General features: G+C 73.3%; 54 protein-coding genes (1 of these 54 cut by a window edge). 36 read left to right on the top strand and 18 right to left on the bottom strand.

Annotated elements, in window-relative coordinates:
- The 3 genes from IEZ17_RS14660 to truA form a co-directional block, all read left to right on the top strand.
- Positions 1 to 756: the 3' portion of a DNA-directed RNA polymerase subunit alpha gene (locus IEZ17_RS14660; protein WP_003956430.1), read on the top strand. The gene continues 267 nt to the left of window position 1, outside the view; only the last 756 of its 1,023 coding nucleotides appear in the window; the start codon falls outside the window, past its left edge; it ends in the stop codon at positions 754 to 756.
- A gap of 128 nt (positions 757 to 884) precedes the next feature.
- Complete coding sequence (gene rplQ / locus IEZ17_RS14655; RefSeq protein WP_189300206.1) at positions 885 to 1,337, top strand: 50S ribosomal protein L17; 453 nt, start codon at positions 885 to 887, stop codon at positions 1,335 to 1,337.
- A 76-nt stretch (positions 1,338 to 1,413) separates the two neighbouring features.
- Positions 1,414 to 2,265 (top strand): tRNA pseudouridine(38-40) synthase TruA, encoded by an 852-nt coding sequence (truA, locus tag IEZ17_RS14650; protein ID WP_189300204.1) that lies wholly within the window; start codon positions 1,414 to 1,416, stop codon positions 2,263 to 2,265.
- A 56-nt stretch (positions 2,266 to 2,321) separates the two neighbouring features.
- On the opposite strand, the gene IEZ17_RS14645 is transcribed toward truA, so the two are convergent.
- Entirely contained in the window at positions 2,322 to 3,179 is an 858-nt protein-coding gene (locus IEZ17_RS14645; RefSeq protein WP_189300202.1) for a hypothetical protein, read from the bottom strand.
- A gap of 56 nt (positions 3,180 to 3,235) precedes the next feature.
- On the opposite strand from IEZ17_RS14645, the gene IEZ17_RS14640 reads away from it, so the two are divergent.
- The 5 genes from IEZ17_RS14640 (at position 3,236) to glmM (ending at position 8,908) form a co-directional block, all read left to right on the top strand.
- Positions 3,236 to 4,870 (top strand): ABC-F family ATP-binding cassette domain-containing protein, encoded by a 1,635-nt coding sequence (locus tag IEZ17_RS14640; RefSeq protein ID WP_189300200.1) that lies wholly within the window; start codon positions 3,236 to 3,238, stop codon positions 4,868 to 4,870.
- A gap of 67 nt (positions 4,871 to 4,937) precedes the next feature.
- Positions 4,938 to 6,215, top strand: a complete 1,278-nt coding sequence (locus IEZ17_RS43835; protein WP_189300198.1) for a glycosyltransferase family 87 protein — start codon at positions 4,938 to 4,940, stop codon at positions 6,213 to 6,215.
- 204 nt (positions 6,216 to 6,419) lie between these two features.
- On the top strand, positions 6,420 to 6,863 hold the full coding sequence (rplM, locus tag IEZ17_RS14630) for a 50S ribosomal protein L13 (RefSeq protein ID WP_189300196.1): 444 nt from the start codon (positions 6,420 to 6,422) through the stop codon (positions 6,861 to 6,863).
- Positions 6,864 to 6,905: 42 nt separating this feature from the next.
- Positions 6,906 to 7,409 carry a 30S ribosomal protein S9 gene (gene rpsI, locus IEZ17_RS14625; protein WP_189300194.1) on the top strand — a complete coding sequence of 168 codons (504 nt, stop codon included), beginning with the start codon at positions 6,906 to 6,908 and terminating at the stop codon, positions 7,407 to 7,409.
- Positions 7,410 to 7,549: 140 nt separating this feature from the next.
- The gene (glmM, locus tag IEZ17_RS14620) at positions 7,550 to 8,908 is read left to right on the top strand and encodes a phosphoglucosamine mutase (RefSeq protein ID WP_189300192.1); all 1,359 of its coding nucleotides are present in this window, start codon (positions 7,550 to 7,552) and stop codon (positions 8,906 to 8,908) included.
- A gap of 67 nt (positions 8,909 to 8,975) precedes the next feature.
- Here the strand turns inward: glmM and coaA are convergent, their stop codons facing one another.
- Positions 8,976 to 9,974, bottom strand: coding sequence for a type I pantothenate kinase (gene coaA, locus IEZ17_RS14615; protein ID WP_229852271.1), 999 nt, complete (start codon positions 9,972 to 9,974; stop codon positions 8,976 to 8,978).
- A gap of 155 nt (positions 9,975 to 10,129) precedes the next feature.
- On the opposite strand from coaA, the gene IEZ17_RS14610 reads away from it, so the two are divergent.
- Positions 10,130 to 10,402, top strand: coding sequence for a hypothetical protein (locus tag IEZ17_RS14610; RefSeq protein WP_189300191.1), 273 nt, complete (start codon positions 10,130 to 10,132; stop codon positions 10,400 to 10,402).
- A 144-nt stretch (positions 10,403 to 10,546) separates the two neighbouring features.
- Here the strand turns inward: IEZ17_RS14610 and IEZ17_RS44165 are convergent, their stop codons facing one another.
- Positions 10,547 to 11,149, bottom strand: a complete 603-nt coding sequence (locus IEZ17_RS44165) for a hypothetical protein (RefSeq protein ID WP_308427651.1) — start codon at positions 11,147 to 11,149, stop codon at positions 10,547 to 10,549.
- Here IEZ17_RS44165 and IEZ17_RS14605 point away from each other — a divergent pair.
- The 7 genes from IEZ17_RS14605 (at position 11,130) to tsaE (ending at position 19,507) form a co-directional block, all read left to right on the top strand.
- Positions 11,130 to 12,233 carry a hypothetical protein gene (locus IEZ17_RS14605; protein ID WP_308427650.1) on the top strand — a complete coding sequence of 368 codons (1,104 nt, stop codon included), beginning with the start codon at positions 11,130 to 11,132 and terminating at the stop codon, positions 12,231 to 12,233. The genes IEZ17_RS44165 and IEZ17_RS14605 overlap by 20 nt on opposite strands.
- Before the next feature lie 107 nt (positions 12,234 to 12,340).
- Positions 12,341 to 14,188: a glutamine--fructose-6-phosphate transaminase (isomerizing) gene (glmS, locus tag IEZ17_RS14600; protein ID WP_189300189.1), complete on the top strand. Its 1,848-nt coding sequence runs from the start codon at positions 12,341 to 12,343 to the stop codon at positions 14,186 to 14,188.
- 4 nt (positions 14,189 to 14,192) lie between these two features.
- A complete protein-coding gene (locus tag IEZ17_RS14595) occupies positions 14,193 to 14,561 on the top strand; it encodes a holo-ACP synthase (RefSeq protein ID WP_189300187.1) in 369 nt (122 codons plus the stop codon).
- An 86-nt stretch (positions 14,562 to 14,647) separates the two neighbouring features.
- Complete coding sequence (locus tag IEZ17_RS14590; protein WP_189300185.1) at positions 14,648 to 16,078, top strand: NAD(P)H-hydrate dehydratase; 1,431 nt, start codon at positions 14,648 to 14,650, stop codon at positions 16,076 to 16,078.
- A gap of 237 nt (positions 16,079 to 16,315) precedes the next feature.
- Positions 16,316 to 17,503, top strand: a complete 1,188-nt coding sequence (gene alr, locus IEZ17_RS14585) for an alanine racemase (RefSeq protein ID WP_189300183.1) — start codon at positions 16,316 to 16,318, stop codon at positions 17,501 to 17,503.
- Complete coding sequence (locus IEZ17_RS14580; protein ID WP_189300181.1) at positions 17,500 to 18,807, top strand: alpha/beta fold hydrolase; 1,308 nt, start codon at positions 17,500 to 17,502, stop codon at positions 18,805 to 18,807. The genes alr and IEZ17_RS14580 overlap by 4 nt, the downstream gene beginning before the upstream one ends.
- 70 nt (positions 18,808 to 18,877) lie before the next feature.
- A complete protein-coding gene (tsaE, locus tag IEZ17_RS42335; RefSeq protein ID WP_229852269.1) occupies positions 18,878 to 19,507 on the top strand; it encodes a tRNA (adenosine(37)-N6)-threonylcarbamoyltransferase complex ATPase subunit type 1 TsaE in 630 nt (209 codons plus the stop codon).
- A 57-nt stretch (positions 19,508 to 19,564) separates the two neighbouring features.
- Here the strand turns inward: tsaE and IEZ17_RS14570 are convergent, their stop codons facing one another.
- Positions 19,565 to 20,596, bottom strand: coding sequence for an SGNH/GDSL hydrolase family protein (locus IEZ17_RS14570; RefSeq protein ID WP_189300179.1), 1,032 nt, complete (start codon positions 20,594 to 20,596; stop codon positions 19,565 to 19,567).
- Positions 20,597 to 20,825: 229 nt separating this feature from the next.
- Here IEZ17_RS14570 and IEZ17_RS14565 point away from each other — a divergent pair, with 229 nt between their 5' ends.
- Complete coding sequence (locus tag IEZ17_RS14565; protein WP_189300177.1) at positions 20,826 to 22,214, top strand: cystathionine beta-synthase; 1,389 nt, start codon at positions 20,826 to 20,828, stop codon at positions 22,212 to 22,214.
- A gap of 302 nt (positions 22,215 to 22,516) precedes the next feature.
- Here the strand turns inward: IEZ17_RS14565 and IEZ17_RS14560 are convergent, their stop codons facing one another.
- The 4 genes from IEZ17_RS14560 to IEZ17_RS14545 are packed head-to-tail and all read right to left on the bottom strand — an operon-like array spanning position 22,517 to position 24,728.
- A complete protein-coding gene (locus IEZ17_RS14560) occupies positions 22,517 to 22,927 on the bottom strand; it encodes a hypothetical protein (protein WP_189300175.1) in 411 nt (136 codons plus the stop codon).
- A gap of 41 nt (positions 22,928 to 22,968) precedes the next feature.
- The gene (locus IEZ17_RS14555) at positions 22,969 to 23,124 is read right to left on the bottom strand and encodes a hypothetical protein (protein ID WP_189300520.1); all 156 of its coding nucleotides are present in this window, start codon (positions 23,122 to 23,124) and stop codon (positions 22,969 to 22,971) included.
- 9 nt (positions 23,125 to 23,133) lie between these two features.
- A complete protein-coding gene (locus IEZ17_RS14550) occupies positions 23,134 to 23,733 on the bottom strand; it encodes a cysteine dioxygenase (RefSeq protein WP_189300173.1) in 600 nt (199 codons plus the stop codon).
- Positions 23,730 to 24,728 (bottom strand): amidohydrolase family protein, encoded by a 999-nt coding sequence (locus IEZ17_RS14545; RefSeq protein WP_189300172.1) that lies wholly within the window; start codon positions 24,726 to 24,728, stop codon positions 23,730 to 23,732. The genes IEZ17_RS14550 and IEZ17_RS14545 overlap by 4 nt, the downstream gene beginning before the upstream one ends.
- A gap of 185 nt (positions 24,729 to 24,913) precedes the next feature.
- On the opposite strand from IEZ17_RS14545, the gene IEZ17_RS14540 reads away from it, so the two are divergent.
- Positions 24,914 to 25,966 (top strand): LacI family DNA-binding transcriptional regulator, encoded by a 1,053-nt coding sequence (locus IEZ17_RS14540; protein WP_189300170.1) that lies wholly within the window; start codon positions 24,914 to 24,916, stop codon positions 25,964 to 25,966.
- Positions 25,967 to 26,113: 147 nt separating this feature from the next.
- Complete coding sequence (locus tag IEZ17_RS14535) at positions 26,114 to 27,136, top strand: sigma-70 family RNA polymerase sigma factor (protein WP_189300168.1); 1,023 nt, start codon at positions 26,114 to 26,116, stop codon at positions 27,134 to 27,136.
- Here the strand turns inward: IEZ17_RS14535 and IEZ17_RS14530 are convergent.
- Positions 27,124 to 27,486 carry an STAS domain-containing protein gene (locus IEZ17_RS14530; RefSeq protein WP_189300166.1) on the bottom strand — a complete coding sequence of 121 codons (363 nt, stop codon included), beginning with the start codon at positions 27,484 to 27,486 and terminating at the stop codon, positions 27,124 to 27,126. The genes IEZ17_RS14535 and IEZ17_RS14530 overlap by 13 nt on opposite strands.
- Before the next feature lie 344 nt (positions 27,487 to 27,830).
- Here IEZ17_RS14530 and IEZ17_RS14525 point away from each other — a divergent pair, with 344 nt between their 5' ends.
- Both IEZ17_RS14525 and IEZ17_RS14520 read left to right on the top strand, forming a co-directional pair.
- Positions 27,831 to 29,324 (top strand): aromatic amino acid ammonia-lyase, encoded by a 1,494-nt coding sequence (locus IEZ17_RS14525; RefSeq protein WP_189300164.1) that lies wholly within the window; start codon positions 27,831 to 27,833, stop codon positions 29,322 to 29,324.
- A 227-nt stretch (positions 29,325 to 29,551) separates the two neighbouring features.
- Entirely contained in the window at positions 29,552 to 30,559 is a 1,008-nt protein-coding gene (locus tag IEZ17_RS14520) for a MurR/RpiR family transcriptional regulator (RefSeq protein ID WP_229852268.1), read from the top strand.
- A 37-nt stretch (positions 30,560 to 30,596) separates the two neighbouring features.
- On the opposite strand, the gene IEZ17_RS14515 is transcribed toward IEZ17_RS14520, so the two are convergent.
- The 5 genes from IEZ17_RS14515 to IEZ17_RS14495 form a co-directional block, all read right to left on the bottom strand.
- Positions 30,597 to 31,931 (bottom strand): type III PLP-dependent enzyme domain-containing protein, encoded by a 1,335-nt coding sequence (locus IEZ17_RS14515; protein WP_189300163.1) that lies wholly within the window; start codon positions 31,929 to 31,931, stop codon positions 30,597 to 30,599.
- Positions 31,932 to 32,022: 91 nt separating this feature from the next.
- The gene (locus IEZ17_RS14510; RefSeq protein ID WP_373299827.1) at positions 32,023 to 32,979 is read right to left on the bottom strand and encodes an ABC transporter permease; all 957 of its coding nucleotides are present in this window, start codon (positions 32,977 to 32,979) and stop codon (positions 32,023 to 32,025) included.
- 2 nt (positions 32,980 to 32,981) lie between these two features.
- Complete coding sequence (locus tag IEZ17_RS14505) at positions 32,982 to 33,965, bottom strand: ABC transporter ATP-binding protein (RefSeq protein ID WP_189300162.1); 984 nt, start codon at positions 33,963 to 33,965, stop codon at positions 32,982 to 32,984.
- 8 nt (positions 33,966 to 33,973) lie between these two features.
- Positions 33,974 to 34,336, bottom strand: coding sequence for a transcriptional regulator (locus IEZ17_RS14500; protein ID WP_189300160.1), 363 nt, complete (start codon positions 34,334 to 34,336; stop codon positions 33,974 to 33,976).
- Complete coding sequence (locus tag IEZ17_RS14495; protein ID WP_189300158.1) at positions 34,333 to 34,854, bottom strand: hypothetical protein; 522 nt, start codon at positions 34,852 to 34,854, stop codon at positions 34,333 to 34,335. Before IEZ17_RS14495 ends, IEZ17_RS14500 begins: the two co-directional genes overlap by 4 nt.
- 217 nt (positions 34,855 to 35,071) lie before the next feature.
- On the opposite strand from IEZ17_RS14495, the gene hutU reads away from it, so the two are divergent.
- From hutU to hutI, 4 genes are read left to right on the top strand one after another with little or no spacing between them, the layout of a single operon-like run.
- Positions 35,072 to 36,736 carry a urocanate hydratase gene (hutU, locus tag IEZ17_RS14490; protein ID WP_189300156.1) on the top strand — a complete coding sequence of 555 codons (1,665 nt, stop codon included), beginning with the start codon at positions 35,072 to 35,074 and terminating at the stop codon, positions 36,734 to 36,736.
- Positions 36,737 to 36,765: 29 nt separating this feature from the next.
- Positions 36,766 to 37,983: an allantoate amidohydrolase gene (locus IEZ17_RS14485; RefSeq protein ID WP_229852287.1), complete on the top strand. Its 1,218-nt coding sequence runs from the start codon at positions 36,766 to 36,768 to the stop codon at positions 37,981 to 37,983.
- Positions 37,974 to 39,329 (top strand): formimidoylglutamate deiminase, encoded by a 1,356-nt coding sequence (locus IEZ17_RS14480; RefSeq protein WP_189300154.1) that lies wholly within the window; start codon positions 37,974 to 37,976, stop codon positions 39,327 to 39,329. The genes IEZ17_RS14485 and IEZ17_RS14480 overlap by 10 nt, the downstream gene beginning before the upstream one ends.
- 58 nt (positions 39,330 to 39,387) lie before the next feature.
- The gene (hutI, locus tag IEZ17_RS14475; RefSeq protein ID WP_189300152.1) at positions 39,388 to 40,569 is read left to right on the top strand and encodes an imidazolonepropionase; all 1,182 of its coding nucleotides are present in this window, start codon (positions 39,388 to 39,390) and stop codon (positions 40,567 to 40,569) included.
- A gap of 103 nt (positions 40,570 to 40,672) precedes the next feature.
- On the opposite strand, the gene IEZ17_RS14470 is transcribed toward hutI, so the two are convergent.
- Positions 40,673 to 41,611, bottom strand: coding sequence for an RNA polymerase sigma factor SigF (locus IEZ17_RS14470; protein ID WP_189300151.1), 939 nt, complete (start codon positions 41,609 to 41,611; stop codon positions 40,673 to 40,675).
- 270 nt (positions 41,612 to 41,881) lie between these two features.
- On the opposite strand from IEZ17_RS14470, the gene IEZ17_RS14465 reads away from it, so the two are divergent.
- From IEZ17_RS14465 to IEZ17_RS14440, 6 genes are all read left to right on the top strand, one after another.
- Positions 41,882 to 42,250 (top strand): STAS domain-containing protein, encoded by a 369-nt coding sequence (locus IEZ17_RS14465; RefSeq protein ID WP_039635822.1) that lies wholly within the window; start codon positions 41,882 to 41,884, stop codon positions 42,248 to 42,250.
- A 172-nt stretch (positions 42,251 to 42,422) separates the two neighbouring features.
- A complete protein-coding gene (locus IEZ17_RS14460) occupies positions 42,423 to 42,926 on the top strand; it encodes an ATP-binding protein (RefSeq protein ID WP_189300149.1) in 504 nt (167 codons plus the stop codon).
- A 211-nt stretch (positions 42,927 to 43,137) separates the two neighbouring features.
- The gene (locus IEZ17_RS14455) at positions 43,138 to 43,857 is read left to right on the top strand and encodes an LPXTG cell wall anchor domain-containing protein (protein ID WP_189300477.1); all 720 of its coding nucleotides are present in this window, start codon (positions 43,138 to 43,140) and stop codon (positions 43,855 to 43,857) included.
- Positions 43,858 to 43,876: 19 nt separating this feature from the next.
- Positions 43,877 to 44,845 (top strand): COG1470 family protein, encoded by a 969-nt coding sequence (locus IEZ17_RS14450; protein WP_189300147.1) that lies wholly within the window; start codon positions 43,877 to 43,879, stop codon positions 44,843 to 44,845.
- Entirely contained in the window at positions 44,842 to 45,996 is a 1,155-nt protein-coding gene (locus IEZ17_RS14445) for a hypothetical protein (protein WP_373299817.1), read from the top strand. The genes IEZ17_RS14450 and IEZ17_RS14445 overlap by 4 nt, the downstream gene beginning before the upstream one ends.
- A complete protein-coding gene (locus IEZ17_RS14440; protein WP_189300145.1) occupies positions 45,996 to 47,411 on the top strand; it encodes a hypothetical protein in 1,416 nt (471 codons plus the stop codon). Before IEZ17_RS14445 ends, IEZ17_RS14440 begins: the two co-directional genes overlap by 1 nt.
- An 82-nt stretch (positions 47,412 to 47,493) precedes the next feature.
- On the opposite strand, the gene IEZ17_RS14435 is transcribed toward IEZ17_RS14440, so the two are convergent.
- A complete protein-coding gene (locus tag IEZ17_RS14435) occupies positions 47,494 to 48,999 on the bottom strand; it encodes a peptide MFS transporter (RefSeq protein WP_189300143.1) in 1,506 nt (501 codons plus the stop codon).
- Between the two features lie 494 nt (positions 49,000 to 49,493).
- Between IEZ17_RS14435 and IEZ17_RS14430 the strand changes: the two genes are divergently transcribed.
- Both IEZ17_RS14430 and IEZ17_RS14425 read left to right on the top strand, forming a co-directional pair.
- Positions 49,494 to 50,174: a response regulator transcription factor gene (locus IEZ17_RS14430; protein ID WP_030086430.1), complete on the top strand. Its 681-nt coding sequence runs from the start codon at positions 49,494 to 49,496 to the stop codon at positions 50,172 to 50,174.
- Positions 50,175 to 50,180: 6 nt separating this feature from the next.
- On the top strand, positions 50,181 to 51,428 hold the full coding sequence (locus IEZ17_RS14425) for a sensor histidine kinase (protein WP_189300141.1): 1,248 nt from the start codon (positions 50,181 to 50,183) through the stop codon (positions 51,426 to 51,428).
- An 11-nt stretch (positions 51,429 to 51,439) separates the two neighbouring features.
- Here the strand turns inward: IEZ17_RS14425 and IEZ17_RS14420 are convergent, their stop codons facing one another.
- Complete coding sequence (locus IEZ17_RS14420; protein ID WP_189300139.1) at positions 51,440 to 51,946, bottom strand: GtrA family protein; 507 nt, start codon at positions 51,944 to 51,946, stop codon at positions 51,440 to 51,442.
- A gap of 101 nt (positions 51,947 to 52,047) precedes the next feature.
- Positions 52,048 to 52,488 (bottom strand): protease inhibitor I42 family protein, encoded by a 441-nt coding sequence (locus tag IEZ17_RS14415; protein ID WP_229852266.1) that lies wholly within the window; start codon positions 52,486 to 52,488, stop codon positions 52,048 to 52,050.
- Positions 52,489 to 52,661: 173 nt separating this feature from the next.
- Between IEZ17_RS14415 and IEZ17_RS14410 the strand changes: the two genes are divergently transcribed.
- From IEZ17_RS14410 to IEZ17_RS14400, 3 genes are read left to right on the top strand one after another with little or no spacing between them, the layout of a single operon-like run.
- A complete protein-coding gene (locus IEZ17_RS14410; protein WP_308427649.1) occupies positions 52,662 to 53,813 on the top strand; it encodes a 5-(carboxyamino)imidazole ribonucleotide synthase in 1,152 nt (383 codons plus the stop codon).
- Complete coding sequence (purE, locus tag IEZ17_RS14405; protein WP_189300137.1) at positions 53,810 to 54,397, top strand: 5-(carboxyamino)imidazole ribonucleotide mutase; 588 nt, start codon at positions 53,810 to 53,812, stop codon at positions 54,395 to 54,397. Before IEZ17_RS14410 ends, purE begins: the two co-directional genes overlap by 4 nt.
- Complete coding sequence (locus IEZ17_RS14400) at positions 54,394 to 55,566, top strand: dipeptidase (protein ID WP_189300135.1); 1,173 nt, start codon at positions 54,394 to 54,396, stop codon at positions 55,564 to 55,566. The genes purE and IEZ17_RS14400 overlap by 4 nt, the downstream gene beginning before the upstream one ends.
- Positions 55,567 to 55,674 lie beyond the last annotated feature (108 nt).

Raw genomic sequence — 55,674 nt, 5'->3', positions numbered from 1 at the left:
GACGAGCCGGTCGTGATGTACCTGCGCAAGCAGGGCCCGGGTCTGGTCACCGCCGCCGACATCGCGCCGCCGGCCGGTGTCGAGGTGCACAACCCCGACCTGGTCCTCGCCACGCTCAACGGCAAGGGCAAGCTGGAGATGGAGCTGACCGTCGAGCGCGGTCGCGGCTACGTCTCCGCCGTGCAGAACAAGCAGGTCGGCCAGGAGATCGGCCGCATCCCGGTCGACTCGATCTACTCGCCGGTGCTCAAGGTCACGTACAAGGTCGAGGCGACCCGTGTCGAGCAGCGCACCGACTTCGACAAGCTGATCGTCGACGTCGAGACCAAGCAGGCCATGCGCCCGCGCGACGCCATGGCGTCGGCCGGCAAGACCCTCGTCGAGCTCTTCGGCCTGGCCCGTGAGCTGAACATCGACGCCGAGGGCATCGACATGGGCCCGTCCCCGACGGACGCCGCCCTGGCCGCCGACCTGGCGCTGCCGATCGAGGAGCTGGAGCTCACCGTCCGCTCCTACAACTGCCTCAAGCGTGAGGGCATCCACTCGGTGGGCGAGCTGGTGGCCCGCTCCGAGGCGGACCTGCTCGACATCCGCAATTTCGGCGCGAAGTCGATCGACGAGGTCAAGGCGAAGCTGGCCGGCATGGGCCTGGCGCTCAAGGACAGCCCGCCCGGATTCGACCCGACCGCCGCCGCCGACGCCTTCGGTGCCGACGACGACGCGGACGCCGGTTTCGTGGAGACCGAGCAGTACTGAGCGTGACCGACTGGGGTCCGGGCGGTGTCCCGGGCCCCAGCCGTGTGAGATCTTCCCCGGGGCAGCCGCCTCGGGGGAACTGACACCGGTACCTGATACGGCCGGTGCAGCAATGAAGGAGAAACACCATGCCGAAGCCCACCAAGGGTGCCCGTCTGGGCGGCAGCGCGGCTCACGAGCGTCTGATGCTGCGCAACCTTGCGACCAGCCTCTTCGAGCACGGCCGCATCACGACGACCGAGGCCAAGGCCCGTCGTCTGCGCCCGTACGCGGAGCGTCTGGTGACCAAGGCGAAGAAGGGCGACCTGCACAACCGTCGTCAGGTCATGGAGCTGATCTCGGACAAGAGCGTCGTGCACACGCTCTTCACGGAGATCGCCCCGCGCTTCGCCGAGCGTCCGGGTGGCTACACCCGCATCACCAAGATCGGCAACCGTCGTGGCGACAACGCCCCGATGGCGGTCATCGAGCTGGTCGAGGGCGAGATCGCCAAGAAGGCGACCGTCGCCGAGGCCGAGGCCGCGACCAAGCGCGCGGTGAAGGAGTCCGAGGCTCCGGCCGAGGAGACCACCGAGGCCTGAGGCACCGGTCGGCTGTGAGCGGGTCCGCCCTTCGGGGCGGGCCCGCTTTCGTATGGGGTGAGGGAGGATTGCTGGCGTGAGTGATGAAGTGGAGCCCGGTTTCGTCCGGGTGCGGTTGGACCTGTCGTACGACGGCGCGGAATTCTCCGGGTGGGCCAAGCAGCGTGAACGGCGCACGGTCCAGGGGGAGTTGGAGGACGCGATCCGGACCGTGACGCGGTCGCCGGAGGCGTATGAGCTCACCGTCGCCGGGCGGACGGACGCGGGGGTGCATGCGCGGGGGCAGGTGGCGCATGTGGACCTGCCGGCGGAGCTGTGGGCCGAGCACGGGGACAAGCTGCTGCGGCGGCTGGCCGGGCGGCTGCCGAAGGACGTCCGGGTGTGGCGGGCCGAGGAGGCGCCGTTCGGGTTCAACGCGCGGTTCTCGGCGATCTGGCGGCGGTACGCGTACCGGGTCACCGATCACCACGGGGGCGTCGATCCGCTGCTGCGCGGGCACGTGCTGTGGCACGACTGGGACCTGGACGTCGAGGCGATGAACGCGGCGTCCCGGCCGCTGCTCGGGGAGCACGACTTCGCGGCCTACTGCAAGCGCCGGGAGGGTGCGACCACGATCCGCACGCTCCAGGAGCTCAGCTGGGAGCGGGGTGCGGACGGGATCATCACGGCGACCGTGCGGGCCGATGCGTTCTGCCACAACATGGTGCGGTCGCTGGTGGGCGCGATGCTGTTCGTGGGGGACGGGCACCGGCCGGTGGAGTGGCCGGCGAAGGTGCTGGCCGCGGGGGTGCGGGACTCCGCCGTCCATGTGGTCCGGCCGCACGGGCTGACGCTGGAGGAGGTCGGGTACCCGGCCGACGAGCTGCTGATGGCGCGCAACAAGGAAGCGCGCAACAAGCGCTCCCTGCCGGGCGGCGGCTGCTGCTGAGCGGCGGCGCAGGGCCCCCGCGCCGATGGGGCGCGGGGGAGGTGCCACCGGGGGCGTCAGGACTTGCCGGCCTTCCTGCGGGCGTCCTGGAGCTGCTTCTCGGCGGCCTTGGCGGCCTGGTCCTTGCCGCGCTGGGCGATCTGGGCGAAGGCGTACGAGCCGCCGTCCCGCATGATCTGCTGGGCCTTGGTGTCGCTCGCGGTGACGTCCTTGCCGTTGGTGTAGCCGGCGATGGTGAAGTACGCGTAGCGGCCGGTGGCGTTGGTGGTCATCCGGCACTTGGTGCCCTGGCAGAAGCTCGCCGGGACGCCGCCGCCGGAGAGCGGCAGGAGGTTGGGCTTGCTCTCGTTCATCACCGCGGTGGCCTTCGCGGGGGAGTCGAAGACCGCGACGCCGATGGTGACCGCGACCCCGTCCTTGGCGTACGTGGCGCGCAGCAGCTGCTTGCAGCCGTTGTGGGTGAGCGAGGAGACCAGTGCGCCCTGGGCGGCGGCGGTGCAGTCCGTGCTGTTGTCGGTGGCGGTCTGCGGGTAGCTGTTCTCGCCGACGACCATGCTCTTCTGCGGGAAGAGGGTGGCCGGGGTGAGCGGCGCGGTGTCCTTCTTGGGGTCGGAGATGTAGTCCTGCGGGTTGGGCGGCGGCGGGACCGAGACGTCGGGGAACGAGGGCTTGTCGTCCGGGGCTGCGGTCTGGCCGGAGGCGGTGGGCTGGGCCGTGGGGTTGCCGCCCGGTGAGTTGCTGTTCATGACGGCGGCGGCGACGATCCCGGCGATCGCGAGGGCGGCGACCACGCCGCCGCCGATCATCATCCAGCGCTTGCGACGGCCGCGCGCCTCGCTCTCGTCGGCGAGCGCGTCCCAGTCCGGGGTGGACCCCCCGGGGCCGCCGAACGGCCCCCCTTGCCCAAAGCTCATGCCGCGCATCCTAATGCGGTTGGTGTAACGCGTGGGGGGCGGAGAGAATCCGGCCCATGGGACATCTGGAAGCCGCGCACCTGGAGTACTACCTGCCGGACGGGAGGGCTCTCCTGGGGGATGTGTCCTTCCGGGTGGGGGAGGGCGCTTCGGTGGCATTGGTCGGAGCCAACGGCGCGGGCAAGACGACCCTGCTGCGGCTGATCGCGGGCGAGCTGGAGCCGCACGGCGGGACGGTCGCGGTCGGCGGGGGGCTGGGCGTGATGCCGCAGTTCGTGGGGTCCGTGCAGGACGAGCGGACGGTGCGGGACCTGCTGGTGTCGGTCGCGCACCCGCGGATCCGCCAGGCGGCGGCAGCGGTGGACGCGGCCGAAGAGGCGATCATGACGGCGGATGATGACGACGAGGCCGCGCAGATGGCGTATGCGCAGGCGCTCAGCGACTGGGCCGAGGCGCGCGGCTACGAGGCCGAGACGGCCTGGGACATCTGCACCACGGCGGCGCTGGGGCTGCCGTACGAGAAGGCGCAGTGGCGCCGGGTGCGCACGCTCTCCGGGGGCCAGCAGAAGCGGCTGGTGCTGGAATCGCTGCTGCGCGGTACGGACGAGGTGCTGCTGCTGGACGAGCCGGACAACTATCTGGACGTGCCGGGCAAGCGGTGGCTGGAGGAGCAGCTGCGGCAGACCCGTAAGACGGTGCTGTTCGTCTCGCACGACCGGGAGCTGCTGGCCCGCGCCGCGGAGAAGATCATCAGCGTCGAGCCGGGTCCTGCGGGGTCCGATGTGTGGGTGCACGGCGGCGGTTTCGCCACGTACCACGAGGCCCGCCGGGAGCGCTTCGCGCGCTTCGAGGAGCTGCGGCGGCGCTGGGACGAGAAGCACGCCCAGCTGAAGAAGCTGGTGGTCTCGCTGCGGCAGGCGGCGTCGGTCAGTCATGAGATGGCCTCGCGGTACGCCGCGGCGCAGACCCGGCTGCGGAAGTTCGAGGAGGCCGGCCCGCCGCCGGAGCCGCCGCGCGAGCAGGAGATCACCATGCGGCTGCGCGGCGGGCGCACCGGCGTCCGGGCGGTGACCTGCGAGAACCTGGAACTCACCGGCCTGATGCGGCCCTTCGACCTGGAGGTGTTCTACGGGGAGCGGGTGGCCGTCCTGGGCTCGAACGGCTCGGGGAAGTCGCACTTCCTGCGGCTGCTGGCCGGGGACACACAGAACCCGGTCGCGCACTCCGGTGCCTGGAAGCTGGGTGCCCGCGTCGTCGCCGGGCACTTCGCGCAGACGCATGCACACCCCGAGCTGATGGGCCGCACCCTCCTCGACGTGCTGTGGACCGAGCACGCCAGGAACCAGGGCCAGGCGATGTCGGTGCTGCGCCGCTACGAGCTGGAGAAGCAGGCCGAGCAGCGCTTCGAGCGGCTGTCGGGCGGGCAGCAGGCGCGCTTCCAGATCCTGCTGCTGGAGCTCTCCGGGGCGACCGCGCTGCTGCTGGACGAGCCGACCGACAACCTGGACCTGGAGTCCGCGGAGGCGCTCCAGGAGGGGCTGGAGGCGTACGAGGGGACGGTGCTGGCGGTGACCCACGACCGGTGGTTCGCGCGGTCCTTCGACCGGTTCCTGGTGTTCGGCGCGGACGGGACCGTACGGGAGACGGCACAGCCGGTGTGGGACGAGACGCGGGGCCGCCCCGCGCCGTGAAGGGCTCGCCGGCCCCTGGGGGAGTGTCGGCGGGAGCGGTGGCCGGGGCGGCTCCTAGCCTGGCCGCATGAGTGCGGAGAAACCGGTCAAGACCGTCAATTCAGGCGAGTTGGCAGGGGGGTTGGCGGGGGAGCCGGCGGCGGATTCGGCTCTGGCCGCGTGGCTGCGCGGGCGGGCCTCGTGGGGGCTGCGGTCGGTGGCCGGAGGGCTGCTGGCGGTGCTGGTCTGGGAGCTGCACCGGACCAGCCCGACGCTGGGGATGGACAACGACTTCGTCGTGCGGGCCGCGCGGGCGCTGCTGGACGGCGGGGCCCCGTACGCCGACAAGCGGTTCCTCTACCTGCCGAGCGCGGTGCTCGCGGCGGTGCCCGAGGCGCTGCTGGGCCCGCGGGAGCTGCGGGTGCTGGTGCCGGTGGCGGGGGCCGCGGCGGTGCTTTCGGGGTGGTGGGCGTCGCTGCGGATCTTCCGGGTGGGCGCGGGCAGCCGGCTGGCGGCGCTGGGGGTGGTGGCGCTGGTGTTCTTCGAGCCGCTGCGCAACGTGGTGAACATCGGGAACTGGACGCTGGCGTCGGTGGTGGCGCTGCCGGCGGCGGTGCTCTGCGCGGCGCGCGGGCGGTGGACGGCGGCCGGTGCGGTGGTCGGGTGCGCGCTGGCGGTCAAGCCGCTGCTGGCGCCGCTGCTGCTGCTCTTCGTCCTCGCCCGGCGCGGGCGCGCGCTGGCGGTGGCCGTCGCGGTCCCGGTGGTGGCGTCGGTGCCGGCGGCGCTGGTGATGCCGCGGCCGGGGATGTTCTTCACGCACACGCTGCCGTTCCTGCTCCGCGGGCAGGACGCCTTCGCCCGGCCGTACGACGCCTCGGTGGGGATGGTCCTGACGCGGCTGGGGGTGCCGGCGCCGCTCGCGTACGGGGTCGCGGTGCTCGCGGCGGCGGTCGGGCTGGGCTGCGCCCGGGTGCGCTGGCGGCGTGCGGACGGCGGGCCGCGGCGGCTGGTGGAGACCGCGGCGATGCTGATGCTGGCGGCCTTCCTCGTCTCCCGGCCGTCCTTCGACCACTATCTGCTGGTGGTGCTGGGGCCGCTGCTGGCGTCGGTGGTGGCGGCCGGGTCGGTGCCGCGTACGGCCTGGTTCTGGATCGCGCTGGTGCCGCAGGTCTCCGGTTTCGCCTGGCCGCACCTGGAGGCGATCCAGCGGCGGGCCTTCCGGGACGCGGCGGCGCTGTGGCTGCTGGCGGGGGTGGCCGCGTGGACCTGTGCGGTGCGGTGGCGGGCTCCGGAGGCGGGCGAGCCGGCGGACGGGCCGGCGGACGGGCCGGCGCGGGGCCGGGAGCCGGTCCGGGGCGTGTTTTGACCCCGCTGGGTGCGGGCCGGTATTCTGCCAGTTCGTTATGCGTATTGGCTTGCTCTATCTCACGTGAGGGGCCCTTACGCCGGCTCACCGGGCCGTTGACCAGCGGCGGACGATCGGGTTGCGTCACCCGTAGCACCGCCCTGCTGTGTGATCAGCCGTGGTGGCCAGTACAGGACCCATCACTTACGAAGCGAAGGCTAAGACGTGCGTACGTTCAGCCCCAAGCCCGGCGATGTTCAGCGCCAGTGGCACATCATTGACGCGCAGGACGTTGTCCTGGGCCGTCTGGCCAGCCAGGCCGCGTCCCTTCTCCGGGGCAAGCACAAGCCGGTCTACGCCCCTCACGTTGACACCGGTGACTTCGTCATCATCATCAACGCCGAGAAGGTGCACCTCTCCGGCAACAAGAAGACCCAGAAGATGGCTTACCGCCACTCCGGCTTCCCGGGTGGTCTGCGCTCCGTCCGTTACGACGAGCTGCTGACCAAGAGCCCCGAGAAGGCCGTCGAGAAGGCCATCAAGGGCATGCTCCCCAAGAACACCCTCGGCCGTCAGATGCTCTCGAAGCTGAAGGTCTACGCGGGCGCCGAGCACCCGCACGCTGCGCAGCAGCCGGTCCCGTTCGAGATCACCCAGGTCGCGCAGTAAGTCCGGCCACCCCCTAAGACGACAGAGAATCTGAGGAGCATCGTGGCTGAGACCACCCCCGAGACCCCGCTGGACGAGGTCGAGGAGTACACCACCGAGACCGAGGTCGTGGAGTCGGAGTACACCTCCGAGTCCGTCGCTTCCCGCTTCGGCGACCCGCAGCCGGCCGCCGGCCTGGGCCGCCGCAAGAACGCCATCGCCCGCGTCCGGATCGTCCCGGGCACCGGCCAGTGGAAGATCAACGGTCGCACCCTTGAGGGCTACTTCCCCAACAAGGTGCACCAGCAGGAAGTCAACGAGCCCTTCAAGGTGCTCGAGCTCGACAACCGCTACGACGTCATCGCCCGCATCGCCGGCGGCGGCATCTCCGGCCAGGCCGGTGCGCTGCGCCTGGGCGTGGCCCGTGCGCTGAACGAGGCGGACGTGGACGCCAACCGCCCCGCCCTGAAGAAGGCCGGGTTCCTCAAGCGTGACGACCGTGCGGTCGAGCGCAAGAAGGCCGGTCTCAAGAAGGCCCGCAAGGCGCCGCAGTACAGCAAGCGCTAATCACGCTCGCTGCAACAGGGCAGCTCTTGGCGAACGCCCCGGTGGCACTTCCGTGCTGCCGGGGCGTTCGGCATCCGGGACCTGGGGCGTATACCTGGAATCGATGCTCTGGTCCAAGCTCAGAAACTCGGAGGACACCAGTGGGACGACTCTTCGGCACGGACGGAGTGCGCGGCGTCGCCAATGCGGATCTCACGGCGGAGCTGGCGCTCGGCCTGTCGGTCGCGGCGGCGCATGTGCTGGCCGAGGCAGGCACCTTTGAAGGGCACCGGCCGGTGGCCGTGGTCGGTCGCGATCCGCGGGCGTCGGGGGAGTTCCTGGAAGCGGCGGTGGTGGCCGGTCTGGCCAGCGCCGGTGTGGATGTGCTGCGGGTGGGCGTGCTGCCGACCCCGGCGGTCGCGTATCTGACCGGTTCGCTCGGCGCGGACCTGGGTGTGATGCTCTCCGCCAGCCACAACCCGATGCCCGACAACGGCATCAAGTTCTTCGCCCGCGGCGGCCACAAGCTCGCCGACGATCTGGAGGACCGGATCGAGCAGACCTACCGCGCGCACAGCTCCGGTGAGCCGTGGGAGCGGCCGACCGGCGCCGGCGTGGGCCGGGTCACCGACTACGACGAGGGCTTCGACAAGTACGTCGCGCACCTGGTCGGCGTGCTGCCCAACCGCCTGGACGGGCTGACGATCGTCATCGACGGCGCGCACGGTGCGGCGGCGCGGGTCTCGCCCGAGGCGTTCGCGCGGGCCGGCGCCGAGGTCGTCACCATCGGCACCGAGCCGGACGGCCTGAACATCAACGCCGCCTGCGGCTCCACCCACCTCGACAAGCTCCGGGCCGCCGTCGTCGAGCACGGCGCGGACCTGGGCGTCGCGCACGACGGCGACGCGGACCGCTGCCTGGCCGTGGACCGCGACGGCAACGAGGTCGACGGCGACCAGATCCTGGCCGTCCTGTCGCTCGGCATGCGCGAGGCCGGGACGCTGCGCAAGAACACCGTCGTCGCCACCGTGATGTCCAACCTGGGCTTCAAGCTGGCGATGGAGCGCGAGGGCATCGACTTCGTGCAGACCGCGGTCGGCGACCGGTACGTGCTGGAGGAGATGAAGGCCCACGGCTACGCGCTGGGCGGGGAGCAGTCCGGGCACGTCATCGTGCTGGACCACGCCACGACCGGTGACGGGACGCTGACCGGGCTGATGCTGGCGGCCCGGGTCGCGGCGACCGGGCGGTCGCTGGCCGAGCTGGCGGGCGTCATGGAGCGGCTGCCGCAGATCCTCATCAACGTCCCCGACGTCGACAAGTCGCGGGTGGCCACCTCGCCCGAGCTGTCCGCGGCGGTCGCCGAGGCGGAGCGCGAACTGGGCGCGACCGGGCGGGTGCTGCTGCGTCCCTCGGGCACCGAGCCGCTGGTGCGGGTGATGGTCGAGGCGGCGGACATCGAGCAGGCCCGGGCGGTGGCCGGCCGGCTGGCCGACGTGGTCAAGTCCGCGCTGGGCTAGTGGAGTTCCGCTCCGGATCGTGATCCGGCCCGGTACCGGCAACTGCCGGTACCGGGCCGGAGCCGTTTCAGAGCTTGCGCAGCGACAGCCGCTGGACCTTGTGGTCGGACCCCTTGCGCAGGACCAGGTTCGCGCGGCCCCGGGTCGGGGCGACGTTCTGCTGGAGATTGGGCTTGTTGATGGTGCGCCACGTCATGCGGGCGTAGTCGAGGGCCTCGTCCTCGGACACCTGGGTGTACTTGCGGAAGTACGAGAAGGGGTTCTGGAAGGCGGTCTCGCGCAGCTTGCGGAACCGGCCGAGGTACCACTGCTCGATGTCCTCGGTGCGGGCGTCCACGTAGACGGAGAAGTCGAAGAAGTCGGCGAGGCCCAGGCGGGTGCGGCCGTCCTTGCCGGGGAGGGCCGGCTGGAGGACGTTGAGGCCCTCGACGATGAGGATGTCGGGCCGGTGCACGGCAAGTCGCTCGCCCGGCACGATGTCGTAGATGAGGTGCGAGTAGACCGGCGCGGTGACCTCCGCCTTGCCGGACTTCACATCCGCGACGAAGCGGGTCAGCGCCCGGCGGTCGTACGACTCGGGGAAGCCCTTGCGGGACATCAGGCCGCGCCGGTGCAGTTCGGCGTTGGGGAAGAGGAAGCCGTCGGTGGTGACCAGCTCGACGCGCGGGTGCTCGGGCCAGCGGGCCAGCAGCGCCTGGAGGAGCCGGGCGGTGGTGGACTTGCCGACCGCGACGCTGCCCGCGACCCCTATGACGAACGGGGTGCCGGGCTGGGAGCCGTGGCCGCCGCCCGCGTCGCCCAGGAAGGTGTTGAGGGCGCCGCGCAGGTTGCTGGTGGCGCCCACGTAGAGGTTGAGCAGCCGGGAGAGCGGCAGGTAGACGTCGCGTACCTCGTCGAGGTCGATGACATCGCCCAGGCCGCGCAGCCGCTCGACCTCGTCGGCGGTCAGGGGCAGCGGGGTCTTCTCCCGCAGGGCGCTCCACTCCGCGCGCGTCAGATCGACGTACGGGGAGCGCTCGGCGCGGCGTCGTTGCTGCGGATCCGTCGTCAGGGGCACGGGCCCCATTGTCCGCAGCCGGGGCGGGCGGTGCGCGCCGGGGTGCCGGTGCGGCGGTCCGGGGCGGCCCGAGCCGCGCGTCTGTACCCGGCTCCGCGGGCCCGGTACGGTCGGCAGCCGGGGCGGCGCGGGGTGCGGGCCGCCGGAACGAGTGGGGGGTTGGCGTGCGGGCACGCCTGTGGAAGCCGCTGCGGGAGCGGGCGCGCGAGCGGCGCCGGCGGAAGGCGGGTGCGGCGCTCGCGTCGGAGGAGTTCGCGGCGCGGATACGCCAGGAGCTGGCCGAGCAGCTGCCGGACGAGGACGTGGGGGAGGACCTGGCCGACTTCCTGGAGCGCCACGAGCCGGGGGGCGGGCCGGGCGGCGGGGACGCGGCGGCGGACGAGGAGTTCCGGGAGCTGGTCCGGGAGGCGCAGGACCGGATAGCGCGCGGGTATTGAGGGGGTATTGAGGGGCGCTGTCGTGCGGGGCGCGCGGATGTGAGCCAGATCATCCGTTTACGGCGGGTGAGCGGGTGTTTTGCCCGCGGTGCGCATGGCAGGATCTTGCGAATCGTTACCAGTGGGTAGCGGTTCGGCCGGGTGTCAACTTCCCCGGTCCACCCCACACTTCACCCCCCAGGATCCAACTGTGCGCAGATCCACCAGGATTGCCCGTTCCGGGATAGCCCCCTTACTGGCCGTCGCCACCGCCTCGCTGCTCGTTGCCGGGTGCGCGGGACCCCGGCCCGGCGCGTCCGGCGCCGACGCGGAGCCGGCGGCTGCGGACTCCACGGCCTCGCCGCAACTGGCCGTACGGGCCGCCGGCGACGGTGCCGACGGCAGCACCCCGAGCGCCGTGGCCCGGCCGGGCGGCGCCACGGGGCGGCCGGCGGAGAAGTCCGCGCTCCGGATCGCGTCCTTCGACCGGAAGACCGGACGGGCCGTCATCGCCCCGTCGACGGTGCGGCATTCACCCAGCACGCCCAGCACGCCCAGCACGCCGAGCACGCCGAGCACGCCGAGCACGCGGAGCACATCGAGCTCGCCGGGTACCCGGCCGAAGCCGTCGCCGTCCGGCAGCCCGTCCGGCAGCCCGTCCAACAGCCCGTCCGCCACGCCCTCGACCGGCTCGTCCGCCGCGCCCTCCGCCGGTCCGTCGAAGGGTGCGCCCGCGCCCAAGGCGGACGTGGCCGTCGGTGACGTCATCGCCAGTGCCCCGGCGCCCGGCGCGCCCCGGGGCGTCCTCGCCAAGGTCACCCGGGTCGTCGGCAGGACCGGCCACGGCACCGAGGTCGCCACCGCGCCGGCCACGCTCGACGCGCTGCTCGGCGACGCCACGGCGCACGGCACGGTGCCCGTCGACCCCAGCTCCGTGACGGTCGAGCCGCTCGCCCCCAAGGTCAAGGTCTCCTGGGCCAGGAACGGCGGCCTCCGCTTCGGCCCCCATGGCGCCAAGCTGCCCCTGGGCACCCTGCGGTTGGACGTCGGCGCGGCGCTGCCCACGCCCCCCGGCGGGCCCGTCTCCGCGGAGGCGTCGGCCGCCGGCTACGTCCAGCTCACCCCCGAGGTCGACTTCTCCTACGAGGGCAGCAAGGACAGTAAGGGCGGCAAGGGCAGCAAGGGCGGCGGCGTCGGCGGCGCCTCGCTGACCCTGGCCGGCGACTGGTCCTCCCAGTGGGAGCTCAAGGGCCGGGCGGCTGCCTCCACCGAGGCGAAACCGCTGCGTGTGCCCTTCGCCAAGCTGCACGCCGACCCCGTCGTCCAGGTCGGGCCGGTGCCGGTCGTGGTCAACCTCGACCTCACCTGCTACCTCCAGATCGACGCCGACGGCAAGGCCGCCGTCGACGTCAAGCAGGACCTCAAGGGCGACTTCGCGGTCGGCGGCAGCTACCGGCAGGCCAGCGGCTGGGCCCCGATCGCCGAAGCCCGGATGCACAGCACCCCCGTACGGGCCACCGTGGCCGCCGCCGGCAAGGTCAAGGCCGGCCTCGGCGCCGAGGCCGGTATCGGCCTCTACGGCAGCCTCGGCGTGACCGCCACCGTCGCCCCCTACCTGCGTGCCGACGTCGCCGGCAGCGCCACCGCCGCCACGGACGGCACCGCCTCCGCCACCGGCCGCTGGTCCGCCTTCGGCGGCGTCGACCTCTCGGGTGCGCTCCGTGCGCACCTCGACATCTTCGGTACGCCCGTTCTCGAACGCCGGGTCCCGCTGGGCCCGTTGAACCGGGAGTGGAAGCTGGCGGAAGGGGAGGGGACGGTGCGCCGGACCCCTGCGGGGGCGTGGCACTGACGGGCCCGGGACGTGTTCCCCGGTGCCGTGAACGGGCCGGTCCGGCGGCCCGGCCGGTGCGCGCGCCCGTACTCCGCCGGCCGGAGGGCGGCGCGTAGGCTGCCTCCATGTGCGGAATCGTGGGATACGTGGGCGGGCAGAGCGCCCTGGACGTGGTGCTCGCCGGGCTGAAGCGGCTGGAGTACCGGGGCTACGACTCGGCGGGCGTCGCGGTGCTGGCCGACGGGGGGCTGGCGGCGGCCAAGAAGGCGGGGAAACTCGCCAATCTGGAGAAGGAGCTGGCGGACCGCCCACTGCCCGCGGGGTCCACGGGGATCGGGCACACCCGGTGGGCGACGCACGGCGGGCCGACGGACGCCAACGCACATCCGCATCTGGACAACTCCGGGCGGGTTTCGGTCGTCCACAACGGGATCATCGAGAACTTCGCCGCGCTGCGCGGGGAACTGGCCGAGCGCGGCCACCAGTTGGCGTCCGAGACGGACACCGAGGTGGTCGCGCATCTGCTGGCCGAGGCGTACTCGTCGTGCGGTGAGCTGGCCGAGGCGATGCGGCAGGTGTGCCGGCGGCTGGAGGGCGCGTTCACGCTGGTCGCGGTGCACGCCGACGCACCGGACCTGGTGGTCGGGGCGCGCCGCAACTCCCCCCTGGTGGTGGGGATCGGCGAGGACGAGGCGTTTCTGGCCTCGGACGTGGCGGCGTTCATCGCGCACACCCGGGAGGCCGTCGAGCTGGGCCAGGACCAGGTCGTGGAGCTGCGCCGGGACGGGGTGACGGTCACCGACTTCGAGGGCGCGCCGGCGCAGGTGCGCAACTACCACGTCGACTGGGACGCCTCGGCCGCCGAGAAGGGCGGCTACGACTACTTCATGCTCAAGGAGATCGCCGAGCAGCCGAAGGCGGTCGCGGACACGCTGCTGGGCCGGATCGACACGGCCGGGGTGCTCTCGCTGGACGAGGTGCGGATCCCGCCGGCGGTGCTGCGGGAGATCTCCAAGGTCGTCATCGTGGCGTGCGGGACGGCGTACCACGCGGGGATGATCGCCAAGTACGCCATCGAGCACTGGACCCGGATCCCCTGCGAGACCGAGCTGGCCAGCGAGTTCCGCTACCGCGACCCGATCCTCGACCACCGCACGCTGGTGATCGCCATCAGCCAGTCCGGCGAGACCATGGACACGCTGATGGCGCTGCGGCACGCCCGCGAGCAGGGCGCGCGGGTGCTCGCGATCTGCAACACCAACGGCTCGACGATCCCCCGGGAGTCCGACGCGGTGCTGTACACGCACGCCGGGCCGGAGGTCGCGGTGGCGTCCACCAAGGCGTTTCTGACGCAACTGGTGGCGGTCTACCTCGTCGCGCTCTACCTCGCGCAGGTGCGGGGGACGAAGTGGGGCGACGAAATCCAGGACGTGGTACGCGAGTTGGCGGCCATCGGCACGCAGGTGCAGCAGGTGCTCGGCACGATGGAACCGGTGCGGGAGCTGGCCCGCGGCCTCGCGGACAAGAACACCGTGCTCTTCCTCGGCCGGCACGTGGGCTATCCGGTGGCGCTGGAGGGTGCGCTGAAGCTCAAGGAGCTCGCGTACATGCACGCGGAGGGGTTCGCGGCCGGGGAGCTGAAGCACGGCCCGATCGCGCTGATCGAGGACGACGTGCCGGTCGTGGTGGTCGTCCCCTCGCCGCGCGGCCGGTCCGTCCTGCACGACAAGATCGTCTCCAACATCCAGGAGATCCGGGCGCGCGGTGCCCGCACCATCGTGATCGCCGAGGAGGGGGACGAGGCGGTGGTGCCGTATGCGGACCATCTCGTCCGCATCCCGCGGACGCCGGTCCTGCTCCAGCCGCTGGTCTCGTCCGTGCCGCTCCAGGTGTTCGCCTGCGAGCTGGCCACCGCCCGCGGCAACGAGGTCGACCAGCCGCGCAACCTCGCCAAGTCCGTCACGGTGGAGTGACCCGGTGATCATTGGGGTCGGGATCGACGTGGCGGAGATCGAGCGGTTCGAGGCGGCGCTGCGACGGACGCCGGAGCTGGCGCACCGTCTGTTCAATGAAGTGGAGCTTTATCTGCCGGGCGGTGAGCGGCGCGGGAGCGCCTCGCTGGCGGCCCGGTTCGCCGCCAAGGAGGCGGCGGCCAAGGCGCTGGGGGCACCGGGCGGGCTGCACTGGACGGACGCGGAGGTGTACGTCGAGGACAGCGGGCAGCCGCGGCTGCGGGTGTGCGGCACGGTCGCGGCGCGCGCGGCCGAACTGGGCGTGCGCTCCTGGCACGTGTCGCTCAGTCATGACGCGGGGGTCGCCTCGGCGGTGGTGATCGCGGAGGGGTAGGGCCGGTCCGGCGGCCGGCCGGTGGTGCGGGGGTCTCGCGTGTGGCTTGCGGGGCCCCCGTGCTGACAGGGTGTGAGACTTGCCGCATGAGGACTGCCTACAGCGTGGCGACCGTACGGGCCGCCGAGCGGGAACTGATGGACCGGCTGCCCGAGGGGGCCCTGATGCAGCGGGCGGCGGCCGGACTGGCCGTCTCTTGCGCGGAGTTGCTGGGGCGGGTGTACGGCGCCCGGGTGGTGCTGCTGGTGGGCAGCGGCGACAACGGCGGTGATGCGCTGTACGCCGGGGCCCGGCTGGCGCGGCGCGGCGCCGGGGTGGCCGCGGTGCTGCTGTCGCCCGACCGGGCCCACCCCGGCGGGCTGGCCGCGCTGCGGGCGGCCGGCGGCCGGGTGTCGCAGGACGCGCTGCGGGACCTCGGCCGGGCCGATCTGGTCGTGGACGGGATCGTGGGGATCGGCGGACGCGGCGGACTGCGCCCGGAAGCCGCCGAACTCGCCCGTGCGGCACGGGAGTCGGCGATCGTGGTGGCGGTCGACCTGCCGAGCGGGGTGGACGCGGACACCGGCGAGGTGCGCGGGGACGCCGTACGGGCCGATGCGACGGTGACGTTCGGCGCGTACAAGCCCGGCCTGCTGATCGATCCGGCGCGGGAGCGGGCCGGCGCGCTGCGGCTGGTCGACATCGGGCTGGACCCGCCCGCGACCGCCGACGTGGAGGCGTTGCAGCACGCGGACGTGGCGGAGCTGCTGCCGCGGCCGGCGGCGGAGAGCGACAAGTACCGGCGGGGCGTGGTCGGTGTCGTCGCCGGGTCCGCGCGCTATCCGGGGGCGGCGGTGCTGGCGGTGGCGGGGGCGCTGCGCGGCGGTGCCGGGGCGGTGCGGTACGTGGGGCCGGCGGCGGACGCGGTGCTGGCGCGGTTCCCGGAGACGCTGGTGCACGCCGGGCCGCCGGACAAGGCGGGCCGGGTGCAGTCGTGGGTCATCGGACCGGGCATCGGGGACGAGTCGGGCGCGCTGGAGGAGGTGTTGGCGGCCGACGTGCCGGTGCTGGTGGACGCCGACGGGCTGCGGTTCCTGTCGGCGGACCAGGTCCGGCGCCGGACGGCCGGGACGCTGCTGACACCGCACGCCGGGGAGGCCGCGGCGCTGCTGGGGCGGGCCCGCGCGGAGGTCGAGGCGGCGCGGCTGGCCACGGTGCGCGAGCTGGCCGCGCGGTACGGGGCGACGGTACTGCTGAAGGGGTCGACGACGCTGGTGGCGGATCCGGACGTGTCCGTGCCGGTGCGGGTCAACCCCACCGGCACCGGATGGCTGGCGACGGCGGGGAGCGGGGACGTGCTGTCCGGGGTGACGGGGTCGCTGCTGGCGGCGGGGCTGGTGCCGAGGGACGCGGGCGCGGTGGGTGCGTATCTGCACGGGCTGGCGGCGCGGCGGGCGGCCGGGCCGGAGGGGGCGCCGATCGTGGCCTCGGAGGTGGCCGGGCAGCTGGCGGCGGCGTGGGGCAGCGTTGTGGGGTGAGGGGGGTGACGCTCCGTGTCCGGCCGGCCGCCGGGTGTTCCCGGCCGCGGTCCGGCCGCCCCGGCGCACCGCACGGAAACCGGCGCCCCGGCCACCCCGGTCGAGCCGGGAAAGGCCCGGTCACACGGTACGGAGCCCGCGGAACGGCTGGTTCCGCACGGCCGCGGCGGCGCCATCGCGGGCTTTTCCGCGCCGGTTCCCGGGGGCGCGGGGGCGTGGCCTGAGACACTGACGGGGATGAACGAGACAGCGAAGCGTGCGCGTGCCGCCATTGACCTTGCCGCCGTGCGGTCGAATGTCCGTGCCCTGCGGGGCCGCGCACCCGGGGCAGAGCTGATGGCCGTGGTCAAGTCCGACGGTTACGGCCACGGCGCGGTGCGCTGCGCGCGGGCCGCCCGGGAGGCCGGGGCGGGCTGGCTGGGGACGGCGCTCCCGGAGGAGGCGTTCGCGCTGCGCGCGGCCGGCGACACGGGGCGGCTGATGTGCTGGCTGTGGACGCCGGGCGGCCCCTGGGGCAGGGCGGTCGAGCAGGACGTCGATGTCTCGGTGAGCGGGCTGTGGGCGCTGCGGGAGGTGGCGGACGCGGCGCGCGGCTGCGGCCGGCCGGCCCGGGTCCAGCTCAAGGTCGACACGGGGCTGGGGCGCAACGGCTGCCAGCCCGCGGACTGGGCGGAGCTGACCTCGGCCGCCCGCGCCGCCGAGGCGGCCGGGGTGCTCAAGGTCACCGGCGTCTGGTCGCACTTCGCGTGCGCCGACGAGCCGGGGCATCCGTCCATCGCCGCGCAACTGGCGGAGTTCCACCGGGCGCTGGCGGTCGCCGAGGCGGCCGGGCTGCGGCCCGAGGTCCGGCACATCGCCAACACCCCGGCGCTGCTCACCCTCCCCGAGGCGCATTTCGACCTGGTACGCGCCGGAATCGGGATATACGGCATCTCGCCGGCCCCGGAGGTCGGCACGTCGCAGGACCTGGGGCTGCGGCCGGCGATGACGCTGGAGGCGTCGCTGGCGTCGGTCAAGCGCGTCCCGGGCGGCCACGGGGTGTCGTACGGGCACCGGTACACGACGCCCGGGGAGACCACGCTCGCTCTGGTCCCGCTCGGCTACGCCGACGGCATCCCGCGGCACGCCTCCGGGACCGGGCCGGTCCTGGTCGCCGGGAAGTGGCGGACGGTGGCGGGCCGGGTCGCGATGGACCAGTTCGTGGTCGATCTGGGCGGCGACGAGGCCGCGGCCGGCGAGCCGGCCGTGCTGTTCGGGCCGGGCGACCGCGGTGAGCCGACCGCGGAGGACTGGGCCGTGGCGGCCGGAACCATCGGGTACGAAATCGTCACGAGGATCGGGAGCCGGGTGCCGCGCGTCTATGTGGACAGTGAGGTGCGCAGCCGGACCGGGGAAGACACGGCGTTGACGGGGGGCGTGGCATGACCGACGGAACGGAGGCCGCGGCACAGGCGGTCGAGGCGGCGGTCGAGACGGGCGCCGAGGCGGCCGGGAACTGGGCCAGGGCGGGCCGCCAGGCGGGCTTCGCGGGCATGGCGATCGGCGTGGTCGCGGCGGGCGCGGCGGCCGGGGTGGCCATAGAGCGGATGACGGTCGGCCGTGGGATGCGCCGCCGGGCCCGGCTGGCGCTGGACGCGGCGGGGCCGTACGGGACGCTGCGCGGCACCCCGGGGGCGGCGATCGCCGAGGACGGCACGGCGCTGTACTACGAGGTCGACGAGCCGGGGGAGCGGCAGCCGGGCAAGGCCCACAAGGGGGGCAAGAACGGCAAGGCCTCGCGGATGAGCAAGGAGGTGCGGGCCGCGCAGGACGCGCAGAACGGGCTGCGCAAGCGGCTGACGGCCGCGCTGGGGCGGCGCGCGCCCGCGCCGACGGTCGTCTTCAGCCACGGCTACTGCCTGAGCCAGGACTCCTGGCACTTCCAGCGCGCGGCGCTGCGCGGCACGGTCCGCACCGTCCACTGGGACCAGCGCAGCCACGGCCGCTCGGCCCGCGGCCACGGGCAGATCGACGGTACGGAACCGGTCACCATCGACCTGCTGGGCCGGGACCTGAAGGCGGTGCTGGACGCCGCCGTGCCCGAGGGGCCGATCGTGCTGGTCGGGCACTCCATGGGCGGGATGACGGTGATGGCGCTGGCCGACCAGTTCCCCGAGTACGTCGCGGAGCGGGTGGTCGGAGTGGCCCTGATCGGGACGTCGGCGGGGCGGCTGAGCGAGGTCGGTTTCGGGCTGCCGTCGATGGGCTCGAAGGCGTTCCACTGGCTGGCGCCGGGCGTGCTCAAGGCGCTGGGCTGGCAGAGCGAGATCGTCGAGCGGGGGCGGCGGGCCACCGCGGACCTCTTCGCGGGGCTGATCAAGCGCTATTCGTTCGGCACCCAGGACGTGGATCCGGCCGTCGCGCGGTTCGGGGAGCGGCTCATCGAGGCGACCCCGATCGATGTGGTCGCCGAGTTCTTCCCGGCGTTCGCGGTGCACGACAAGACCGATGCGCTGGTGGCGTACGACAGCGTGCCCGCGCTGGTGCTCGCCGGGGAGAAGGACCTGATCACGCCGGCCGAGCACAGCCGGACCATCGCCGAGGTGCTGCCCAACGCCGGGCTGGTGTGCGTCCCGGGCGCCGGGCACCTCGTGATGCTGGAGCGGCCGGATCTGGTCAACGACCACCTGGTGGCGCTGGTGGAGCGGGCGAGCGAGACGGCCCGCAGCTCGCGGACGGCGCGCGCCTGACCGGCGGCCCGGCGGCGGCCCCGCGCCCGGTGCGGGACCGCCGTCCCGTCCGGGCCGTACCATTTGCGGCATGAGCACCACTGGCGCGATTGCCCACGTAACCGTCAAGTCCCCCGACCAGATGCAGGAGTTGGGCCGCAGGCTGGCCCCGCTGCTGCGCCCCGGCGACCTGGTGCTGCTCACCGGCGAGCTGGGCGCGGGCAAGACGACGCTGACCCGAGGCCTGGGCGAGGGCCTGGGCGTACGCGGCGCGGTGACCTCGCCCACCTTCGTCATCGCCCGGGTGCACCCCTCGCTGACCGGCGGTCCGGCGCTGGTGCACGTCGACGCGTACCGGCTCGGCGGCGGGCTGGACGAGATGGAGGACCTGGACCTGGACGTCTCGCTGCCGGAGTCGGTGGTGGTCGTGGAGTGGGGCGAGGGCAAGGTCGAGGAACTCTCCGAGGACCGGCTGCACGTGGTCATCGGGCGCGCGATGGGCGCCGAGGCGCCGGTGGGGAGCGGCGGCGCGATGGGGGTCCCCCCGGACGGAGTCCGGGGGAGCCTCGTTGAGGGGTGGTGGTCGGGTGACGGGTGGGCGGACTGTCAGGGAAGTTACCTGCACGTAGTGCTGAGGTCACGGGGTGCGCGCTGTGATGCGGGCCTCTTTTCTAAGCGGGCGCTTATGGGAACCCGGCGGGGCCGCCGCGTATTCCCGTAGGGCCTCCCGCACGGCCGCTGCCGGGTGTTCCCGTACGGTCCCCCCCGGCACCCGGCCTCAGCCCGTGACGGACGGCCGGTCCGCCGTCTCCGGGGCCGGCAGCTGACGGCGCCTGCGGTGCTTGAGCAGGGCCCACGGGGCCCGCGAGGCGGTGACCTCCGTGCCGCCTTCGGAGGCGGCCCGCGCGGCGGCCTGCTCGACCGGGAGGATGCCCTCGCGGCGGGCCGGCTCCGGCCGCTCCTCCTCGGGCCACAGGCCCAGCGCGGCGCAGAGCGTGGGCAGCACCGCCATCGCGGCGGTGGCGTAACCCTCGGCCGAGGGGTGGTAGTTGTCCGGTCCGAACAGCTCCCGGGGGCGCGCCTCGAACTCCGGGCCGAGCAGCGCCCCGAGCGAGACCGTCCGGCCGCCGTTCTCGACCACGCCGATGGTCTGCGCGGCGGCCAGCTGGCGGGAGAGCCGGCGGGCCACCCAGCGCAGCGGCTGGTTGACCGGCTCGATGGTGCCCAGATCGGGGCAGGTGCCGACGACGACCTCGCAGCCCGCCGCGCGCAGCCGGCGGACCGCCTCGGACAGGTGCCGTACCGACTCGGCGGGCGGCAGCCGGTGGGTGACATCGTTGGCGCCGATCATGATGACGCAGACGTCCGGGGGCTCCTGGCCGTCCGGCAGCATCAGCTCCACCTGGCGGGCCAGGTCGTCGGAGCGGGCGCCGGGCAGGGCCACGTTGCGGAAGTCGACGGGGAGTTCGGCGACCGCGGCCAGGCCGGAGGCGAGCAGCGCGCCCGGGGTCTGGGAGGGGCGGTGGACGCCCTGGCCGGCGGCGGTGGAGTCGCCGAGGAAGCCGAGCCGCAGCGGCGGCGGGTCGGTGCGGTTGCCGCCCGCCTCGAAAGCCGTGCCGTAGCGGCCGTCGGCGCACGGCGGGATGTCGCTGGAGCCGCCGACCGTGCGGCGGGCCAGCCGGACCTCGGTCAGCAGCACGCCGACGGCGGCGACGCCCAGCAGCCCGATCCCGCCGCCGCCGAACGCGGCGGCGGTCGCGATCCGCCGTGCGACCCTCGCCCTGGACCCCGTCATCACCGTCGTCGCCATCGGCCGGGCACCTCCCCGTGCAGCGCGGGCGCGCCGCGGCCCTGAGGGCCGGACGCGCTCTTGAAAGGGCAAGAACTCCTCACCGGGGTGATGCCCGTTCCGGTGCCCCGCGCAACGCACCGGGCGCCCAATGGAGCCGGTGACCCGGTGCACCGGGCCGCTCGGCGGGGTGGGCAATAGGCTGGCGGCACGGGCGCAGGAGAGCGTGCCCCCGACCGCGGAGACCACCGTGCAGTTTTACGATTCGATGATTGAGCTTGTCGGCAACACCCCGCTCGTGCGGCTCAACAACGTCACTCAAGGGATCCAGGCAACCGTCCTGGTGAAGGTCGAGTACTTCAACCCCGGCGGTTCGGTCAAGGACCGGATCGCGGTGCGGATGATCGAGGCCGCCGAGGAGTCGGGCGAGTTGCAGCCGGGCGGCACCATCGTGGAGCCCACGTCCGGCAACACGGGTGTGGGGCTGGCGATCGTGGCCCAGCAGAAGGGCTACAAGTGCATCTTCGTCTGCCCCGACAAGGTGTCGACGGACAAGATCAACGTGCTGCGGGCGTACGGCGCGGAGGTGGTGGTCTGCCCGACGGCCGTCGATCCCGAGCACCCGGACTCGTACTACAACGTCTCCGACCGCCTGGTGCGTGAGACGCCCGGCGCCTGGAAGCCCGACCAGTACAGCAACCCCAACAACCCGCGCTCGCACTACGAGACGACCGGTCCTGAGCTGTGGGAGCAGACCGACGGGCGGATCACCCACTTCGTGGCGGGCGTCGGCACCGGCGGCACCATCAGCGGCACCGGCCGCTATCTGAAGGACGTCAGCGACGGCAGGGTCAAGGTCGTCGGCGCCGACCCGGAGGGCTCCGTCTACAGCGGCGGCTCCGGGCGCCCGTACCTGATCGAGGGCGTCGGCGAGGACTTCTGGCCGACCGCCTACGACCGCACGGTCGCGGACGAGATCGTGGCGGTCTCGGACAAGGACGCCTTCCAGATGACCCGGCGGCTGGCCAAGGAGGAGGGGCTGCTGGTCGGCGGCTCCTGCGGGATGGCGGTGGTCGCGGGGCTGCGGGTCGCCGAGCGGCTCGGCCCGGACGACGTGGTGGTCATCCTGCTCCCGGACAGCGGGCGCGGCTATCTCTCCAAGATCTTCAACGACGAGTGGATGGCCGACTACGGCTTCCTGGAGGAGAGCGGCACCGCGGCCCGGGTCGGCGAGGTGCTCCAGTACAAGGAGGGCGCGCTGCCCTCGCTGGTCCACATGCACCCGGAGGAGACCGTCGGCGAGGCGATCGAGGTGCTGCGCGAGTACGGCGTCTCGCAGATGCCGATCGTCAAGCCGGGCGCCGGGCACCCCGACGTGATGGCCGCCGAGGTCGTCGGGTCGGTCGTCGAACGGGAGCTGCTGGACGCCCTGTTCACCCAGCGCGCGTCGCTGTCCGACCCGCTGGAGAAGCACATGTGCCCGCCGCTGCCGCAGGTCGGCTCGGGCGAGCCGGTCTCCGACCTGATGGCGGTGCTGGAGGACGCGGACGCCGCGATCGTCCTCGTCGAGGGCAAGCCGAAGGGCGTGGTGAGCCGGCAGGACCTGCTGGCCTACCTGGCGCGCGGGGTGGCCAAGTAGCAGCCGCCGGAGCGCGTACCCGGCACGGCGTCAAGTGTCCGTCAGGAAAAGGGCCGTCGCCGCAAGGTGTACGTATGCGTCACGTTCCGGCAGCACGCGCTTAACACTCGTGCGGCAGATTGATGTGCAGGCGATACGGACCTCCGGAGCGGCTCCCGGACCTCCATGATCGCCAGGATGCGACGACCGGCCCTGACCCGGCTCGCGTCTCCTGCGGGGACCGCCGTCGTCCCGCCCCCGGCTCCGGCCGGGGTGCGGCGGTCCCCGCATACTCCTGCCCGCGGCGGCCCGGACCGGCCCCGTCAGTCCAAGTCCTCGTCGCGCCGCCCGGCCCGGCCCCGCAGCTTCGGCGGCACGCCCAGGCCGTGGACGGCGTTGACGCCGACGATGCCGGCCCAGCACACCACCAGGCCGACCAGCCCGGTGTCGCCCACGGCTATCGCGGTCAGCGGGATGGCCAGCACCAGTGACACCACGGCGACCGCGAACCGCTGCCAGAACTCGCTGGTGGCGTCCGTCCGGCGCGGCTGCGCACCGCGCGCCACCTGCATCTGCTGCTCGGCCACCTGCCGCCGCACCCGCCGGTCCACGCTCTGGTCCAGCTTCTCCAGGAAGGACTCCACCAACTCGGACTCGTACTCCGGCCCCAGCTCCTTGCGGGTCTGGAGGGTCGCGTCGAGTTCCTTCTTCAGATCGGGGTCGTGTGTCGCCATACCGGTGAGACTACGGCCGGGCGGCCGGCGGCGCGGTAGGGCTAGCCCCCCAGCCCCGCGGGGGTCTGCCGCCCCGGCGCGGCTTCCGGGGCGACGAGGCGCGCGGTGTCGCGGCGGGCCAGCGCCCCGTACAGGACCACGGGCACCGCGAGGCCGACCAGCCAGGAGATGTCCGCGCACAACGGGGCAGTCGTCACGACCAGCGCTCAGGCCGCCGGGGTGCCGCCCGCCGGCCGCGGACCGCCCGCCGCCGCGCCCACCGGCCGCAGCTCGTCCGCGTACGACACCGAGATCCGGCGCAGCAGCCCGTCCTCGGTGATGTCGTACTGGCCCAGCCGCCACAGCGGCGGCGAGTAGGCGTGCACCGAGACCGCGTCGTCGGTGGAGCCGGTCAGACGGTGGATGTGGTCGGGCCCGAAGGAGAAGGACTCGCCCGTGCCGACCGCGGTGGCCAGGTGCTCGCCGCCGATCCGCGGGTTGGACTCGGTCAGCGCGCCCTGGACGACCCGGACCGCGCCGGAGGAGAGGTCGTGGTCGTGCCAGCCGGTGTCGTTCTGCCGCGTCCAGCACAGCAGCCAGACGTCGACGAACGCGTCGCGGTGCAGCGACGCGTAGTGGCGCTCGGTGTCGGAGAACGCGACCTGCGCCCGCCACAGCTCCGGGCGGGCCGCCAACGTGTCGACCAGCGCCCGCAGTTCGCGCTTGTCGAGGTTGCGCTCGGGCAGTGCGGCGAACGGCGCGCCGGAGCCGTCGCCCCCGGTGCCGCGGACCTCGGCGGCGCCGGCCTGAGCGGTGCGGTCGGTCATGGACGGACTCCTCTCGTCGGGCCCAGCAGGCGGGCCGGGTTGGCGGTGCACAGGGCGTGGCCGGCGGCCTCCCCGCCGAGGCCGGGGACCACGAGGTCAGGGGGCGCGGTGCGGCGCGGGTCCTCCCGGCCGGAGTCCGGGGGAGCGTCCCGCGGCGGGTGGTGGCGGGCCAGGGGCCGGGCGTACGGCCGGTCGCTGCCGCTCACCACGACGTCGATGCCGACGGCCCGGATCAGCGCGTCGACCGCACGCGTCCCGTACGAGGACGTCTCGTAGAACACGTCGCGGTCCACCCGGCCGCGGTCCCGGCCGCCGCCGCGCGCGACCAGCCGCTCGCCGTGCAGGGGCGCCAGCCCGGCGAGCGCGGCGAAGCAGACCCGCAGCCCCGGGTGGCGCGGCCGGCCGAAGGCGCGGAAGGCGAACCACGCGCTGTGCAGCTGCTGGACGTACGGGACGAGGGCGGGCCACCAGGGGGGTGTGCCCGCGGGGTCGGGCGGGGCCGCGCCGGGGTGGACGAACAGCGGCTTGTCCAGTGCGGCGGCGGCGTCCAGCAGCGGGGCGCAGCGCGCCCAGCCCGCGGCGTCGAGCAGCGCGGTGGCCGGGAGCTGCAACCCGGCGCAGCCGCGGGCCAGTTCGCGGCGCACCGCCCCGGGGTCCGGCTCGGGGGCGGACAGGCAGGGGGAGGCCCAGACGCCGAAGGGGGCGGGCAGGTCCAGCGCGCCGTCGTGGAAGGCGGCGAGCAGCGGCCCGGCCTCCTCGGGCGGCAGGTATTCGATGCCGAGCGGGCTGGAGAGCGACACCAGGGCCAGGTCGAGGCCGTCGGCGCGGGCGAGCCGGGTGCGGGCGGCGATGTCGTGGTCGGCGGGGCCGACGGCGTAGGGCGGTTCGCCGGCCAGGTGCAGCGTCCAGCCGTCCAGCCGCGGCGGCGTGCTGCGGGCGCGCAGCAGGTCCACGAACTCGGGCGGCCAGATGTGCTGGTGGACGTCGGCGGGCATGGGCCCTCCCTCGGGGCCGGGGCGGGGGACCGAAGGTCCCTGCGCCGGGTGCTTGACCGCTCCTCACTGGTTGCTCAACCGCTTACTTAACCGCTTCACTGATGCGTTTAAGTGAAGCGATTAACCAATGGCGCTGTCAAGGGCGTACGCGGTGCCCGACCGCCTCCTTGGGTAGGCTTCCGGACATGGCCAGGCCCAACAAGCGCACCACCCTCCGCGAGGTGGCCGAGGCCACCGGCCTCTCCACCGCCGCCGTCTCCTACGCGCTGCGCGGCAAGCACGTCTCCAAGGAGACCGAGGAACGGGTGCGCAAGGCCGCCGCCGAACTCGGTTACGAAGCTGACCCGATCGCCCGCGCCCTGGCCAGCGGCCGGACCAGCACGGTCGGCGTGCTGGCCGGCGATCTCCAGGACCTGTGGCAGCAGCAGCTGATGGCGGCCATAGGGCGCGAGCTGCTGGCCGGCGACCGCTATGCGCTGATCCTCGACGCCGGCGGCGACCCGGAACGCGAACTGGCCCTCGCCAAGCAGCTGCGCGATCAGCGCGTCGACGGCCTGCTGGTCTCGCCCGTCGACCCGTCCGCCGAGGGCTGGGCGAAGATCGCCGAGGCGGTGCCGGTGGTCTCCATCGGCGACGCGCTCAGCCAGGCCCGCACGGCGGGCGAGGTGCTCTTCGACAACCGCGCCGGTATCGACGCCGTACTGGACTACCTCCGCGGCCTGGGCCACCGCCGGGTCACCGTGCTGACCCCCACCGGCCCCTCCACCCCCGACCGCCCCGCCGACGTCTATGTCCGCCAGGCGGCCGACCGCCTGGGCATCGAGGTCCAGGTCGTGCCCTGCGCCCAGGAGCTGGGCGAGGCGACCGGGGTCGCCCGGCGGGTGCTGACCAACAGCCCGGCCGGCCGCCCCCGGACCGGCCCCGCCGACCTCGCCCCGCCCACCGCCGTCTTCTGCTTCTCCGACTCCATCGCGTACGGCGTCTACGCAGCCGCCGCCGAGGCCGAGTTGGCCGTCGGCCGGGACATCTCCGTCGTCGGCTTCGACGACCACCCGGTATCCCGGGTCCTCACCCCGCCGCTGACCACCGTCGACTGGGGGCTGACCGGGATCGCCAAGGAGGCCGCCCGGCTGGCCGTGGCCGCCATCGAGGGCCGCCGGGTCCGCCGCAAGCGGATCCTGTGCGCCCCGCGCCTCTCCGAGCGGGGCTCGGCCCTGCGGGCGCCGGGCGATGCGTAGGGCCCGGCCCTGCCCCGTCGGACAGCCCCCGGCCCGTACGGAACCGGTCGCGCGCGGCCGGTCGCGGGAGCGGACCGGCGCCCGCCCTCCGGTAGCGTGCGGCTCGCCTGCCGGCGGCCGGCAGACGGGTGGAATGGCGAGGTCCTCATGAAGCAGTCCACGACGAGCGCGCACGACACCGCGGCGGTCCGGGACGCGGCGCCGGACGGCGCGCAACGGCAGCCGGCGCCGGGGGAGTTGGCTGACCGGCTGGAGGTGTACCGGACGGAGCTGACCGGCTACTGCTACCGGATGCTCGGGTCCGCGTTCGAGGCCGAGGACGCCGTCCAGGAGACGATGGTGCGGGCCTGGCGCAGCCACGACCGGTTCGAGGGCCGGGCGTCGCTGCGGTCCTGGCTGTACCGGATCGCCACCAACGTCTGCCTGGACCTGCTCAAGGGCAGCCGGCGGCGCGCCCGTCCGATGGATCTCGCGTCCCCGTCGAGCGTGGACACTCCGATCGGGACCGGCCTGCCCGAGACGACCTGGATCGGACCGGTGCCCGACGAGCGGGTGCTGGCCCGCGCCGGGGACCCGGCGGACACCGCGGTCGCCCGGGAGTCGGTCCGGCTGGCGTTCGTCTCCGCGCTCCAGCGGCTGGCGCCCCGGCAGCGGGCGGTGCTGATCCTGCGGGAGGTGCTCAGCTGGTCGGCGAGCGAGGTCGCGGAGCTGCTGGGCAGCTCGGTCGCCTCGGTCAACAGCGCGCTCCAGCGGGCCCGCGCCACCCTGGCCGCCTCCGCCGACGCCGCCCCGGCGGAACCGCTCGACGAGGCGCAGCAGGCGCTGCTCAACCGCTATGTGGACGCCTTCGAGCGCTTCGACATGGCGGCGCTGACGGCCGTGCTCCACGAGGACTCCACGCTCTCCATGCCGCCGTACGAGCTGTGGCTGCGCGGCCGGGCGGACGTCATCGCGTGGATGCGGGGGCCGGGCTGCGGCTGCGAGGGGTCGCGCCTGGTGCCGCTGTCCGCGAACGGGATGCCGGCGTTCGGGCAGTACCGCGCGGACGGGAAGCCCTGGGCGATCCAGGTCGTCGAGATCGCCGGCGGGCGGATCACCGCGCTCAACTCCTTCCTGGACACCGAGCGGCTGTTCCCCCTGTTCGGGCTGCCGATGCGCTACGAGGGCTGACGCGGCCCGCCCGTACGGCGCCGGCGGCGGTGCCCCGGGTCAGTCCTCCGGGCCGTCGCCGCCGGGCAGCGCTCGGCCAGCCCCGTCAGCGCCAGCAGCAGCCCGAGCGCTTCGGGTACGTGGCACAGCCGGATGCCCCGGCCGCCGAGCCGGCGGGCGGTGAGCTGGAGGCGGAGCAGCGCCTGGACGGTGGCGGTGTCCGGGGCGGTGACCGTGCGGACGTCGCAGAGCACCGTCGTACCGGGATGCGCGCGCAGCAGGAGGCGCAGCCGCTCGCACAGCGCCGGGATCTCGGCGGCGCCGATCGCCGGGCCGAGGTGCCACACGACGGAGCGGGGCGGGGGCGGCACGGTCGGCCTCCTGTCGCCGTGCGGAGGGCTCCGGGCGCGGGGCTCCGGACCTGACGACAGGGAGACCGCCGGGGGGCGCGGAACTCATCGGCGCGCCGGGCAGCGGGCCCGTCGGACCGTCCGGGGAACACCCGCTGCGGCTCGTCGCCGCCGCACCCCTCAATATCCCTTGCCCGTCCTGCATAGTGTCATGCAGAGTCTTAGGTGAGTGAATACCGGTCGGTGGGTGGGTGGGGCGCGGGTGACACCGCCCGTCACGGCGCCCTTTCCGCCCCTGCCCATCCGCTCACCGTACGGAACGAGGCAGCCGGCCCGCGTCCGCAAACGGCGATAGGGAGAGGGAGTTGAGCCCTGTGGTTTCCCCCGTGCCGGACACCGGCAGGCGCATCACGCTCGACGGCAGCGGGCTGCGCACCGCCGATGTCGCCGCCCTCGCCGAGCGCACCGCCCGCCCCGCGGCCCCGGACCCCAAGGCACTGGCCCGCGCCGCGGAGTCCTGGGAGACCGCCCGCCGGCTCGCCGCCACCGGCCGGGTCTACGGGCGCAGTACCGGCGTCGGCGCCAACCGCACCGAGGACGTCGGGGCCGGCGACGCCGCACACGGTCTGCGCCTGCTGCGCAGCCACGCCGGTGCCATCGGCGACCCGCTGCCCGGCCGCGAGGTCCGCGCCATGCTCGCCGTCCGCGCCAACCAGCTGCTGGCGGGCGGCGCCGGCCTCAACCCCGCCGTCATCACCTCCCTGCTCGCCGCCCTGGACGCCGGCGCGCACCCCGTCGTCAACGAATACGGCGCGGTCGGCACCGGTGACCTCGCCGCCCTCGCCCAGACCGGTCTCGCGCTCGCCGGCGAACACCCCTGGCACTGCGCCCCCGGCGGCCACCCGCCCGCCGCCATCCCGCTCGACAACAACGACGCGCTGGCCCTGATCAGCAGCAACGCCCTCACCCTCGGCCAGTCCGCGCTCGCCCTCGACGAACTGCGCCGCCTGATGGCCGCCGCGCTCACCGTCGCGGCGCTCTCCCTCCTCGCCGTCGGCGGCTCCCACGAACCGTTCGCCGAGCCCGTCATGCTCGCCCGTCCGCACCCCGGCTCGGCCGCCGCCGCGGCCCGCATCCGCGCCCTGTCCGGCGTCCCCGCCCGCCCCGCCCCGCCGCTGGGCCGCATCCAGGACCCGTACGGCTTCCGCTGCATCCCGCAGATCCACGGCCCGGCCCTGGACGCCGCCGAGGCGCTCGACGCCGTACTGACCGTCGAGCTGAACGCCGCCGCCGAGAACCCCCTGATCAGCGTCGAGGACCAGGCCGCCTACCACCACGGCAACTTCTACGCCGCGCACACCGCGCTCGCCCTGGACGCCTTCCGGCTGGCCGTCCTCCAGACCGCCCGGCTCTCCACCGCCCGGCTCGCCGCGCTCTCCGAACCGGACCTCACCCGGCTGCGCCCCTTCCTGGGCGACACGGCCCCCGCCAGCTCCGGCGTCATGATCCTCGAATACGCCGCCGGCGCCGCCCTCGGCGAGTTGCGGGCGGTCTCCCATCCGGCCTCCCTCGGCGACGCCGTCCTCTCGCGGGGCGTCGAGGAGCAGGCCAGCTTCGCCTCCCTGGCCGCCCGCCAGACCCTGCGCGCGTGCGGCCACTACCGGCACGTTCTCGCCTGCGAACTCGTCGCCGCCGTACGGGCGTTGCGCCTGCGGTCGCTGGAGCCCGAGCCGGACGTCCCGCTCGCCGGCGCCTTCCGGGTCGCCGCCCGGGCCCTCGACGCCCGGATGGCGGACCGCCCGCTGACGGAGGATGTGGCGGTGGCCGGGGCGCTGCTGGACCGGCTGGCGGAGGTCTGAGAGGTGGGCGAGGCGATGCGGGCGGCGCGCGCGGGCCGACGCGTTACGGGCGGGTGCCGTACGCGGTGCGGTCCGCTCGCGGGGTGCGGTCCGGGCCTCCTGGACCAGGCGCCCGGAACCGGCCGGATCCGGCTCCCGGCGCGTATCCGGCACCGGTCCGGGCCGGGAGTTCCGTACAGTCGGTCGACATACGACAAGGCCCCTGACCGGGGCGGGAAGAAGAGGCGATGAGCGGGGACAACGGTGGCCGCACCGCCGCGGCCGACGAGACGCGTACGGACCCGGCGCCGGCCGGCACGGCGGAAGCGGTGCGTCCCGGTGCGGCCGGCGACGCGGAGCGGGACGCCCCCTTGGACAGAACTGCCACCGCTGACATCACTGACACCACCGCCACCACAGGGACCACCGGGACCGCCGCCCGCCTCCAGCGGCTCTTCGAGGGGCACCGGCTGACGCCCACCCAGCGCCGGATCGCGCACTGCATGGTGCGGCGGGCCGCCGACGCGCCGTTCCTCTCCAGTGTGGAACTCGCCGAACTGGCCGGTGTCAGCCAGCCGTCCGTCACCCGCTTCGCGGTCGCCCTCGGTTTCGACGGCTACCCGGCGCTGCGCCGGCATCTGCGCGATGTCGCCCCCGCCGAGAAGCCCGGCGACACCGGCGCGTACAACGAGTACCAGCAGGCCGTCCAGGCGGAGATCGACAACCTCCGCCATCTCTCCGACGCCCTCGCCGACCCCGGTCCGGTGATCGAGGCCGGCCGGCTCTTCGCGGCCTCCCGCCCGCTGCCGGTCCTCGGGCTGCGTGCCGCCACCGCCCAGGCCGCGGGCTTCGCCTACTTCGCCCGCAAGGTCCACCCCGACGTCCGGCTCCTGGACGAGGGCGGCACCATGCTCACCGACCGCGTCGACGCCGCGGTACGCGCCGGCGCCACCGCCCTGATCTGCTTCGCGCTGCCCCGCCACCCCCGCGAGGTCGTCGACGCGCTGGAGTACGCCCGTTCCGCCGGCCTGACCGTCGTCACCGTCGCCGACAGCGCCTTCGCCCCCGTCGCCCGCCACACCGACCTGCTCCTGCCGGCGCCGGTCGGCACCGGTCTGGCCTTCGACACGGCCTGCGCCCCCATGCTCCTGGGCCGCGTCCTCCTGGAGGCCATGTGCGACGCCCTGCCGGACGCCCAGGCCCGCCTGGAGGAGTTCGACGCGAAGGCGGCGGCGCGCGGCCTGTTCGTGGAGTGAGCCGCGCGGCCGGTGCCGGCCGGGCCGCCGGCGGCCGTCACCCCAGCCCCAGCCTCCGCAGCTCGTCGGCATGGCCGCCGCCGCTCTCCGCGGTGAGTTCTTCCAGGGTCTGCGGAGTGCGGACGGTGGCGAAGCGGACGCTGCCGTCCGGGGCGGTCGCATAGCCGTAAACGCCCGGCCTGGGCAGGGAGTTGTAGGCGAAGTGGGTGGAGAAGTAGTAGGCGCCGGTGTCCAGGAGGGCGGCGTGGTCGCCGGATTCCAGGAGCGGCAGCGGGCGGTTCTCGGCGACCAGGTCGCCGGCGAAGCAGCACGGGCCCGCGATGTCCTGGGGGACCGGGGCGCCCGTCTTGGGACGGCCGGTGGCGTCGTAGGCCGCGACCCGGATGGGCCAGGACTCGGGGGCGAAGACCGTGCGGGTGGCGACCTGGGCGCCGGCGTGGGTCAGCGCGATGGGACGCCCGCCGGCCCACTTCGCGTACTCGACGCGGGCCAGGACCGTGCCGTGCTTCGCCAGCAGTGAGCGGCCGAACTCGGTGACCAGGCCGTAGCGTCCGGAGAACAGCCCGGGGACCGCCGAGCGGAGCAGTGCGGCGTATTCGCGGTAGGTCGGGGTGACGGCGTCGGACGAGAAGTTGACGGGCAGGCCGCCGCCGATGTCCAGGGTGGTGATCTGCGCCCGGTCGGCCTTCTCGTTGACCTCCTCGGCGAGCTCGTACAGCGCCCGTGCGCCCTCGGCCATCCGCTCCAGCGGCATGCCCTGGGAGCCGACGTGGCCGTGCAGCCGGGTCAGCCACGGGCGGTCGAGGAAGGCCCGGACGATCCAGTCCCGGGCGCCCGCGTCACGGAGCGGGACGCCGAACTTGGAGGTGTCGGTGGCGGTGCTCATCGCGCCGATGGCGCCGCCGCCGAGCTGCGGATTGACCCGCAGCCCGATCGGCGCGTTGGACGGGGCCGAGGCCATCATCCGGTCGATACGGGCCAGTTCCTCGTGGTTGTCGACGTTGACCGCGATGCCCACGGCGAGCGCCTCACGGAGCTCGGCGAGGGTCTTGGCCGGGGAGTCCAGGACCGTGTGCCGGGCCGGGACTCCGGCGGCCCGGGCCAGCGCCAGCTCGCCGGGGCTGGCCACCTCGCAGCCGAGCCCCTCTTGCGCGAGCAGTCTGAGCACCGGCACGAGCGAGGCGGCCTTCACCGCGAAGGCGTGCAGGACCGGGGTGCCGGGAGCGGTGAACTCCTCGAAGGCGGAGCGGAGTTCGGCGGCCGATCTGCGGATGCCGGCGATGTCGAGGAACCCGGCCACGGGCTGCCTCGGGCTGACCAGCCCCTGCGCAATGGCTGCCTGAACGGCACGGTCTCGGTCCGTGAAGGTCATGGCTCAACTCCATCATTGCGCAGGGGGGTCGCGCCATGGGCTGCGGGAGTGGGCTCGCCGCCGCACCGGCCCGCGGTGCCGAAAGGGCGCGTTACGTCGTGAGTGCGCCGCTCATGCGCGCCTTGCCCTGGCGTTCGGTCAGCCGGGAGCCGGACTCGCGGCGGGCGGCGCGGCGCAGCAGCGGGACGGCGAGCAGGAAGCCTGCGACGGCCCAGCCGGCCAGCACCAGGGCGACCGTCGGCAGCTGCCAGGAGCCGGACAGCTCCACGGCCCGCGCGGCGTCCGGCAGCAGGGCCGAGCGCACGCCCTGCGCCATCCACCGGAGCGGGAAGAACGACGCCACGTCCTGGACCACCACCGGCAGCCGGCCGATCGGGAACATCGCCCCCGAGGTGACCAGCAGCGCCATCGCGGGCAGCATGATCATCGCCAGCGCCTCGCGGGCGTTGGGCAGCACCGCGCCGATGGCCGCGCCCAGCGGCACGACGGCGAGCAGGCCGAGGGCGATGACCCATATCAGCGTCAGCCACCCGCCGGGGCTGTGCGGCAGCGGCCCGTTGACCAGCAGCGCGGCGGCGCCCAGCAGGACGGTGATGATGCCCACCGCCATGACGACGATCAGCACCGACTTGGCGACGAGATAGGCCGGTATGCCGCCGGGCGTGGCCCGCAGCCGCAGCAGGGTGCCCTCGTCGCGCTCGGTCACCAGGATCTGCGGGAGGTTGATCAGCCCCACCTGGAACAGCAGATACGCGGCGAACCCGGCGATCGTCAGATGCGCGGCGGGGATATGGGTGCCGGGCAGGTCGTCATGGATGAAGGAGGCGACCATCAGGGCGACCACCACATTGCTGAGGTAGCTGACGAACTCCTTGCGGTTGCGCAGGAGATGACGCACCTCGATACCGCCACGCCGCAGCCCCGCCCGCCATGAGCGCAGCCGCCGGCCGCGGGCGCGGGCCGGCCCCGGGGCGCCCGCCCCGTCCGTCGCACCGGTCCCGCCCCGTGCGGTCCGCTCCGGCCCCGCCGTCATGTCCGTCTCCCTCATGCTCATGCGGATCGTTCCTCCCCCGTCCCGGCGCCCACCAGGGCTGTGTCGTCAGCGGTCCCGGCGTCCGCGGCGTCCCGGGCGTCCGTGGTGCCGGCGGTGCCGGCGGTGTGCTCGTGCACCATGTGCAGATAGGTGTCCTCCAGCGTCGGCCGGCGGACCTCCAGGTCGGCGATCGGCCCGTCGGTCTCGCGGTGCAGCTCCCAGACCAGCCGGGAGGGATCCGCGGTGCGCTCGCGGCGCGGGGCGCCGTCCGGTGCCGTCCAGCGGACCTCCGCCTGGGCGGCGGCCCGCCGGGCGAGCTCGGCGGGTGTGCCGCAGATCCGGATACGGCCGTTGACCAGCATCGCTATCCGGTCGGCGAGCCGCTCGGCCTCGGCCAGGTCATGGGTGGTCAGCAGGATGGTGACGCCCTCGTCGCGGGCCAGCCGCTCGACCAGGTCGTGGAACTCGCGGCGCGCCTCGGGGTCGAAGCCGGTGGTGGGCTCGTCCAGGAAGAGGAGCTCGGGGCGGCCGATGATGCCGAGCGCGACGTCGACGCGCCTCCGCTGGCCGCCCGACAGCTGGTCGACCCGGTGCCGGGCCCGGTGGGTGAGGCCGACCAGCTCCAGCAGCTCCTCCGGGTCGCGCGGATCGGGGTAGTACGTCGCGAAGTGCTGGAGCAGCTCGGCGACCTGCCAGCGGCGGTGGTCGCGCCACGACTGGAGCACCAGGCCGATCCGGCCGCGCCAGGCGTCGTCGGCGTGCGCCGGGTCCTTACCGAGGACCCGGACCTCGCCGGCGGAGCGCTGCCGGAAGCCCTCCAGGATCTCGACGGTGGTGGTCTTCCCGGCGCCGTTGGGGCCGAGCAGGGCGAAGATCTCCCCGCGGTGGATGTCCAGGTCGACGCCCTGGAGCACCTCGGTGCTGCCGTACGACATCCGCACATCCCGTGCGGAGACGACGGATTGGCGGGATCCGGCGGCTGTGGTGGGGGTACTGGTCATGGTGCCGGTCATCGGCTCGCCTCCGCGTGCTGCTGTTCGGGTGCCGTCTGCTGTGCCGTCTGCTGCGCCGCCGCGGGGCCCGCGCCCTCGACGATGGCGCGGAGAGCGGCGACATGGCCTTCGAAGGCGGTGCGCCCGCGGGCCGTCAGCCGTACCTTGGTGCGGCGTTTGCGCCCGCCGCCCTCCTTGCGGATCTCCAGATACTCGGCCTCCTCCAGGGTGTGCAGCTGCTTGGAGAGCGCGGAGTCGCTGAGCGAGAGGCTGTCGCGGATGAACGGGAACTCGGCCCATTCCGTGGCGGCCAGCAGGGCCACCACCGACAACCGAGTGGAGGGATGGATCAGTTCGTCGAAGCCCGTGGGGGTGCTCAAAGGCCCGCCTCCTCGTGGATGGCTTGTGTGGCGTGGCCGCGCAGCGCTCGTTCACGGAGCGGGCTGACCGCCCAGCGGTTCGCCGGTCCCGTGAAGAGGACGAACGCGGCGGCTGCGGCGGTGGCCGTGATCAGGCTGGGGTAGGGCAGGGCGAAGGCGTCCGCCAGGTTGTCGGAGAGCAGGATCGTGCCGCCGGTGACGGCCATGCCCGCGATGAACGTGGCGTAGGAGCGCCAGCTGTACCGGGAGCGGTGCAGCCGCATCCGGGCGCGGCGGCTGTAGACGGCGGCCAGGCTGCCCAGGGTGCCGACATAGGCGGCGAGCGTCAGCCACAGGCACCACCCCGGGAGCTTGAGCCCCATGGTGGCGAGAAAGACCCACATGACCGCGGCCATGACGTAGGTCACCTTGGGATCACTGTGCGCGGACCGCTCGATCTCGTCGTACACCCGCTCCTGCGGCACCCGGATCCGCTGGAGATCCTGCCAGGCCCGCTCGGCGTCCACCGTGGTGGTCATGCCATCGCCTCCCCGAAGACGTTGCTGGACCGCCGGGGCGCGTCGGACCGGATCAGGCCGGACCGCCCCCGCGTTTACTTGCCTACTGGGAAAGTTAGCACCGGCTTTCCTGGCGGGCAAGTCGAAATGCGTCCACTGCGCCCTGTTGACTAGCGCTATTCAGCGAAGTCAAGATGTGAATAGCTCAATCCATTCGATGTACAGGGAGGCACGGCCCATGTCGGGACCGCGACCCGTGCGGGCACCGCGCGGTACGGAACTGAGTGCTCGGGGATGGCAGCAGGAAGCCGCGTTGCGGATGCTCCAGAACAACCTCGATCCGGAGGTGGCCGAGCATCCGGACCAACTCGTCGTCTACGGCGGCACCGGCAAGGCCGCCCGGGACTGGCGCTCGTTCGACGCGATGGTGCGCACCCTGACCACGCTCAAGCAGGACGAGACGATGCTCGTCCAGTCCGGCAAGCCGGTCGGCGTGATGCAGACGCACGAATGGGCACCGCGGGTGCTGATCGCCAACTCCAACCTCGTCGGCGACTGGGCCAACTGGGAGGAGTTCCGCCGCCTGGAGGCCCTCGGCCTGACCATGTACGGCCAGATGACGGCCGGTTCGTGGATCTACATCGGGACGCAGGGCATCCTCCAGGGCACCTACGAGACGTTCGCGGCGGTCGCGGCCAAGAAGTTCGGCGGATCGCTGGCCGGGACCATCACCCTCACCGCCGGGCTCGGCGGCATGGGCGGCGCCCAGCCGCTCGCCGTCACCATGAACGACGGCGTCGCGATCTGCATCGACTGCGACCCGCGCGCCATCGAGCGCCGCATCGAGCACCGCTACCTGGACGTGAAGGCGGACAGCCTCCAGCACGCCCTCCAACTGGCCGTCGAGGCACGCGACCAGCGCAGGCCGCTCTCCATCGGCCTGCTCGGCAACGCCGCGGAACTCCTCCCGCAGATGCTCGCAGAGGGCGCCCCGATCGACATCGTCACCGACCAGACCAGCGCCCACGACCCGCTCGCCTACCTGCCCGTCGGCATCGACTTCGCCGACATGGCCCGCTACGCGGCGGACAAGCCCGCCGACTTCACCCAGCGCGCCCGCGAGTCCATGGCCCGCCACGTCGAAGCCATGGTCGGCTTCATGGACGCCGGCGCCGAGGTCTTCGACTACGGCAACTCCATCCGCGGCGAGGCCCAACTCGCCGGATACGGGCGCGCGTTCGCGTTCCCCGGCTTCGTCCCCGCCTACATCCGGCCGCTCTTCGCCGAGGGCAAGGGGCCGTTCCGCTGGGCGGCGCTGTCCGGCGACCCGGCCGACATCGCGGCCACCGACCGCGCCATCCTCGACCTCTTCCCCGAGAACGAGTCGCTGGCCCGCTGGATCAAGCTGGCGGGGGAGCGGGTCCACTTCCAGGGCCTGCCCGCCCGCATCTGCTGGCTCGGCTACGGCGAACGCGACAAGGCCGGCGAGCGGTTCAACGAGATGGTCGCCGACGGCACCCTGAAGGCGCCGCTGGCCATCGGCCGCGACCACCTCGACTGCGGCTCCGTCGCCTCCCCCTACCGCGAGACCGAGGCCATGAAGGACGGCTCCGACGCGATCGCCGACTGGCCGCTGCTCAACGCCATGGTCAACGTCGCCTCCGGCGCCTCCTGGGTCTCGCTGCACCACGGCGGCGGCGTCGGCATGGGCCGCTCCCTCCACGCCGGCCAGGTCACGGTCGCCGACGGCACGCCGCTGGCCGGCGAGAAGATCCGCCGGGTGCTCACCAACGACCCCGGCATGGGCGTCATCCGGCACGTCGACGCGGGCTACGAGCGCGCCGAAGAGGTGGCCGCCGAGCGCGGCGTCCGCATCCCGATGCGCGAGGGCGAGGGCGCGTGACACCCCCTGTGGCGAACTCGTTCCACGAGATGTGGGAGGAGCTGCGGCCCCTCGGCCGCGACTCCTCCTCCGGGGGCTACCGGCGCTTCGCCTGGACCGGCGCGGACGGCGACTGCCGGGCGTGGTTCCGGGCGCAGGCCGAGGCCCGCGGGCTGGCCTACGAACTGGACCGCAACGGCAACCAGTGGGCCTGGCTCGGGGCGACCACCTATCGGGACGTGGCCCCCGGCGAGGCCGTCGTCACCGGTTCGCACCTGGACTCCGTACCGGACGGCGGCGCCTTCGACGGCCCGCTGGGCGTCGTCTCCTCCTTCGCCGCGCTCGACGAACTCCGGCGGCGGGGAGCGGAGTTCGGCAGGCCGCTGGCCGTCGTCAACTTCGGCGACGAGGAAGGCGCCCGCTTCGGCCTGGCCTGCGTCGGCTCCCGGCTCGCCGCCGGGGCGCTGACCCCCGAGGCCGCGCACCGGCTGCGCGACGGCGACGGCGTCACCCTCCCGCAGGCCATGGAGCGCGCCGGATACGACCCCGAGGCCATCGGCCCGGACCCGGAACGGCTCGCCGCCATCGGTGCGTTCGTCGAACTCCACGTCGAGCAGGGCCGCGCCCTGGACCTGTCCGGCGACCCGGTCGGCATCGCCTCCGCCATCTGGCCGCACGGCCGCTGGCGGTTCGACTTCCGCGGCGAGGCCAACCACGCCGGCACCACACGCCTGGAGGACCGCCGCGACCCGATGCTCTCCTACGCCGCGACCGTGCTCGCCGCCCGCGAGCAGGCCCGGCTGGCCGGCGCCCTGGCCACCTTCGGGAAGATCAGCGTCGAGCCGAACGGCGTCAACGCCATCCCCTCGCTGGTCCGCGGCTGGCTGGACGCCCGCGCCGCCGGCCAGGACAGCCTGGACACCGTGATCACCGGGATCGAGCAGGCCGCCGCCGAACGCGCCGCGCGCGACGGCGTCGAGCTGAGCGTCGTACGGGAATCCTTCACCCCGGTCGTGGAGTTCCAGCACGCCCTGCGGGACGAACTGGGCGCGATCCTCGGCAAGGAGCGGGAGCGGCCGGTCCCCGTCCTCGGCACCGGCGCCGGCCACGACGCCGGTATTTTGTCCGGAACCGTCCCCACGGCCATGCTGTTCGTCCGCAACCCCACCGGCGTCTCGCACTCGCCCGCCGAAGCGGCGACCGAGGACGACTGCGTCGCCGGGGTCACCGCACTCGCCGACGTACTGGAGGGGCTGGCGTGCCGCTGACGCCGCAGGCAACACCGATCACGTACTGGCTGGAGCACGCCTGGCTCGGCACCCACGTCGAGCCGGGCGTGGCCGTGGAGGTGGCGGACGGGCGGATCACGGCCGTCCGCACCGGGACGCCCACGCCGCCACCGGGCGCGGAGGCGCTGCGCGGGCTGACGCTCCCCGGGCTCGCCAACGCCCACAGCCATGCCTTCCACCGCGCGCTGCGCGGCACCGTCCAGGTCGGCAGCGGCACCTTCTGGACCTGGCGCGAGGTGATGTACGGCGTCGCCGACCGGCTCACCCCGGACAGTTACTACGCCCTCGCGCGTGCGACATACGCCGAGATGGCGCTCGCCGGCATCACCTGCGTCGGCGAGTTCCACTACCTCCACCACGCGCCCGGCGGCACCCGCTACGGCGACCCCAACGCGATGGGCGAGGCGCTGATCGCGGCAGCCGCCGACGCCGGCATCCGGATCACCCTCCTCGACACCGCCTATCTCTCCGCCGGCTTCGGCGACCCGCCCAACCGGCACCAGCTGCGCTTCTCCGACGGCACCGCGGACGCCTGGGCGGAGCGCGCCGACGCCCTCAAGAGCCGCGAGCACGCCCGGATCGGCGCCGCCATCCACTCCGTACGCGCCGTCCCCGCCGGGCAGTTGGGCACCGTCGCCGACTGGGCCCGGGAGCGGCGGGCACCGCTGCACGTCCACCTGTCGGAGCAGACCGCCGAGAACGACGCCTGCCGCGCGGCCCACGGCCGCACCCCCACCCAACTGCTGTCCGAGCACGGCGCGCTGGGCTCGCGCACCACGGCCGTGCACGCCACCCACCTCACCGACGAGGACATCGCCCTCCTCGGCGGCAGCACCACCGGCGTCTGCATGTGCCCCACCACCGAGCGGGACCTCGCCGACGGCATCGGCCCGGCCGTCCGGCTCCAGGCCGAGGGCAGCCCGCTCTCCCTCGGCAGCGACAGCCACGCCGTCATCGACCTGCTCGAAGAGGCCCGCGCCATGGAGCTCGACGAGCGGCTGCGCACCCGCACCCGCGGGCACTGGACGGCCGCCGCCCTGCTGCGCGCCGCGACCGCCGACGGCCATCAGGCGCTGGGCTGGGACGACGCGGGCGCCATCGAGACCGGCGCGCTCGCCGACCTCACCACGATCGCGCTGGACTCCGTACGCACTGCCGGACCGCTGCCCCGACTCGGCGCCGAGACGGCCGTATTCGCCGCCTCCGCGGCAGATGTGCGGCACACCATCGTGGGCGGCCGGCAGATCGTCCGGGACGGTGTGCACACACGCGTCCCCGACGTGCCCACCGCCCTCGCCGACTCCATCGCCGCCGTACGCGGCTGACCCCCACCCCACCCCACCCGGCCCGCGCCGCCGGCGGACGAAGGAGAGCACCCCCGCGATGACGACGACCTCCGCGCCGACCACCGCCATCACCCACATCGCCCAGCTCGTCACCAACGACCCCTCCCTCGGTGAAGGCCCCCTCGGTCTGATCCAGGACGCCGCGGTCGTCATCGACGGCGACCGCATCGCCTGGGTCGGTACGTCCAGCAAAGCACCCGCCACTGACAACGCCGTCGACGCGGCCGGCCGCGCCGGGCTCCCCGGCTTCGTCGACTCCCACTCCCACCTGGTCTTCGCCGGCGACCGCACCGCCGAGTTCAACGCCCGGATGTCCGGCCGCCCCTACTCCGCAGGCGGCATCCGCACCACCGTCGCCGCCACCCGCGCCGCCGGCGACGACGCACTGCACGCCAACGTCGCCCGCTACCTCGCCGAGGGCCTGCGCCAGGGCACCACCACCCAGGAGACCAAGTCCGGCTACGGCCTCACCGTCGAGGACGAGGCCCGTGCGCTGCGCATCGCCGCCGCGCACACCGACGAGGTCACCTTCCTCGGCGCGCACATCGTCCCGCCCGATTACGCCGACGACCCGGCCGGCTATGTCGACCTCGTCACCGGCCCCATGCTGGACGCCTGCGCCCCGCACGCCCGTTGGGTCGACGTCTTCTGCGAGCGGGGCGCCTTCGACGGCGACCAGGCGCGCGCCGTCCTCACCGCGGGCAAGGCCAAGGGCCTGGTGCCCCGGGTGCACGCCAACCAGCTCGGCCACGGCCCCGGCGTCCAGCTCGCGGTCGAGCTCGGCGCCGCCTCCGCCGACCACTGCACCCACCTCACCCACGCCGACATCGACGCCCTCGCCCAGTCCGACACCGTCGCCACCCTCCTGCCGGGCGCCGAGTTCTCCACCCGCGCCGAGTGGCCCGACGCCCGCCCGCTGCTCGACGCCGGCGCCACCGTCGCGCTCTCGACGGACTGCAACCCGGGCTCGTCCTTCACCAGTTCCATGCCGTTCTGCATCGCGCTGGCCGTCCGCGACATGGGGATGACGCCGGACGAGGCGGTCTGGTCGGCCACCGCCGGCGGCGCCCGCGCGCTGCGCCGTACCGACGTCGGCAGGATCGGCCCGGGCGCCCGCGCCGACCTCCTCCTGCTGGACGCGCCCTCGCACGTCCACCTCGCCTACCGGCCGGGCGTCCCGCTCGTCACGGACGTCTGGCACAAGGGCGTACGCCTCTGAGGGCGGCGCCGGACGCACTGAGGGCCCGTCCCGGACGAATCCGGGGCGGGCCCTCATGAGCGCGGGCGACCGCCGGCCCCGAGGGCCGGCCGCGACCGCGGGGTCACTCCTCGATCATCAGCCCCTTGCGGAGCCGTACGAGGGTGCGGGAGAGCAGCCGGGAGACATGCATCTGGGAGATGCCCAGCTCGTCGCCGATCTCGGACTGCGTCATATTGGCGACGAACCGCAGCGAGAGGATCTTCCGGTCCCGCGGCGGGAGTTCGGCGATCAGCGGCTTCAACGACTCGACGTACTCGATGCCTTCGAGGCCGTGGTCCTCGTAGCCGATGCGGTCCGCCAGCGCGCCTTCGCTGTCGTCCTCCTCGGGCTGGGCGTCCAGCGAGCTCGCGGTGTACGCGTTGCTCGCGGCCATCCCTTCGACGACCTCGTCATTGGTGATGCCGAGGCGCTCGGCGAGCTCCTTCACCGTGGGGGCGCGGTCCAGCTTCTGCGCCAGCTCGTCGCCCGCCTTGGCCAGGTCCAGGCGGAGTTCCTGCAACCGCCTCGGTACGCGCACCGACCAACTGGTGTCGCGGAAGAAGCGCTTGATCTCGCCGACGATGGTCGGCATCGCGAACGTCGGGAACTCCACGCCGCGGCCGAGTTCGAAGCGGTCGATCGCCTTGATCAGGCCGATGGTGCCGACCTGGACGATGTCCTCCATGGGTTCGCTGCGGGAGCGGAACCGGGAGGCCGCGAACTTCACCAGCGCGAGGTTGAGCTCGACCAGGGTGTTGCGGACGTACGCGTATTCGTGAGTGCCTTCTTCCAGCGATTCCATGCGCTCGAAGAGGGTTTTCGACAAGGCCCTCGCGTCCACCGGACCCACCTCGTCGAACGGCGGGATCTCGGGCAGACCGTCGATCTCGGACAATTCCGCCGGATCGGATTCGGCGGCGTGCGGCTGGGAAGGGATGTGCCCGGTCGGGTCGGACGGGGGTGTCGACGATGCGGGGCTCCGGGTGTCTTCGGTGCGCAATTCGTCGAGCCGGGGTGACATGGGTCTCCTCCATCGTTCTCGGCATATGGCTGCCGATGCCTCTACGTGAAACTGCGGTGTGCGGCGCCTCCAAAGCCGGCCGTTTCGAATGTGTCCTTCTACGCCTACCTGGCTTTGCCTGAAGATGGCAAGTGCGCGATGTCCGTATTTCGGTGGTATGCCCATTGTTTGGGTACCGGCGAGCGTCATGAAGGCGTAGGGTTCTTCAAGCGCAGTCGCAAGCAGTGTCGTATGCAAAACAGTCGTCTAGGCAGCAAGGGGTGCGCGCGCATGGACCGCGGGACGGTCGGCAGTGCGAGCCGGGGCCGGCTTCACGTCGAGATCCGCCATCACGGCGCCAGCGCGGTCGTGACCGTCGCAGGTGAGCTCGATCACCACACCGCGGATCTGTTGCGTGAGTCACTGGAGGGCTGTGTCGACGACGGATATGCACGCCTCGTGGTGGACTGCTCACCCCTTGAATTCATGGACTCCACCGGGCTGAACGTGCTCCTCGGCGCGCGCCTGAAGGCGGAGGCCGCGGGGGGCGGGGTCCATCTGGCCGGGATGCAGCCGGTGGTCGCCCGGGTTTTCGAGATCACCGGCGCGGAGGCGGTCTTCACGGTGCACGACTCCCTCGACGCGGCCCTGGCCGACTGACCCGGCCGCGGTGTCCGGATGGTTGTATTCCGGGCACGTAGTCCGTGTCACAACTTCCGTACCCAAGAAGTGGGTGTTCTCACGGTCCGCTCGGGCAGGAGACACCTGAATCCGTTGAATCAGTCAGTTGGCAGTTTTCCGTGAAAAGGCGAATCGGTGAGGTGAAGCGCTGATGAGCACCACCCGGCCGTACCCGCCGGGCGATGTCGGCCCGGAGCCGGGCAGTGCCGGTGCTTCCGCCGACGCCCCGGCTTCCGCCACCCCGGAAGGCCAGATCCGCAGGCTGCGCCTGGCGGGCACCCGGGGCGCCGTGGCGCGGGCCCGTGACTTCGCGCGCGAGGCCCTGCACGACTGGGGCTGGCTGCCGGCCGGCAATGCGGACCAGCGTGCCGCGGCCGAGGATGTGCTGCTCGTGGTCTCGGAGTTGGTGACCAACGCCTGCCTGCACGCCGAGGGGCCCGAGGAGCTGCGGCTGCGCTGTGCGGCCAAGGTGCTGCGCCTGGAGGTCAGCGACCTGGGCGCGGGCTCGCCGGCGCCGCGCAGCCCGCACCGCCCCGGACGCCCCGGCGGCCACGGCATGTTCATCGTGCAGCGGCTGTGCCTGGACTGGGGCGTGGTGCGCAACACCGACGCCGCGGGCAAGACCGTCTGGGCGGAGCTCGCCGCGCCGTCCTGACGGTGGGTGAGCCAACAGCGAGCAGGCGCGGGCCCCTTGGGGCCCGCGCTGCTGTCGTTTCCGGGCTCCCGCCGCCGCAACAGGGCTGCCGCCGCCCGATTGGGCTGTGCTGTGCCTTCCCTCGGCAAGGTCCCCGGCGTACCTTGAGCGCCCATCTGATGTGCCGTCAGCAAATCCGGCGGTGCGCTACCCGGGAGAAGGGGAACTCAAGGTGGCCCGCTTCTACGCACAGCACGGCAGCCGGCGCCGGGCGGCCGGCCTGGCCGCGACGGCGGCGCTGACGGCCGGATCGGCGGTGATGCTCGCCGCGCCGGCCGCGCACGCCGAGGTCGTCGACGTCAACTACCAGTGCAGGACACCGATCGGCAACAAGGGCGCGGTATCGCCCATCGACATCAAGGGGACCCCTGGCGGGGGAGCGTACAAGCTCGTCATGTCCTTCCAGAAGGGCGTCTCCTCCAGCCCCGTCGAGCTGGGCAAGGGCGCGATGAAGCCGAGTGCGCTGATCAAACTGGGCGGCGCGGAGAACGGCACGGTAGCGGTCTCCGGACCGCCCAACGCCGAGGCGATACCGGCCAACACCCCCATCAAGATCAGCGACCTGAGCGGTACGTACACGCCCAAGGCGAGCGGCAAGGTCACCTTCACCGCGTCGACCCTCACCATCAAGGCGCTGGGCACCACCACCACCTGTACGCCGAGCAACAGCCCCAAGCCCTCGCTGACGCTGGACGTGAAGGCCGCCGGCGGCTCCGGCGGCAGTACCGGCGGCGGCAGTACCGGCGGTGCGGGCGGCTCGTCCGGCGGCGGTCAGCTGCCACAGACCGGACCCGCGGACTCCGCCGTCGCGCTGGGCACCCTCGGCGGCACCGTCCTGCTGGCCGGCGCGGCCGGCGCACTCTGGCTGACCCGCCGTCACCAACGGGCCTGACCTCCACCGGGAGCCGCCGATGCCGTTCCGTACTCGCGCCGCGGTCACCGGTGCGGCCGTCACGGCCGCCGCCGCCCTGCTGTGCCCCGCCCCGGCCGCACGGGCCGCTTCCGCCGGGCCGGGCTGGTCCGCCGCGCCCAGCGGGGCGGACCGTCCGTACTTCTATCTGGAGGGCGCGCCGGGCACCGCCATGACCGACCGGCTGGCCGTCGGCAACCCCTCCGACCGGGCCGTCACCGTACGGCTGCGGGGCGACGGGGCCCGGGACGGGGCCGGTGCGTGGCTGCTGTTCGGCACCGCGGAGGTGACCGTTCCGCCGCGTACCCGGGCGACCGTGCCGTTCACGGTGACGGTGCCGCGGGACGCCGCCCCCGGCTTCCACCCCGGCACCATCGTCGCGACCGGGCAGGGCGCGCCGGGTGTCCGGTCCCGGGTGCCGGTGCGGCTGCGGGTCACCGGGCCGGCGCTGTCCGCGCTGACCGTCGAGCAGCTGTCGGTACGCCGGCAGGGGAGCGCGGCGGCGATCCGGTACACGCTGGTCAACCGGGGGAACACGGTGCTCCGGCCGCGGCTGGCGGTGCGCGCCGACGGCCTGTTCGGGCCGCTGCTGCGCCGGGCCGGGCGCGCCCTGCCGGTCACCCTGCCGCCCGGCGGACGCGTCGACCGCACCGAGACCTGGCCCGATCCGCCCGCCCTCGACGCGGTGGACGTGCGCCTCACGGCGACCGCGGCGGGCGGTGCGCACGATGTCGCCACGGCCGGGTACACCGCCGTGCCCCGGGACGGGGCCGCGGCGGTGGTGCTCCTCCTGGCGGCGGGCGGCGGCCTGGCCGTCGTACGGCGGCGCCGGCGGGCCGGCCGCACGGACCCGGCCTCCGTGACCCCGGCGCCCGGCGCCGTAACGGAAGTGACCGACACGAGGACCGGCGCGAGCAGCGGTACGGGGACCGGCACCGGCACGAGGACGGGATCAGGGGTGCGCGCGTGAACGGCGAGAGCGGGACAGCGACGGCCATCACCGGAGCCGCGGTCGCGGCGCCTCCAGGGGCGCGCGCCCGGCCGCCCCGCGGACGGTTCCGGACGCGGCAGCGCCCCGGACGCCGCCGCGCCTCGGCCGTGCTCGCGGCGCTCTCGCTCGCCCTGGTGCCCGCGCTCCTCCCCGGCCCGTCCGCCGCCGCGGCCGACGGCGCGCCCTCGGCGGCGGTGTCGCAGAAGGAGGCCGGCACGGGCGGCAGCATCACGGTGACCGGCCGGGGCTGGCGGCCCCACACCTTGTTGACCCTGCTGATCTGCGGGCAGAACATGATCGGCGGCACCAACTCCTGTGCCAATGGCGACGGACGGACCGTCACCACCGACGCGGACGGCGCGTTCCGCACGGGCCTGCCGGTCGCCGAACCGCCCAAGCCCTGCCCCTGCGTGGTGCATGTGGCGAGCGTGACCGGCCCGGCGACCGGCGCGGATGCCGCGTTCAAGGTGGCCGGGCACCCGGTGGCGCCGCTGCCCCAGGACGTCGGCTCCGGCCGGCTGGCGGTGCTGGCCCAGCCCCGGCTGACCGGCAGCAGCGGGCTGCTGACCTGGTTCGGCGCCCCCGCACAGCGCGAACTGACCGTCACCGTCGGCAATCTCGGCTCGGCGCCGGCCAAGGACCCGGTCTTCCAGGTCGGCACCTCGCACGGCGTCTTCGCGCCCAAGTGGGAGGACCAGCAGTGGCGGGGGACCGTCCCCGCCGGCCGGAAGACCGAGGTCAGGCTCCCGGTGGAGCTGGCCGCCGGGGCGCACGGGGACTATCTGGTCTCCCTCAAGTACGGCGGCCGGCTGCTGGTCGAGCAGCCCTGGGGGGTCGGCCGGCCGTGGGGTGTGACGCTCTTCTGGGTGCTGCTCTGCGTGGTCGTCCCGACGGCGGTGTTCCGCATCGGCATGGCGATCGTGGACCGCGTCCGCCCGGCCCGCAGGACCACCGCCGCCCGCGGCCGGCGCGGCGGTTGGCGCCCCATCCGGTCCGCCGGCCGGCACACCAGGAACCGTGACCGCGGCGGGACGCCGGACGGCGCTCCCGTACTGCCGTGGTTCACCCCGGACACCGCACCGTCCACCACCACATCAACCGAACGACCGACGTCGAAAGGTTCTGCGTGATGAGGCAACGGAGGAGAGCTGCGGTGGCCTCGGTGGCCGCGCTGGTGCTCGCGGGTGCGGGGACCGTGGCCGTGGCCGGTACCGCACAGGCAGCGGAGGTGTCGTACAAGACGGAGTGCCTGCCGCCGCCGATATCGGGGCTGCCGCCGATCGAGGGCACCACGAAGGTGGACGTCGACGCGCCCGCCACCGCGAAGGTCGGCGACGAGATCACGGTGGTCTGGAAGACCGTCGAGGCCGCGTCGAAGAATCCCGACATCCTCGACCTGGGGGAGAACACCGTCCAGCCGACCGGCACGATCACGGTCGCCGGGGCGCAGACCGGCGAACTGCCGATGCAGGGACCGCGGCAGAACCCGCCGATCCCCAAGGGCAGCGCGATGAAGCTGTCCGACATGACGGGCAAGCTGAAGCTGACCAAGCCCGGTGAGGTCACCCTGACGCCCGGCTTCTACAACATCAACGTCAACCAGCCGATCTCGACGGACACCAAGTGCTCGCCCAAGGAGACGGTCCGGCCCGCGGTCACGGTCAAGGTGACCGACGGCGGGGGCACCTCCGGCGGGACGAGCGGCGGGACGAGCGGCGGGACGAGTGCCGGGACGACCGGTGGCACGTCCTCCGGCGGCGGCACGGGCGGTACGGGCAGCACGGGCGGCAGCAGCGCGGGCACCTCCGGCGGTACGGGCGGCTCCTCGGGCGGCACCGGGTCCACCGGCGGCTCGGGCGGCTCCGGCGGCGACCCCGACGGCACCGCGTACAAGGGCACCGAGGTCCAGGTCCCGTACGACTGCAAGACGCCCATCGGGGACAAGAAGGCGACCTCGCCGGTGCAGATCAACGCCGTGAAGAAGAGCGGGAGTTACGACCTGACGGTGCAGTTCAAGAAGTCCGTCATGAACAGCCCGGCGGACATCCCGGCCGGCTCGGTCAAGCCGTCGACGGACGTCAAGGTCGGCGGCGCGGACAAGGGGTCGGTGACGACCGAGGGGCCCGCCAACAGCAAGCCGATCAAGTCCGGCGACCCCATCGAGATCCCCGACCTGAAGGGCACCTACAAGCCGGGTGCCACCGGCAAGGCCACGCTGACCCCGGGCGTGCTCACCGTCAACGCCCTGGGGACGACCACCACCTGCACCCCGGAGAAGGACCCCGGAGCCTCGCTCACCCTGGACACCTCGGCGCAGCCCGGCGGCACTTCGGGCGGCTCGGCCGGCGGCTCCGCGGGCGGTGCGGCGGCGTCCGGCGGATCGGCCGGATCGGCCGGTGCCTCCGGGGGCAGCGGCGGCCTGGCCCGGACCGGTGCCACCGACCACGGCGCGCTGACCGCCCTCGGCCTCGTCGCCGGCACGGCCATCCTGCTGGGCGGCGCGGTGTTCACGTTCCTGCCCCGGCGCCGGGTGCGGGTCCGCTGACGCGGCACGCCCCGGGCACGGCGAAGGGGGCGCCGCACCGATGTGGTGCGACGCCCCCTTCCGCTGTCCGGGCCGGGAGGCGTCAGTTGACGCTGCCCATCAACTTCTTGACGCGCTGGCGGTACATCCAGATACCGAATCCGGCGATGACCGCGATGGCGGCCTCGACGGCGACCGAGCTGGCCGTGTTCAGGTCGACGTTCAGCTGCGGCGACGTCAGCAGACCGGACACCGAGTCACCCGCGGTGACCGCGAGGAACCAGACGCCCATCATCTGGGAGCTGTACTTGGCGGGCGCCATCTTCGTGGTGACCGACAGGCCGACCGGGGAGAGGCACAGCTCACCGATGGTCTGGACGAAGTAGATCGCCACCAGCCACATCGGGCTGACCTTGCCGCCGTTCGAGGCGGTGTCGAGCAGCGGCATGAGGAAGACCGCGAACGAGATGCCGATCAGCGCGAGGCTGGAGGCGAACTTGACGACGGTGCTCGGCTCCTTGCCGCGCTTGTTCAGCCACAGCCACGCCGAGGCGACCACCGGGGCCAGCGCCATGATGAACACCGGGTTCAGCGACTGGTACCAGGACGTCGGGAAGTGGAACCCGAACAGGTCGTTGGTGGTCGACTTCTCACCGAAGATCGACAGCGTCGAGCCGTTCTGGTCGTAGATCATCCAGAAGACCGCGGCGACCACGAAGAACCAGATGTAGCCGGAGAGCTTGGACTGCTCGACCTCGGTGAGCTCCTTGTCGCGCTTCATGCGGACCAGGACCGCGATCGGGATGACCAGACCCGCGATGGTGATCGGCAGCAGCGACCAGTCGGCGAAGTTGCCGGTCACACCGAGCGCGGTGTAAAGCGCAGCCGCGGCGATCAGCCAGAGCAGGCCCTTGCGCAGCACGGACGCCTTCATCTCGGGCGTCGCGGGCTGGGAGACGACGTTGCTCTCCGGGCTCAGGTGGCGGGTGCCGAGCAGGAACTGGCCGAGGCCGAGCGCCATGCCGACGGCGGCGAGCGTGAACCCGAAGTGCCAGTTGACGCTCTCGCCGACGGTGCCGATGGTCAGCGGGGCCAGGAAGGCGCCGAGGTTGATGCCGATGTAGAAGAGCGTGAAGCCACCGTCACGGCGCGGGTCCTCCGGGCCGTCGTAGAGGTGGCCGACCATCGTGGAGATGTTGGCCTTGAGCAGACCCGAGCCGAGCGCCACCAGCACAAGACCGGCGAAGAAGGTCGGCGCGGTGGGCAGGGCGAGCGTGATGTGGCCGGCGATGACGACCGAGGCGCCGATGGCGACCGTCTTGCGGGGTCCCCAGAAGCGGTCGGCCATCCAGCCGCCCGGCATGGCGAGCAGGTAGACCATCGCCATGTAGACGGAGTAGATCGCCGTGGCCGTGGTGGCCTGCATGTGCATGCCGCCGGGCGCGATCAGGTACAGCGGGAGGAGGGCCTTCATGCCATAGAAGCTGAAGCGCTCCCACATCTCGGTCATGAAGAGAGTGGCCAGACCGCGGGGGTGGCCGAAGAAGGTCTTGCCGCCGTTGGCAGGGGTTCCCTGCTGGGCAGCGTCCTTCGTCTGGCTGGACGCCATGGAGGTTCCTTGCTGCTCGGGACGCCTCCGAGGGTCGGTGTGCGCCCGGGTGGGGGATGACCGGAACCGGCGACGCCCCGCCCGCCCCAACGTCCAGGGGGTTCGACACCGCTCTGGAAGGCGTCGACGGGAGGCCGTACGCCGGGATCCACGCCCCCGTGCCGCGAGCGCGGCCGGCGGACCCGGTCGACAGGTCGATCACTGTGTATCGGGACTGGTGGTTCCAGACCCGCACACAACGAGGGACCGATGACGTCAGTGCCGTCACGGCCCCGGTGGTTGTGCGTTGGACGTTGCGGCACACCATACGTCCGAGTAACCCCCGGTTGAAGTCGGTGAGACAACGGTCACACTCGGACCGGGAACTGTTTGGACCCGTCCGTACGACCGCACCCGCGCAGCTCAGGCGCGTGAGAGGGCGCGCGGAGCGCCCGCTGTCGCCCATCCGTGCTGGTCCGCCCCTCGGTGTCGGCACATCGGACTACCATCGGCCCATGACCCGTGTACTGCTCGCCGAGGATGACGCGTCCATCTCGGAGCCGCTCGCCCGCGCCCTGCGCCGCGAGGGTTACGAAGTCGAGGTGCGTGAGGACGGCCCGACGGCGCTCGACGCCGGCCTCCAGGGCAATATCGACCTCGTCGTCCTGGACCTGGGACTGCCCGGTATGGACGGCCTGGAGGTCGCCCGCCGGCTGCGCAACGAAGGCCACTCCTTCCCCATCCTGGTGCTGACCGCCCGCGCCGACGAGGTGGACACCGTCGTCGGCCTGGACGCCGGCGCCGATGACTACGTCACCAAGCCGTTCCGGCTCGCCGAGCTCCTCGCCCGCGTCCGGGCCCTGCTGCGCCGCGGCTCCACCGCCGAGCCCCAGCAGCCGCCCGCCACCCACGGCGTACGGATCGACGTCGAGTCGCACCGCGCCTGGATGGGGGACGAGGAACTCCAGCTCACGGCAAAGGAGTTCGACCTGCTGCGGGTCCTGGTACGGGACGCCGGCCGCGTCGTCACCCGCGACCAGCTGATGCGCGAGGTCTGGGACACCACCTGGTGGTCGTCCACGAAGACGCTGGACATGCACATCTCCTGGCTCCGCAAGAAGCTCGGGGATGACGCCGCCAACCCCCGCTACATCGCCACCGTGCGCGGGGTCGGCTTCCGCTTCGAAAAGAGCTAGGGGCCCGTGCGCCGCCGACTGATCAACTCCACGCTCGCCGTGGTGCTCGTCGTCATCGCCGTCTTCGGCGTCTCCCTGGTGATCGTCGAGACCCGCACGATCCAGGACGGCGCGCAGGAGAGCGTGCAGTCCGAGGCGGTCCGGCTGGTCGGGATAGTGGAGAGCCGGCTCGGCAGCAACGAGAAGATCACCCCGGACGTCCTCTCCGAGCAGATCACCGCCAACCGGTACGCCCAGATCAAGGTGCCCGGCAAGGCGAAGATCGAGATCGGGACCCGGCCGACCGGCGACGTGATCGAGTCGGAGGTGCACGGTGACCAGGGCGAGTCGGTCGTCGTCCAGGAGTCCCGCTCCACGGTCAGTGCGGAGATCGGCCGGACGCTGCTGGTCATCCTGGCCGTCGCCCTCCTCGCGATCCTCGCGGCGGTGGTGCTGGCCATCCGCCAGGCCCGCCGGCTGACCGCGCCGCTCACCGACCTTGCGGAGACCGCCGAGCGGCTGGGTTCCGGCGACCCCCGCCCCCGCCACCGCCGCTACGGCGTCCAGGAGCTGGACCGGGTCGCCGATGTGCTGGACGCCAGCGCCGAGCGGATCGCCCGCATGCTGACCGCCGAGCGGCGGCTGGCCGCCGACGCCTCGCACCAGCTGCGCACCCCGCTGACCGCGCTGTCCATGCGCCTGGAGGAGATCACCCTCACCGACGATCCGGACACCGTGAAGGAAGAGGCCACCATCGCGCTGGCCCAGGTGGAGCGGCTGACGGACGTGGTGCAGCGGCTGCTGACCAACTCCCGGGACCCGCGCAGCGGCTCCGCGGTCGCCTTCGACCTGGACGAGGTCGTCAAGCAGCAGATCGAGGAGTGGCGCCCGGCCTACCGCAGCGCCGGACGCGCCATCGTCCGCTCCGGCAAGAAGGAGCTGCGGGCCGTCGGCACCCCCGGCGCGGTCGCCCAAGTACTGGCCACCCTCATCGAGAACTCCCTGATGCACGGCGCCGGCACCGTCGCGCTGCGCACCCGCGTCACCGGCAACCAAGCGGTCGTCGAGGTCACCGACGCCGGCCCCGGGGTGCCGGCGGACCTCGGCTCGCGGGTCTTCGAGCGGACCGTCTCCGGCCGTAACTCCACGGGCCTGGGGCTCGCCGTCGCCCGCGACCTGGCGGAGGCGGACGGTGGCCGTCTGGAGCTCCTCCAGCAGCATCCGCCGGTCTTCGCGCTGTTCCTGGCCCGGGAGGCCGAGACCACCGAGGAGTGAGCCCGCCGGGCCTACTTCCGGACGCCGCTCGGCAGCTGCGCGTCGTCGGCCAGGAAGGACTCCGCGGTCTGCACGGCCTCGCGGGCCGGCATCCCCCGGAAGACCCAGGTGCGGTAGGACCAGAAGCGGAAGAGCGTGGCGATCCCGATACCGAGGAACTTGAAGAAGTTGCTCTGGAGCGGGCTGTCCCAGTCGAATCCGTACGTCGCGGTGTACAGGATCCCGTTCTCGATGACCAGGCCGATCACGCTGAACAGCAGGAAGAGCGTCAACTCCTTGGTGCGCCCCTGCTTGTCGCGGTCCCGGTAGGCGAAGTAGCGGTAGCCGACGTAGTTGGTGCCGGTGGCCACCACCGTCGCGACGATGCTCGCCCGGACGACCGGGATCTCGGTCAGGTGCCGGACGGCGTTGAAGACCGCGAAGTTCACCACGACCCCCGCGCCGCCGACGGCGCCGAACTTCGCAACCTCCTGGACGAGCGCTGCCAGCCTCGACCGCAGTGCGCTCCGTTCACTCATGGTGATCGTCCAGCTCCCTGTCGTGGGCGGTGTGGTCGGCCTGCGGCCCGGTACGCACCCTCACTCTAACCACGCCCGCCGGAGCCCGGTGCCGCGGGCCATCAGTCGACCGTCACGCGGAAGTTCACGGCGCGCGCGCCCGGCTCGTCCGCCGCGCCCGGGGCGCAGCGCCGGCAGCGCAGCAGCCGCAGGTCGGTACGCCCCGCGCGCACGGCCCGGAAGCCGAGCTGGCGGGTGCCGCGGGTACGGGACGGCGGATCGCCCGGTTCCGGGTCCGGGTCGGTGTGCTCGCCGGTGGCCGTCAGAACGGCCGGATCCGGCCGGGGGGCGGCGATGATCCAGCGGTAGCCGTCACCGGGGTCGTCCGGGACCTCGACGGTGAAGCGGTCGCCCGCGGAGACCGAGATCTCGGTGTCGCCGGGGCGGTAGACCGCCGGCCCGGACAGCTGGCTGGCCACGGAATACAGGGCGATCAGCAGCGCGGCGACCGCCATGGCGATCACCAGCGGCCGGGTGTCCCGCGCTATGTCACCGTTCTCCATCCTGCTTCCCCCTCCGCCGGGCAGGAGCCCGGCACCCGTCCTCGCTCCGGGCCGGCCTGGCCGCCGCCGCGGATCCGCACCGTCGAATGGCCGGCGATCTTCGAACGTCTGCGCTCGGAGGATCCTCCAAGCCCGGAGTCGGGGCGACTCTGCCGTGCGGCTACCCTGGGGGCGTGACGTTCCCGGTAGTCGGCATGGTCGGCGGCGGTCAGCTCGCCCGTATGACCCACGAGGCGGGTATCCCCCTCGGCATCAGATTCAAGCTCCTCAGCGACACCCCGCAGGACTCGGCGGCCCAGGTGGTCAGCGAGGTCGTCATCGGCGACTACCGCGACCTGGACACGCTGCGCGCCTTCGCGCGGGGCTGTGACGTGATCACCTTCGATCACGAGCACGTCCCCACCGAGCACTTGCGGGCGTTGGAGGCCGACGGCATCCCCGTACGGCCCGGCCCCGACGCGCTGGTGCACGCCCAGGACAAGGGGGCGATGCGCGCCGGACTGGACGCCATCGGCGTGCCCTGCCCGCGCCACCGCATCGTGGCCGACCCCGCCGACGTCGAGCGCTTCGCGGCCGAGGGCGAGGGATTTCCCGTGGTCCTCAAGACCGTCCGCGGGGGCTATGACGGCAAGGGGGTCTGGGTCGTACGATCCTCCAAGGAGGCGGCCGAGCCGTTCCTCGCCGGGGTGCCCGTTCTGGCGGAGGAGAAGGTCCCCTTCGTCCGGGAACTGGCCGCCAATGTCGTCCGCTCGCCGCACGGCCAGGCCGTTGCCTACCCGGTCGTGGAGTCGATCCAGGTCAACGGCGTCTGCGACACCGTGATCGCCCCGGCACCCGGCCTGTCCGACGAGCTCTCCACGCACGCCCAGCAGCTCGCGCTGCGGATCGCCGACGAACTGGGCGTCGTCGGGCATCTCGCGGTCGAGCTGTTCGAGGTCCGCGACGCCGACGGCGTCCCGGCCGTCCTCGTCAACGAGCTCGCGATGCGCCCGCACAATTCCGGCCACTGGACGCAGGACGGCGCGATCACCTCGCAGTTCGCCAACCATGTCCGCGCCGTCCTCGACCTCCCGCTCGGCGACCCCCGCCCGCGCGCCCCCTGGACGGTGATGGCCAACGTCCTCGGCGGCGACTATCCCGACATGTACGCCGCGTACCTGCATTGCATGGCACGGGATCCGCAGTTGAAGATTCACATGTACGGCAAGGACGTGAAGCCGGGACGCAAGGTCGGCCACGTCAACACTTACGGCGACGACCTGGCCGACGTGCGCGAGCGCGCCGCACACGCCGCCGGCTACCTGCGAGGAACAATCACAGAATGACCGCCCACCCGTCGCCCGGCCACCGCCCCTCAACGAGCGCTGGCGCGCGACCCTCTGATCTCCCCGTGATCGGCATCGTCATGGGCTCCGACTCCGACTGGCCCGTCATGGAGGCCGCCGCCCAGGCCCTCGACGAATTCGAGATCCGCTACGAGGTCGACGTGGTCTCGGCGCACCGCATGCCGCACGAGATGATCGCGTACGGCGAGGAGGCGGCCGGCCGCGGCCTCAAGGCGATCATCGCCGGCGCCGGGGGAGCCGCCCACCTCCCCGGCATGCTCGCCTCCGTCACCCCGCTGCCCGTCATCGGCGTTCCCGTCCCGCTCAAGTACCTGGACGGGATGGACTCCCTGCTCTCCATCGTGCAGATGCCGGCCGGCGTGCCGGTCGCCACCGTCTCGGTCGGCGGCGCCCGCAACGCCGGACTGCTCGCGGCCCGCATCCTCGGCGCGCACGACCCCGAACTCCTCTCCCGTATGCGGGACTTCCAGCAGGAGCTGAACGACCAGGCCACCGAGAAGGGCAAGCGGCTGCGCAACAAGGTCGCGAACGCCGGCGGCTTCGGCTTCGGGGGCAAGAAGTGACGGCCGCCCGGGACGCCGCCCGGGAGCTGCTGGCCGAGTGGCCCGTCGTCGACGGCCACAACGACCTCCCCTGGGCGCTGCGCGAACAGGTCCGCTACGACCTCGACCGGCGCGATGTCGCCACCGACCAGAGCGCCAGCCTGCACACCGACATCCCGCGGCTGCGCGCCGGCGGGGTCGGCGCGCAGTTCTGGTCGGTGTACGTCCGCTCCGACTACACCGGCGACCACGCCGTCAGCGCCACCCTCGAACAGATCGACGTGGTACGGCAGTTGACGGACCGCTACGCCGCCGACCTGGCGCCCGCGCGGACCGCCGACGACATGGAGGCGGCACGGGCGGAAGGCCGCATCGCCTCCCTCATGGGCGCCGAGGGCGGCCACTCCATCAACAACTCGCTCGCCACCCTGCGCGCGTTCCACGACCTCGGCGTCCGCTACATGACGCTGACCCACAACGACAACAACGACTGGGCGGACTCGGCGACCGACGAGCCGCGCCACCACGGCCTGTCGGCGTTCGGCGAAGAGGTCGTCCGCGAGATGAACCGCTGCGGGATGCTCGTCGACCTCTCGCACGTCTCCCCGGACACCATGCGCGACGCGCTCCGCGTCAGCACCGCGCCGGTGATCTTCTCGCACTCCTCCGCCCGCGCCGTCTGCGACCACCCGCGCAACATCCCCGACGACGTCCTGGCCCAACTGCCCGCCAACGGCGGCGTCGCGATGGCCACCTTCGTCCCGAAGTTCGTGCTGCCCGCCGCCGTCGCATGGACGCTGCGCGCCGACGAGAACATGCGCGCGCACGGCCTGCACCACCTCGACACCACCGAGGCGGGCATGGCGGTCCAGCGCGCCTTCGAGGCCGCCAACCCGCGGCCGACGGCCACCGCGGCCACGGTCGCCGACCACCTCGACCACATGCGCGAGGTCGCCGGCATCGACCACATCGGCATCGGCGGCGACTTCGACGGCACCGCCTTCACCCCCGCCGACCTCGCCGACGTCGCGGGCTACCCCAACCTCATCGCCGAACTGCTCGACCGCAAGTGGTCCAAGGCCGACCTGGCCAAGCTGACCTGGCAGAACGCGGTCCGCGCACTCCGCGCGGCGGAAGACGTGTCCCGCGCTGAACGGAAGCTGCGGGGGCCGTCCAACGTGACCATCTGAGCCGATGGGGCCGCCCCCGCGTTGTCGGCTTTCCCGCCGTGGGGGTGCGCGTGTTTGCGCCTTCGGCGCGGGGTGTTGTCCGCTGCGCGGGGCTTTCGGGGTGCGGTG

The sequence above is a fragment of the Streptomyces albospinus genome (genome assembly GCF_014648695.1).
In the GTDB taxonomy this organism is placed as follows: Bacteria; Actinomycetota; Actinomycetes; order Streptomycetales; family Streptomycetaceae; genus Streptomyces; species Streptomyces albospinus.
Note: the sequence above shows the minus strand (reverse complement) of the source record. Positions and strands in the feature narration are given on the sequence as shown.

Excerpts from the sequence above, each read along its gene's own strand:
- rplQ (WP_189300206.1), top strand. The coding sequence starts at position 885 with ATGCCGAAGCCCACCAAGGGTGCCCGTCTGGGCGGCAGCGCGGCTCAC.
- IEZ17_RS14645 (WP_189300202.1), bottom strand. The coding sequence starts at position 3,179 with ATGAGCTTTGGGCAAGGGGGGCCGTTCGGCGGCCCCGGGGGGTCCACC.
- IEZ17_RS14640 (WP_189300200.1), top strand. The coding sequence starts at position 3,236 with ATGGGACATCTGGAAGCCGCGCACCTGGAGTACTACCTGCCGGACGGG.
- IEZ17_RS43835 (WP_189300198.1), top strand. The coding sequence starts at position 4,938 with ATGAGTGCGGAGAAACCGGTCAAGACCGTCAATTCAGGCGAGTTGGCA.
- coaA (WP_229852271.1), bottom strand. The coding sequence starts at position 9,974 with ATGGGGCCCGTGCCCCTGACGACGGATCCGCAGCAACGACGCCGCGCC.
- IEZ17_RS44165 (WP_308427651.1), bottom strand. The coding sequence starts at position 11,149 with ATGACGTCACCGACGGCCACGTCCGCCTTGGGCGCGGGCGCACCCTTC.
- glmS (WP_189300189.1), top strand. The coding sequence starts at position 12,341 with ATGTGCGGAATCGTGGGATACGTGGGCGGGCAGAGCGCCCTGGACGTG.
- IEZ17_RS14590 (WP_189300185.1), top strand. The coding sequence starts at position 14,648 with ATGAGGACTGCCTACAGCGTGGCGACCGTACGGGCCGCCGAGCGGGAA.
- alr (WP_189300183.1), top strand. The coding sequence starts at position 16,316 with ATGAACGAGACAGCGAAGCGTGCGCGTGCCGCCATTGACCTTGCCGCC.
- IEZ17_RS14580 (WP_189300181.1), top strand. The coding sequence starts at position 17,500 with ATGACCGACGGAACGGAGGCCGCGGCACAGGCGGTCGAGGCGGCGGTC.
- tsaE (WP_229852269.1), top strand. The coding sequence starts at position 18,878 with ATGAGCACCACTGGCGCGATTGCCCACGTAACCGTCAAGTCCCCCGAC.
- IEZ17_RS14570 (WP_189300179.1), bottom strand. The coding sequence starts at position 20,596 with ATGGCGACGACGGTGATGACGGGGTCCAGGGCGAGGGTCGCACGGCGG.
- IEZ17_RS14560 (WP_189300175.1), bottom strand. The coding sequence starts at position 22,927 with ATGGCGACACACGACCCCGATCTGAAGAAGGAACTCGACGCGACCCTC.
- IEZ17_RS14550 (WP_189300173.1), bottom strand. The coding sequence starts at position 23,733 with ATGACCGACCGCACCGCTCAGGCCGGCGCCGCCGAGGTCCGCGGCACC.
- IEZ17_RS14545 (WP_189300172.1), bottom strand. The coding sequence starts at position 24,728 with ATGCCCGCCGACGTCCACCAGCACATCTGGCCGCCCGAGTTCGTGGAC.
- IEZ17_RS14540 (WP_189300170.1), top strand. The coding sequence starts at position 24,914 with ATGGCCAGGCCCAACAAGCGCACCACCCTCCGCGAGGTGGCCGAGGCC.
- IEZ17_RS14535 (WP_189300168.1), top strand. The coding sequence starts at position 26,114 with ATGAAGCAGTCCACGACGAGCGCGCACGACACCGCGGCGGTCCGGGAC.
- IEZ17_RS14520 (WP_229852268.1), top strand. The coding sequence starts at position 29,552 with ATGAGCGGGGACAACGGTGGCCGCACCGCCGCGGCCGACGAGACGCGT.
- IEZ17_RS14515 (WP_189300163.1), bottom strand. The coding sequence starts at position 31,931 with ATGACCTTCACGGACCGAGACCGTGCCGTTCAGGCAGCCATTGCGCAG.
- IEZ17_RS14510 (WP_373299827.1), bottom strand. The coding sequence starts at position 32,979 with ATGAGGGAGACGGACATGACGGCGGGGCCGGAGCGGACCGCACGGGGC.
- IEZ17_RS14505 (WP_189300162.1), bottom strand. The coding sequence starts at position 33,965 with ATGACCAGTACCCCCACCACAGCCGCCGGATCCCGCCAATCCGTCGTC.
- IEZ17_RS14495 (WP_189300158.1), bottom strand. The coding sequence starts at position 34,854 with ATGACCACCACGGTGGACGCCGAGCGGGCCTGGCAGGATCTCCAGCGG.
- hutU (WP_189300156.1), top strand. The coding sequence starts at position 35,072 with ATGTCGGGACCGCGACCCGTGCGGGCACCGCGCGGTACGGAACTGAGT.
- IEZ17_RS14485 (WP_229852287.1), top strand. The coding sequence starts at position 36,766 with ATGTGGGAGGAGCTGCGGCCCCTCGGCCGCGACTCCTCCTCCGGGGGC.
- hutI (WP_189300152.1), top strand. The coding sequence starts at position 39,388 with ATGACGACGACCTCCGCGCCGACCACCGCCATCACCCACATCGCCCAG.
- IEZ17_RS14470 (WP_189300151.1), bottom strand. The coding sequence starts at position 41,611 with ATGTCACCCCGGCTCGACGAATTGCGCACCGAAGACACCCGGAGCCCC.
- IEZ17_RS14465 (WP_039635822.1), top strand. The coding sequence starts at position 41,882 with ATGGACCGCGGGACGGTCGGCAGTGCGAGCCGGGGCCGGCTTCACGTC.
- IEZ17_RS14460 (WP_189300149.1), top strand. The coding sequence starts at position 42,423 with ATGAGCACCACCCGGCCGTACCCGCCGGGCGATGTCGGCCCGGAGCCG.
- IEZ17_RS14450 (WP_189300147.1), top strand. The coding sequence starts at position 43,877 with ATGCCGTTCCGTACTCGCGCCGCGGTCACCGGTGCGGCCGTCACGGCC.
- IEZ17_RS14440 (WP_189300145.1), top strand. The coding sequence starts at position 45,996 with ATGAGGCAACGGAGGAGAGCTGCGGTGGCCTCGGTGGCCGCGCTGGTG.
- IEZ17_RS14435 (WP_189300143.1), bottom strand. The coding sequence starts at position 48,999 with ATGGCGTCCAGCCAGACGAAGGACGCTGCCCAGCAGGGAACCCCTGCC.
- IEZ17_RS14430 (WP_030086430.1), top strand. The coding sequence starts at position 49,494 with ATGACCCGTGTACTGCTCGCCGAGGATGACGCGTCCATCTCGGAGCCG.
- IEZ17_RS14420 (WP_189300139.1), bottom strand. The coding sequence starts at position 51,946 with ATGAGTGAACGGAGCGCACTGCGGTCGAGGCTGGCAGCGCTCGTCCAG.
- IEZ17_RS14415 (WP_229852266.1), bottom strand. The coding sequence starts at position 52,488 with ATGGAGAACGGTGACATAGCGCGGGACACCCGGCCGCTGGTGATCGCC.
- purE (WP_189300137.1), top strand. The coding sequence starts at position 53,810 with ATGACCGCCCACCCGTCGCCCGGCCACCGCCCCTCAACGAGCGCTGGC.